Here is a 55,155-nt window from a genome sequence, read left to right as displayed (position 1 = left end):
GGTTTCTGGAACAAATATGCGAAGAACAGCATACTGTTTTTGTACATGGAAGAGGGAAACGTAAAGACCGGAACCAACGGTATCTGGAACTGTTCTGCCGTTTTCTGGAACGTCAGACCATCTACGACTGGCACACAGCCAGCTTTCAGGGAAGGAATAATTATTGTAAGACCGATCCGGATGCTACGTTCATGCATATGAAAGACGATCACATGAGAAATTCCCAGTTGAAACCGGGATATAACGTACAGATTGGTGTAGACAGCGAGTATATTGTTGCAGCGGATATCTTTCAGGACCGGAATGACGTTTGGACGCTGGTGCCATTTCTGGAAACAATGAGTGAAAAGTTAGGGTTTCGTTATCCAAGTGTGACTGCGGATTCCGGTTATGAGAGCGAAGAAGGTTACACATATCTGCGGGAGCAGAAACAAAAACCATATATCAAACCACAAACCTATGAGAAATGGAAAAAACGCAGTTTTAAGCAGGATATCAGCAAACGGGAAAATATGGGATATGATGGAACAACAGACACCTATACATGTCATGCCGGAAAGTCACTAAAGCCATTGTTCATAAAAAAGCAGAAAAGTAAAAGTGGATATGAATCAGAAGTAACGGTTTATGAATGTGAAGACTGTGCAGATTGTCCACATAAAGAAAAATGTACCCGTGCTAAAGGAAACAAGCGCCTGTACATCTCCAAAAGTTTTTTAGAGAAGCGGCAGGAATCATATGAAAATATCCTGAGTGAAAGGGGAATTTTATATCGAATGAACCGCTCTATCCAGGTGGAAGGAGCATTCGGAGTCCTAAAAAATGATTATGAATTCCAAAGATTTCTGCTCCGCGGAAAAACCAAAGTAAAACTGGAGATTCTTCTGCTGTGTATGGGATATAATCTCAATAAACTGCACGCAAAAATACAGAATGAGCGGACAGGAAGCCATCTGTTTCCATTGAAAGAAACTAAACAGATAGTCAAGAACAATATTCGACAGGCTCCCGCTGATCATTGCAATCCGCCCCTAACGCTTTTACAAGTGGGCCCGACAAAAACAAGCCCAGTAAGACAAACAGGACTGCAAAACAAGAAACCATATAAACGGCGTTCGTAAAAATTCGATTGGCGTTTTCGATTTTACCCCGGCTTTTTGCAATTGCATATCTCATTCCGCCGCCCATGCCAATCATCAACCCCGTTCCATTTAGCAGGCAGAATATGGGAAAGGCAAGGTTGAGAGCAGTCGATCCGATGATGCGCTCTTGGCTTTGCGGTCAAAGGGAATGGATGTCTTCCAATTTCTGGTAATTTGCATATCTTTATTACAATCCAACAAAATTTTATTATAATGATTTAACAAGAAAATAAACACTTTAAATTGACAAATTGTAGAGACTGCTATATAATGTCATATAAAGATATATAACATTATAATACATATTGCACAGAACGTGCATACCAAAGGAGAGATTGCATGGTAAAGTTTACTGCAGCAGGGTATGTTTGTATTGATTATTACCCTGAATTTGATAATAGATGCTATGTGACAGGAAATGGTGTCGATGTTCTTTTCAATCTTTTGGATATGCGGCCGGATGTCACATCTTCGATTGTTTCTGCTGTTTCGGATGACCCATATGGAAAGATGTCTGTGGAAGCTTTTCAGAAGAGAGGTATCGATTGTTCTCATTTGGAAATTATTCCTGGCGGCGAGACGCCGAGAGTGCCGCTGCATCTGATCAATAATGATCGAATGCATGGAGAACCGGTCCGGGGAATTATGGGGAACTATGAATTTTCTGATGAAAGCATTGATTTTATTTGCCATCATGACATGATGCACACAGATTTTACAGGGCGACTGATTCCGCGTTTAGAGGAGATCAGAAAGCGGGGCGTGAAAGTTTTTTTTGATCTGAGTAATACCATTGATCATCCGGATATCCGACATGTTTTGAGTAACATTGACTGCGGCCTGGTATCTTTTGGAGATGATCTGGAAAAGGGAAAAGATTTTTTGAAATATGCCCATTCTCTTGGAGCAAAGTTGATGATTGCTACTTTTGGAAAAAATGGTTCTATTGCCTATGATGGTTCTAAATTTTATAAAGGAGACATTGTTCCGGTGGAAAAAGTGGTGAATACGGTAGGTGCAGGGGATTCTTATTTTGCCGGGTTTATTGGAGCGCTTATCGATGAAAAACCAATCATTGATTGTATGTACAGCGGAGCAGCCCGGGCGGCCCGGGTTATTTCAGTATTCGAACCCTATTTGATGAAAGAATAAATGTAAAGGAGTTTATACGTATGGTAATTGATATTCATGCACATCCATTATTGCTTGATGAAATTAATGAAAATCCGGAGGATTTACAATTCCGGAGACAGGAATTTGGCGTATTTAAATCGGGAATTAATCCGGTAGATTTTGAATTGGTGTTGTTGGAGGATGCCAAAATTGATAAGGTTGTATTCTTGCCGGAGGACTATTCTACAGAGGTTGGTCGTGCCATCGTGAGCAATGACGAAATGGCCAGAATTGTTGCCAGAAGCCCGGAACATTTTATCGGATTTGCAGGAATCGATCCAAGACGTGAAGATGCGGAGACAGAGCTGATCCGGGCTTTTGACGAATTGAAACTGGCCGGTTTAAAGCTGAATCTTTCCCGTTTACATATGTATCCGGATGATGCGTGCCTGGCGCCGCTTTATAAAATATGTCAGGACAAGAACAAACCTGTCATGTTCCATGCGGGCTATAGTTGGGAACCAAACACACCGGCGAAGTATTCCGAGCCTATCCGGTTTGAGGATGTTGCAGTGGAATATCCGGATCTGAGGTTCTGCCTGGCCCATATGGGATGGCCATGGTGGCAGGAGACAATCATGATGTTGATGAAATATCCGAATGTGTATGCGGATACATCGATGGTCTATATGGATTCTCCAAGAAACTATTATGAGCATCTGTTCTCGGTCAATATGAATCTGAACTGGCTGCAGAATTGCTTCCAGGACAAGGTAATGTTCGGATCGAACAACCCAAGATTTCGTCATGTGAGAAGTCTGGACGGCATTAAGAATCTTCCACTCCGTGAAGACGTTATGGATGCTGTGTTAGGTGGAAATGCAATGCGTTTTTTAGGAATGGAGGATTAATATGGTTAAGCTGGTAGAAAATCAGGTTATTTCTCATAAAGAATTTGAGATGATCAAAATTACGGATGAAGTTCGGAAGGCCGTGGAGGAAAGCGGCATCAAAAATGGTCTGGTCGCTGTGATCACAAAGCACACGACCACAGGTATCATGGTAAATGAAGCGCTTCCGTGTGTGGAAAAAGATATTGAGATGCAGCTGGACCGTTTGGTTCCGAATGATTATCCCTATGTACATACACACATGCTTCCGACCTATGGAACATGTTCAGGAAATGCACCGGGACATTTAAAGTCCATGTTGGCGGGAAATCATTGTCTGTTTCCGGTGATCGATGGAAAGATGATGACTGGCAGCGAACAGAATATATATTTTGTCGAGCTGGATGGATTACAGATACGGAAATATTTCATCGAGGTCATTGGTGAGTAAAAGGTCGTCATGTATGGGATAGGGGGCAGTAATAATGTTCGGTTTAAATTTTAGTTTTTTAAGTAAATACTGGTTTTATTATGCGGACGGCCTGATGGTAACGTTGGAGCTGGCATTCTGGACATTGATTCTGGCCACGGCAGTAGGTGTGGCGATGGGAATGATCCGAGTGCAAAATTATAAGATCATCAGCCCGATCATCGACGGCTGGATTAATTTCATCCGTGGAGTTCCGGTCATGGTACAGATATTTATTGTTTATTATGGCATTGCGACTTCCCTGCCTCAGTTCTGGGCGGCAGTCGTGTCATTGACAGTAAATAGTTCTGTGTATATCGCTGAACATACGAGAGCCGGTATGCAGGCAGTTAATAAGGGACAGATGGAGGCCGCCCGCTGCATCGGAATGTCAAAACTTCAGGCGAATTGGTTTATCATTATCCCACAGGCAATAAAAAATATTTTACCATCATTATGTAATGAGTTCATCTTGCTGATCAAGGAAACTTCAATCGTGTCCGTTATTGCACTTCACGAATTGACATATACATCGAATTCGGTCAGAGCAAACACATTTTTAGCATTTGAACCATTGATCGTTACGGCAGTCATCTATTTTGTTATCACATATATGTTGAAAAAACTGATCGGTATTCTGGAAAGGAGGCTGCATGCACATGACTGATGGGAAAGAAGTGATCATACAGGTAAAACAATTAAAGAAAAATTTCGGAAGCCTGGAAGTTTTAAAAGGCGTGGATATGGAGATTGACCGGGGAGAAGTTGTTGTTGTCATTGGTCCGTCTGGTTCTGGAAAATCCACATTTTTACGATGTTTAAACCTTCTGGAAATTCCTACAGATGGCGATATTCTGTTTCATGGACAATCCATTTTAAGAAAAGAAATGAAAATCGATAAATATCGTGAAAAATTCGGTATGGTATTTCAGCTCTTTAACCTGTTCGAGAATCTGAGTGTTTTAGATAATGTGACTGTTGGACCGAGAAGAGTAAAAAAGATACCGAAGGAACAGGCTGAAAAACAGGCTATGGAGCTGTTGCGGCAGGTCGGACTGGAAGATAAGGCGGGGGCCTATCCATCCCAGTTATCCGGCGGGCAAAAACAGCGTGTGGCCATTGCCAGAACTTTAGCCATGGACCCGGAAGTTATTTTGTTTGATGAGGCAACTTCTGCGTTGGATCCGGAAATGGTCGGTGAAGTCCTTCAGATCATGCGTCAGTTGGCACAGCAGGGCATGACGATGGTGGTCGTGACCCATGAGATGGGATTTGCCCGTGAGGTTGGTGACAGAGTGGTCTTTATGGATGGCGGCTATATCGTTGAACAGGGAAGACCAAAAGATGTCATTGCGAATCCTCAGCATCAGAGAACGAAAGATTTCCTCAGCAAGATGCTGTGATCGGTATTATGAATATGTAACAGTAAGTCCATGACTTATATAATAAAAAGAAAAGGAGAGAGACTATGAAAAAAATGAAAAAAATTGCTGCTTTGTTTTTGGCTGGTGCTATGGTAATGTCTATGGCCGCCTGTTCTGGTAAATCAGACAATAAAACAACGACTGCAGCAGCAGATGAAACAACGGAGACAATTGCAGAATCCACAGCGGAAACTAAGGCCGACGCAGAAATGGGACCGATTTTTGCCGATTTGGTTGAAAATGGCGTGTTAAAAGTAGGCATTATTGGCAATGACCCGACATTCTGCTTCCACACAGTACAGGACGGCAAAGATGCTCTTGTTGGTTTTGAAGTCGCAGGTATGTATGAGATGGCCGAACGTCTCAGCGAATATCTGGATCGTGAAATCACAGTAGAATTCTATGAAAGTGATTTTACCGGATGTATGTCTGCATTACAGGCAAATCAGGTACATTTTGTAACACGTCTGAGTCCTACGGATGAACGTAAGCAGTCATGGTTGTTTACAGACGTATATCACAAATCCAATGAATGTTATGTGGCTTTAAAGGATAATGTGGATAATGAAAAGTTCACAGGTACTCTGGAAGGCGTTACAGTATGTGGACAGATGGGTTCTATCGATATTACGATGACGCAGCATTTGTATCCGGATGCAGAGATTCAGGAATTAGGTATGGTTTCAGATCTTCTGCTTTCGGTAAAGAACAAAAAATCAGATCTGGCCTGCATGAATGCGGTATCTGCCGCAATGTCCATAGCTGCCAACCCGGATCTGGCCGTTGTTGACAGCCTGACATGGGAACCTACAGATGAGTTTGATAAAGGCTGTGGCCTTTGCATGGCCTATGGCAATGAGGATTTTGCAGACTGGGCCAGCGGATTTTTTGCTGATATTACAGAAGAAGGCCTGTGGGCTCAGATGCAGTCCGATGCAGCAGCCCAGCTTGATGAAACAGCTCTTGAGGACTTTATTGTAGAGTAATAAAAGTTCCAGTGGATGAATGAATCTGGTGGATTTAGGACGCATAAAATGATATAATATCGTTATATGCGTCCTGTTTTTTATCGATGCTAAGAATGGGGAGTAAATAGAATATAAGGATGGATGAACATGAACAAGAATTCGATAGTCCCAATGTACCAGCAACTGGCAGATGAGATTAAAGGGCAGATACTGAGCGGAGAATTGCAGGATTCGGATAAGCTCATGACAGAAGCCGAGTTGGGAGAGGTATATCATGTAAGTCGCATTACCGTGAGAAAAGCTATTAACGTTCTGGCGGAGAATGGTTACGTGACCAAGAAGCAGGGAATCGGAACTTTTGTAACAACAAATAAGCTGAATCGTGTAATAAAGAATAAAGTACTCAGTTTTACTGAGATGTGTGAAGCAGAAGGGAAAAAAGCATCGGCGGAAATTCTTTCTGTGGAGTGGGAAAAGCCCAGTGCCAAGGTGATGAGAAAACTGAGACTGCAGAAAGACGAAAAAGTTCTTCGGCTTGTGAGACTCCGGAAAAATGACGGGACTGTTGTGATGCTGGAAGACACGTGTCTGGCAGCCAGATATGGTTATGTTTCAGAAGGAAATCTGAATGGGTCCATATATGAAATCATACGCAGTCATGGAACGGAGATTGTTCATGCGACCAAAGAAATAGGCATATGTTATGCTACGGAGCAGGAAGCAAAACTTTTGGGGGTAGAACCGAAACAGCCGCTTCTGCTTCATTATGATGTTGCTATGGATGAAAAGGGTGAAGAGATTTTATGCAGTAAACTGTTGATCAATGCGGAACGCTATACGATGACGATCATAATGTAAAAAAACGGCCTGCCGGTCGGAGATATTTCTTTTGAGATACTCTCAGGGCAGACCGTTTTTAAGTTAAAGAAGAGAAATTTCCGATCAATATTCGAGTTTCCACATATATCTTCTCATTGTAAGCGGATGATTTCTTTCCAAAGAGAGCTGTTCAGCATACATACGAAGAACACCACACAGCAGGATCGGATTGAAATATTCCACAACGGAAGACCGAATTACGGAAGAAAGACCAAAATCTTTGGCGTCAACAACCGTCAATTTTGTATCAAATCTTTGCAGGAAGGTCATCGCTCTTGCATCCATCGGACGTGTAGGTCCATCGTTCATTAATAACAGATACGGAACATCTTTTTCAACCATTTCAAATGGACCATGAAAGAATTCGCCACAGTTAAAGGAACTGGAAGCTACCCACTGCATTTCCATCATTAAGAACATGGAAAAAGAGTAAGCGACCATAGCCGTTGCGCCGGAACTCATCACATATAACATAGGCATATCCTTGTAGGCTTTGCCGAAGGCCTGGGCCCGAGGCATTAAGGTTTTAACAGAATCATTGATCAGATCATAGATTTTGGAGAAGCCGTCCTGCATATCTTCGTAATGAGCGTAACCTTCGTATGTATTCAGAATTTCACAGGACAGAGCAAGGACATTCGTCATTTTTTCCATTTTTGCTGCATAGTCTTTTGCAAAACCATGAATGATCTGATATTTTCCGGCAGCAGCTAAAGGGGAATTTTCATCAATGGTTACAGAAATGACTTCTGCACCGAGTTCTGTTGCCTTTTGGGCAGCAGCGACGGTTTCCGGAGTGCCGCCACTTAAAGAGCAGGCAACAACAATGGAATCCGGTCCTACACCTGCCGGAGTGGAATAATAAAACTCATTGGCAGTGTGGAGACTGGCGCGCAGTTTTTTTGCATTGGCATCAAGAAAATATTTTCCCGGATATAAATCTGCCTGGGATGCACCGCAGCCAACAAAATAAACAGAAGCGATTTCAGGTTTGTCTGTTTTGATTGCAGAAACAATTTCTTTTACGTTCATGGGAATCCTCCTTATGAAAACAGGTTATTATTTATTATATAACATTATATAACATTATATTAAAAGAGTCAATTTATTTTAAAAGCTTTTGGGGAATTTTAACTTGTCGACGAATACCTCATTCTGTGCTATGATAATGAATGGATTATGATAGAGACAGAAAGGGGCATTTCCTATGGGAGAAACCTCAGAAAAAAAACATATATGTATAGGCATTCTGGCCCATGTGGATGCGGGAAAAACAACACTGGCCGAAGGGATTCTTTATCGAAGCGGCAGTATACGGAAACTCGGTCGGGTGGACCACGGGGATGCTTTTCTGGATACTTATGCTCTGGAGCGGAGCCGGGGGATTACGATTTTTTCCAAGCAGGCGGAATTAGCCCTGGATAAGTTGTCGATAACTTTGCTGGACACACCGGGACATGTGGATTTTTCAGCGGAGATGGAGCGGACGCTCCAGGTGATGGATTACGGAATTCTTGTTATCAGCGGAGCCGATGGCATACAGGGCCATGTACTTACGTTATGGCGATTATTAAAGCGGCATCGGATTCCGGTGTTTCTTTTTATAAATAAAATGGACCAGGAAGGAACGGACAGGCAGAGGCTTTTGGCAGAACTCAATGACCGGCTGTCAGAAAGATGTGTGGATTTTAGTGAGAGTCAGGATTCAGGTATCTTTATGGAAAATCTGGCTATGTGTGATGAGAACCTGTTGGATAGTTTTCTGGAATTGGGATATATTGAAGCGGAAAAAATTATCTCAGCAATTTCAGACAGAAAGGTATTCCCGTGTTATTTTGGTTCAGCCTTAAAAATGCAGGGCGTTGATGCATTATTGGGCGGAATAGAGAAATATGCTCAGATGCCGTCTTACAGGGAAGAGTTTGGCGCCCGGATCTATAAAATTTCCAGGGATGCCCATGGCAGCCGACTGACTCATATGAAAATTACAGGGGGAGCGCTGAAAGTAAAAATGCCATTGGAAAATGGCGAAAAGGTGGATCAGATACGTATTTATTCCGGTGCGGGATTTGAGACGGTGGATGAAGTTGGCGCCGGAAGGATTTGTGCAGTAACCGGCCTTTCAAAAACCAGGACAGGTCAGGGCCTTGGATTTGAAGGTCGGGGAGCTGCGCCGGTTCTGGAACCAGTGCTGACATATCAGATTAAATTGCCCGAGGGGACCAATGTCCATGATATGTTTTTGAAGTTGAAACAGCTTGAGGAGGAAGAGCCTCAGCTTCAGATTGTGTGGAATGAAGAGCTTGGCGAAATCCATGCGAAGGTCATGGGGGAAATTCAGATAGAGATTTTAAAAAGTCTGATTGCCGAACGCTTTCAGGTGGATGTGGATTTTGGCACAGGCAATATTGTTTATAAGGAAACGATAGAAACAATGGCCGAAGGTGTCGGCCATTATGAGCCGCTGCGCCATTATGCGGAGGTACATTTGCTTCTGGAACCGGGAAAACCGGGAAGTGGTCTGGTGTTTGAAAGCCGGTGTAGTGAGGATGATCTTGACCGGAACTGGCAGCGCCTGATTCTGACCCATCTGGCTGAAAAAATTCATCGGGGCGTCCTGATCGGAGCAGAAATTACGGATATGAAGATTTCGCTGGTCAGCGGCCGGGCCCATACAAAGCATACAGAGGGCGGAGATTTTCGACAGGCAACTTACCGGGCGGTGCGCCATGGTCTGAAGCGGGCACGATCAGTTTTGCTGGAGCCAATCTACGAGTATTGTCTGGAAATTCCATCAGATAAAGTGGGACGGGCTATGGCAGATATACAGAAAATGCAGGGAACATTTTCTGCGCCGAAAACAGAGGGGAATATGACAGTGATCACCGGGACAGCTCCGGTGGTAAATATGCGGGAATATACTTCGGAAGTCATTGCTTATACAAAAGGAATGGGGAAACTTACCTGTACGCCGGGGGGCTATGCGCCGTGCCATAATGCGGAAGAAGTGATTGAGGCAGCGGGATACGATTCAGAGACCGATTTGGACAATCCGACCGGCTCCATATTTTGCTCCCATGGTGCAGGGGTTAATGTGCCCTGGAATGAAGTAACAGATTACATGCACCTGGAGAGTTTTCTAAAAGCCTCTGTGGAAACGTGGACAGAAGAAAATGTTGGGGATAAAGAGCGAGAGTCTTCCGGCGGCGGAGTGATGCGCTCCGGTTTGGCCGAGGATAAAGAGCTTGAGCAGATTTTTGAACGGACCTATGGACCGGTGAAGCGAAAAGAATGGCGGAGGACAGAGACTTGCGGGGGGATTGAACGGAAACCGGAAAAAAAGCCGGAGGAAAACTACCTGCTGGTTGACGGTTATAATATTATTTTTTCCTGGGATGAGTTGAGAGATCTGTCTGAGGTCAATATTACCAGTGCCCGTAATGCACTGATGGATATTCTGTGTAATTATCAGGGCTTTAGGAAGGATACATTGATTCTTGTCTTTGATGCCTATAAAGTAGAAGGCAATCCGGGACAGGTGTTTAAGTATCACAACATTTATGTGGTCTATACGAAAGAGGCGGAGACGGCAGATCAATATATCGAGAAAACGGTTCACCGGATGAACCGGAAATATCAGGTTACCGTGGCAACTTCCGATGCTCTGGAACAGGTTATTATTCTTGGACAGGGAGCTCAGCGGCTGTCAGCTCAGGGGCTTAAAGACGAAGTTGAACAGACCGGCCGGGAGATTCGTCAGATTCTTGATGAACGTCGGGAAAATGACAGAAATTATCTGTTAAATGCCCTGCCAGAGGACATGGTCGATTTGGTTGAAGATATCCGGCTTGGTAAGAAACAGTTTAAATAGACAGAAAAAATGCGGCCTGTACAGCCGCGTTTTTTATACATACTTCCGGATAAAGAACACAATAAGAACCTGGAGAATAAAAATTAATGGAATGCCGATCACAAAACGAAGATGTCTGGTTTTGTGATGGAAGACATACATGCCGGCTTCGGCCCCAACGCTGCCGCCGATGAGGGCAAGGAGAAATAATGTGGATTCGGCAATGCGCCATCGGTTTTTGATGGCCCGGCGTTTATCGATACCAAAAATAAAAAAGGCGGCCAAATTGATAATAACAAGATAAATGATTAAAATAGTAGTTAAATTCATAAAACACACCTGACTTTCTTAGACTATCATAACAGACAATGAAGCATTTGAACAGATTTAACGGAGGTTACTTATGGAGAAGAAAATAATATTTTTAGATATTGATGGAACTCTTATGGATTTTGAGGGACAGCTTCCCGAGTCAGCGAAAAGGGCACTTTGTCAGGCAAAGGCAGAGGGACATCGCCTGGTCCTCTGTACCGGACGTGTGAAAGCCCAGATTTATCCGGAGCTTTTAAAGATGAATTTTGATGGAATCATTGCATCGGCAGGAGCTTATATAGAATGTGACGGACAGGAGATTTACCGGCATGTGGTTGAAAAAGATAAGCTTACACGACTTATTGAATATTTTGAAAACACTCGGACGACCTATATGCTTCAGGCCAAGGAGGGGGTGTTCATGACAGAAAGAAGTCGGACAGCCATGGCCGGTCATTTTATTCATATGGGAATGACAGAGGAAAAGATGGAAAAAGTTATGGTAGCGGATGTGTTTTTGAGGGAAAAGCTTTGCGACTGCGATGGTGTGGAGAAGATGGCCTATTATGATGCGCCCGTATCCATGGCAAAGATTCAGGAAGCCTTGGGAGACTATTTTAGAGTTGAAGGTGCCAGCTATAAGAGCGGCGAGGGAAGTAACGGCGAGATTACCTGTGCCGGAGAGAACAAAGCAACGGGAATTCGACGGTATGTGGCTCATATCGGCGGAGACATGAAAGATACGATCAGCATAGGCGACGGACCAAATGACATGGAGATGCTGGCCGAGACAGCGGTGTCCATCGCCATGGGAAATGCGGATTCCGGCTTAAAAACTATGGCGGATTTTGTGACCGATGATGTGGATCAGGATGGATTATGGAAGGCCTTCAAGTGGATAAGAGAGGTGCCCACATCGAAGGCCCAGTTTATGTAGAGTCAGAACTTTTTAAAGAATCAGTTCCACAAGGAAAACGGCGACACAGGCGGCCGCAGATACTTTAATGAGACTGCCGCCCTTCCAGGCCACGAGGATGGCAATGGCAAAGCCGGCCAAAGCCGACCAGAGATTTTGAGTGGCCGACAGGATAGCCGGGAAAGTCATTACAGACAGGGTAACATAAGGAACATAGTATAAAAAAGACCGGATAAAGGTATTTTTAATCTCTTTTCGGATAAAGGTAAGCGGCAGAAGACGAATGAGGTAGGTGACCCCGGCCATCACGAATATGTAGATGTATATATTATGTGACATTGGTAAAAATCCTCCTTAATTTATTGCGCGTCATTGGTACGGACGGGAAAGAGGGCGGCTGCGCCGCCGGCAATGAGCAGAGTCAGCAGAATGATTCGAAAACCGGAAGAAATCTGATTCAGTAAAGGCAGCCAGGTAAATATGAGGCTGGCAGCCATAGAAACGAGAACCACTCCGGCGATAATCCGGCTGCTTTTGGATGGCGGTACGATAACGGCGATGAACATGCCGTAAAGGGCCACGCCCAGAGCGCTTAATACCCGGCCCGGCAAGATGCTGCCGGAGATGACCCCGAGAAATGTGCCAAAGGCCCATCCGGGAGATGCGACAGCGATGACGCCATAGCTGTAAAAGGGATGAAGTTTTCCTTCTTTACAACTGCATACGCCGAAAATCTCGTCCGTATTTCCATAGGCGATGAAAAAACGATGGAAAAAAGGGGTGCGTTGGTCCAGTTTCTGGGACAGGGCGCAGGACATAAGACAGTAACGCAGATTGATGATCAACTGAGTGAAGGCCATCTCTATGTAGCTGGCCGAGGCAGTAATGATGCCAAGACCGGCAAACTGGCCCGCGGAGGTCAGATTTGTCAGTGACAGAAGGACGGCCTGAAAGGCTGTCAGACCTGCATTTTTTGCCATAATTCCAAAAGTAAACGAGACGGCCATATACCCGAGGGCGATGGGAATGCCGTCTGTCATTCCCTGCCGAAAGGCTGTTTTATGATTCATAACAATCCTCCCAAATCTGATGTATTCTTAGAAAATTTTCTTTTTAAATAGCAGAATCTATTGTAACACGAACAAATGTGGATGTAAAATACTATCATTTTTAATCGCTCTATTTTTTCTTTGCATTTTCCAAGGTTGTGGTTATAATAGAATAAGATAAAACAGAGTTCGACAGAAGGGAGTATGTCCGGATGATAAAAATATACAGAACAGACAACCGATCAATACATGAAGAAGATAAAATTCAGGAGGGGGTCTGGATACAGATGATTCATCCAACCCGGGAAGAAGCCATGCAGGTTGCTGAAGAACTGGATATTGATATTGATGATATTATGGCAGCATTGGATGAAGAAGAAAGTTCTCGTATTGAATTGGAACCGGGATACACTTTGATTCTTGTCGATATACCGACCGTGGAAGTCCGCCATGATAAACGGGCATATACGACCATTCCTCTCGGTATTATTTTACTGCAGAATATGATTATTACCGTATGTACGGAGGATACACCAATTCTGCATCGATTTGTAAAGGGAAGAGTAAAGGAATTCAGCACAAAAAAGAAAATGCGTTTTGTTTATCAGATTCTTTTTCGTGCAGCTTCTTTATACCAGGCCTATCTGAGAGTTCTGGATAAACGCCGGATAGAGATTGAAGAACGTATTGAAGGCGATACGGAAGATGTGGATTTGATGGCACTGCACGAATTGGAGTCTACGCTGGTTTATTTTGCCACGTCACTCCGGGCGAATGGAGTAGTGCTTGACCGACTGACCCGGTACAAGCGGCTGGAACAGTATCCGGAGGACCAGGAGCTTCTGGATGATGTTATCATTGAGAATAAGCAGGCGATCGAGATGACATCTATCTACAGAGATATCATTAACAGTACGCGTGAGCTGCTTTCATCTGTGATCGACAGTCGGCTGAATAACGTCATGAAATATCTGACATCCATAACGATCGTTATGGCGATTCCGACGGTGATCTCCGGTTTATATGGTATGAATGTAAATGCGGGAGGCATGCCCTTTGCCAGTACACTTCATGGCTTTGGCATCATCTGCATTATCACACTGCTGATCTGCATATTGGCCCTTTGGCTGCTTCGCAAGAAGAAAATGTTATAGATGAGACGATTTGGGAGAGAAAAGAGGTATTTACTGTGAGCAAAAAGAATGGCTTGATTAAAATGACTTTTTTGGCAATGATGGTTGCCATTGGCGTCGTTATTTCTCCGATTCTGAGAGTAGAAGGAATGTGTCCGATGGCCCATTTGATCAATATTGTCTGTGCGGTCATGATGGGACCCTGGTATTCACTGCTGTGCGCCGCATTGATCGGCATTATCCGTATGATGTTTATGGGGATACCGCCGCTGGCTTTGACCGGTGCGGTGTTTGGTGCTTTTTTATCCGGCGTTTTATATCGCCTGTCCGGTGGACGGATGATTTTTGCCGTTGTGGGTGAGGTGATAGGAACGGGGATCATCGGTGCCATGGTATCTTATCCAGTCATGACATTTATCGTTGGAAGAGAGGGTCTGTCTTTGATGTTTTATGTACCGTCTTTTATCTGCGGTACATTAATTGGAGGAAGTGTGGCCTTTATCTTCCTGAAATATTTAAACAAAGGTAAAATGTTGACAAAGATGCAGCAGATGCTTGGATCTTCTGTGCAGGAGAAGCCGTCTGATTTACGGATGGATGCAGCCGGTATAGGCTTCCTTGGAATTATCGTTTATCTGGCCGTGCTGGTCGTTTCAAAAAATATTTTTCACCTGGACGGGATGATAGCAAAGGCCATTCCCGCCGCAGCGTTGATTCTTGTGGAAGTGATAGCGATTGTTTATTATGTCACCCAGTCGAGTAAGGAGCGGGAGCAAACTAATGTTTAAAGATCAAATGTTGGAAGAAATTTATCAGATTCGGTCAGCGGTGCAGGTAAAGGCGCCGCTGATTCATTGTATTACGAATCCGATTTCAATTCATGATTGCGCCAATGTGGTTTTGGCAGTTGGAGGACGACCGATGATGGCGGAACATCCGGCGGAGGTTGAGGAGATTACAGTGACAGCCGGAGCATTGGCTTTGAATCTGGGCAATATTACCGATGCCAGAAAAGCTTCGATTTTAATTGCCGGAAAGGCGGCGATGCGTCGTGGGATTCCTGTAATTCTGGATATGGTCGGTATCGGCTGCAGCCATTTTCGGAAAGAAATCACGGAAGCATTCCTGAAGCAGCGCACATCGGGAGCGCCGCTTATCTTAAAAGGCAATATGTCTGAGTTAAAAGCTCTGGCTGGTGGCGGATGCATCGTCAGCGGCGTAGATGTGGACCCGAAGGATGTGCTTTCTGAGACGAATCGGGAGGAAACAATACAACTGGCAAAGACTGTGGCAAATACATGGAGTGCCGTTGTCCTTGCATCGGGAAAAACGGATTTGGTGACCGATGGCAAGGAGGTATGTTTGATTGATAATGGCTGTGAAATGATGGGGCGGATTACCGGTACGGGCTGTATGCTGAACGTGCTGACGGCGGCTTATATGTCGGTCGGAAAGCCGATGGCGGCGGCTGTGGCGGCCTGTGTGGTTTTAGGAATCAGCGGCGAGATGGCCGCCGGGCAGAGTCGGGGAACAGGAAGTTTTCAGATAGCCTTTCAGGACGCCCTTTCCTGTATACAGGATGAGGATATTCAAAATTACATGCGGATTTCTTTTTTGGAAGCGGGGGAATAGCAGATTATGGATGCGGAACAGAAGTTTAATAAAATGGAGGCCAAAACAGACTGAAAAAACGGGAGGGCGCATATATTGAAGTGAAATTAAAAGCCGGGGGCGGCGGATGGAATATATTGAAAATGGAATAAAAACGCTGAATGACTTTTTGTGGGGGTGGCCGCTCATCGGCCTGCTTCTGGGAACCCATCTGTTTTTGACAGTGCGGACAAAGGGGATTCAGCGTTTTGTATTTCGCGGGATTCAATTGTCGGTGCAAAAAGAAGAAGGCAGCGAGGGAGATGTAAGTCCCTTTGGTGCATTGACAACGGCATTGGCGTCTACCTTTGGTACGGGGAATATCATTGGTGTAGGAACAGCGATTGCGCTGGGTGGTCCGGGAGCGGTATTCTGGTGCTGGCTGACCGGCGTTTTCGGGATGGCGACAACCTATGGTGAAGCCCTGCTGGCGGTGAAATTCCGGGTGAGTACAGCGGATGGAAGGATGCAGGGGGGAGCCATGTATGTTCTGGACCGGGGACTCCATATGCGTTGGCTGGCGATACTGTTTGCTCTTTTTGGCTGTACGGCATCCTTTGGAATTGGCTGTGCCGTTCAGGTCAATGCCATTGCAGCGGTCTGCAAAGAGAGCCTGAATATTCCGCCGGAGATTGTTGGTGTCGTTGCCGGGGGGCTGGCGGCTCTTGTGATCTTTGGCGGCATTCGTTCCATTGCCGGAGTGTGCGAGCGGCTGGTGCCCTTTATGAGTTTGTTCTATATCGGAGGCTGTGCGGCTATTCTGATTCATAATTATGATTTTATCTTTCCAGCTCTTCGTACCATTGTGGCGATGGCGTTTTCGCCCGGTGCCGCAGCGGGAGGGCTTACCGGCGGCGGAATTGCTATGGCCATGCGTTATGGCATTGCCCGGGGCCTCTTTTCGAATGAGGCCGGCATGGGTTCAGCGCCGATTGCTGCGGCAGCGGCAAAGACGAGCAGTCCGGTGCGTCAGGCGCTGGTATCCTCTACGGCGACTTTTTGGGATACGGTGGTTGTCTGTGCCATTACCGGTCTGGTGCTGGTGAGCAGCATTATGAAAAATCCATCTATTGACATGGCTGTAGCCGGAGACGGCGGGTTGCTGACGACAATGGCTTTTGCCCAGATTCCCATTGTCGGACCTGGAATTCTTGTCGTCGGTATCATTACCTTTGCCTTTTCCACAATTCTTGGATGGGCCTATTATGGTGAATGCTGTACCCGGTATCTGGCGGGAGGGCATGGATTGATTTTTTATCGGGTACTGTATATTTTAACCGCAGCGGCAGCGCCGGTAATTCAGTTGAATCTTGTATGGATGACCGCGGATGTTCTCAATGCACTGATGGTTCTTCCGAATCTCGTGTCGTTGCTCTGCATGTCCGACGTCATTGTCCGGGAGACCCGGAGGTATCTTGGATAGAAGATGTAATGCAAAAGTGTAAATGGAGGCTAAAAGATGGAGTTGAAGAAAATCGAGAAGGAATTCTCTGTTTGCAAAGTAAATGACATTTCTGTCATTGATTTTACAGATGAATTTTGTTTTATAGGAAAAACCGACGAAGAACTTTCACTGGTCTGCAGTACGGAGCGGGTTCCGGTGAATACCGTTGAGAGGGATGACGGCTGGAAAGCTTTTCGGATTCAGGGCGTTCTGGACTTTTCCCTGATTGGAATTTTATCCCGTATATCTGCGATTCTGGCTGAAAATAAAATCGGCATTTTTGCGGTGTCGACATATAATACGGATTATATTCTGGTGAAAAAGGAAAATTACCAGAGAGCGTTGAAGGCGCTTGAAACAGCGGGGTATAGGGTTAATTCATGCTGAATAAACCGTACAAAAATTTTCCTGACCATTACGGAACGTCATAGGAATAGTAACAAAAAAAGGGAAATCACTATTACCTGATTTCCCTTTTTTAGATTTTTTATCAACTTACCACATTGATCGGTGTTCCGTTCAGATAGTTTTTGATATCATCAGCGAGGATGGATACAAGGCGCTGACGGGTTTCAAGACCTCTCCAACCCATATGCGGGGTCAGGATGACATTTTCCATCTGATAGAGCGGATTGTCATCGGCCGGCGGCTCTACTTCCTGAACATCCAGACCGGCGCCGGCGATACGTCCTTCTTTCAGCGCTTCGATCAAAGCGGCTTCATCAATGAGAGGACCACGGGCGGTATTGATGATGAAAGCGGTCGGCTTCATCAGTGCCAGGGTGTCTTTATTGATAATATGATGTGTTTGAGGCATGAGCGGACAGTGGAGGGTCACATAATCGCTCTGGGAGAGAACTTCTTCTAAAGTGGTGAAATGGATGCCCGGTTCATCTCCTTTGGCATTGACATCATAGGCCAGGATTTTCATTCCAAGGGCCTGAGCGACTTTAATGACTTCCCGGCCGATGTGACCAGCGCCGACAACGCCCAGAGTCTTGTCATTGATTTCTACGTGGTCTACCTGCATACATTTGGTAAAGTTATCGTGATTATTCTCGGTCAGCATGGCAATCTGTTTACGCATGGAAGAGCTGAGATTCATAACCATCATGATGGCTGTGTGAGCCACTCGTTCGGTGCTGTAGGAAGGCACATTGCATACCGTGATGCCCTTTTCTCTGGCGGCATCCAAATCCAGGTTGTTATAGCCTGTACCGGCTTCACAGATGAGTTTTATCGAATCCGGAAACTGGCGGATAATATCGCCGGAAACCGGCATTTCTTTGGTGACAACGATGTCAAAACCCTGAATTCTTTCCAGAATCTGAGACGGTTCAGTCTGTTCATAGACTTTGACTTCGTCGGACAGGATGGAGTAGTCCAGCCGGTTGTCATAATTCATACGTTCCCCATTTAATACGACTGTTTTTGCATTCATTGTAAAAACCCCCCTTAAAGTTACATTTTATAACTTAAGTATACAGGATTGTGGTCTGGGAAACAAGCAAAAAAGGTGAATTAAAACAAGGGGTTGACAATTGAAAGAATGGGAGTACAATATCTCTTTGTAAATGGTTAACTGTGTTAAATAATAACCTTGTTAACTAAAAGAGGTGAAAGGATGGAGAACAAAGAAATACAGGAAGAAATGTTCAGAGCCATGTTCCGGCTAAAGCACTTAAACATGAGCGGTATGCTGAAAGACATTTCCATTGGAGAGTATAAGATATTGGAGATGTGTTCCGGGTGCCCTGCCTTCGATGATGGTGAGGATGGCGCTTCTGTTTCCGGTATGGCAGCTCAAATGCGGGTTTCAGCACCGGCGGTCAGTCGGCTGTTGAAAGGCATGGAGGGGAAGGACTATATTGTCCGTCAGGTGGATGCGAAAGACCGTCGGAATACCCGGGTGTTTATTACGGAAACAGGAAGAGCAAAGCAGGAGGAATGTTGTGAAATATTCCAAAATTATACCAAACGGGTCTTTGGCCGGATGGGAGAGGACAATATGCTGCAGCTTCTGAATCTTTTTAACCAAATGTTGGGTGTTATGGAAGATGAACTGAAAAAGACAGAGAAAGGAGACCGGATATGTTAAAAATTTTCAGCTATCTGAAAAATTCAAAGGCCATGGTGTTTACCATTATTCTGCTGTTGGTCATTCAGGCCGGATGCGATTTATCATTGCCTCAGTATACATCGGATATTGTAGATGTGGGAATTCAGCAGGGTGGTATTGAGCGGGCCACACCGGAGAAAATGCGGAAAGAAACTTATGAAAACATGTGCCTGTTTATGACGGAGGAAGAAATAGGGCAGATAGAACCTTATTATTCCGAAGACGAAGAAGGCAATTACGTGCTGAATACGAAGGATAAGGATATTCTGGATCAGATGGACAGCGTTCTCGGAATGCCGATGCTCATTATCGCTTCTATAGAAGAATCAGGGGAGATGGATATAAATCAAATTCGTCAGGCTGTGGATGCGGGCATGATCAGCCGGAAGGAAATGGTCGCCAAACGGGACGAGGTTGAAGCGTCTTTTGGGGATATGAGTGAATCTATTATCCAACAGAAAGCTGTTCTGCTTGTAAAAGAGGAGTATGAGGCGCTCGGAATGAATCCGGATGATATTCAGATGGGATATCTGAAAACAAAAGGCATTCAGATGGTTGGTCTGGCCGTATTGATGATGGGAGCTTCAATTCTTGTGTCATTGTTTGCGGCGAAGGTGGCAGCCGGTGTGGGCCGGGACCTGAGAAAGAGTGTTTTTAATAAAGTCGTATCCTTCTCCAATGCGGAGATGGATAAATTTTCAACTGCTTCGCTGATCACACGAAGCACCAACGATATTCAGCAGGTCCAGATGGTGGAAGTCATGCTGCTTCGTATGATATTTTATGCGCCGATCATCGGTATTGGCGGTATAATTAAGGTCCTGAATACAAAGACCGGAATGAGTTGGATCATTGTCGTAGCTGTCGTGGCGATCATGGCGTTGGTTCTGGTATTAATGTCACTTGCCATGCCGAAGTTTAAGAAAATGCAGGATTTGGTGGACCGGCTGAATCTGGTATCCAGAGAGATTCTTACCGGTATTCCGGTCATTCGGGCTTTCAGTCGGGAGAAACACGAGGAACAGCGGTTTGACGTAGCGAATACAAATCTGATGCAGACTCAGTTATTTACCAACCGGGTCATGACTTTCATGATGCCGGCAATGATGTTTATTATGAATGGTATCAGTGTATTGATTGTCTGGACCGGAGCCCATGGTATCAATCAGGGAAATCTTCAGGTTGGTGATATGATGGCCTTCATCACATATACAATGCAGATTGTCATGGCATTCCTGATGTTGACGATGATTTCAATTATGCTGCCGAGGGCCGGCGTTGCTGCAGATCGTATTGATGAAGTATTAAAGACCGAGCCGTCTATCCATGATGCGGATCAGGTTCGGGATGATGAATTAAAAGATGCCAGGGGTTATGTGGAATTTAGGGATGTCTGTTTCCGGTATCCGGGAGCCAGCGAGGATGCCCTGGAGCATATCAGCTTTACGGCAAAACCGGGAGAAACAACGGCCATCATCGGAAGTACGGGCTGCGGCAAGTCGACGATGATTCATTTGATTCCGAGATTTTATGATGTGACCGGTGGGGCAATTCGGATTGACGGCATTGATATCCGGGAACTTTCCAGAAATAAAGTTCGCAGCCTTCTCGGATTTGTGCCGCAAAAGGGCGTTTTGTTTTCCGGGACAATTGAATCCAATCTGAAATTCGGTGGAGAATGGATTACAGACGAAGCGATGAAATCAGCTGCTGAGGTGGCTCAGGCAACAGAATTCATTGAGACAAAGAAAGATATGTATCAAAGTCCGATCGCACAGGGAGGAACCAATGTTTCCGGCGGACAGAAACAACGTTTGTCCATAGCCAGGGCAATTGCAAAAAATCCAAAGATATTCCTGTTTGACGATAGTTTCTCTGCGCTGGACTATAAGACAGATGTGGTCTTGAGAAAAGCGTTGAAGGAGAAGGTTTCCGATGCGACGGTCATTATCGTGGCACAGCGAATCAGTACCATTCTTCATGCGGATCAGATCATTGTCCTGGAAGATGGGCGTGTGGCTGGTATCGGACGTCATGAAGAGCTTCTGGAAAGCTGTGAAGCTTATCAGGAAATTGCAAAATCCCAGTTATCAGAATCCGAGTTGAAAGGAGGCCGTGCATCATGAGTGAAGAGAGAAGAAGACCGATGAGAGGCCACGGACCGATGGGCCGGGGAATGATGCCGGGGGAAAAGGCAAAGGATTTTAGAGGCAGTGTTGGAAAACTTTTAAATTATATGGGCCGATATAAAATTGCCCTTGTATTTGTTCTTATTTTTGCAATCTGTGGTACGGCTTTCAATATTGTCGGACCAAAGATTTTGAGTAAGGCAACGACGGAAATATTCAATGGTCTTGTATCAAAACTTTCCGGTGGAGACGGCATTGATTTTGCCAAAATTGGAAGAATCCTTCTTATATTAATAGGACTTTACGGGGTCAGCGCCTGTTTTTCATTTGTGCAGGGCTGGCTGATGACGGGAATTTCTCAGAAAATGTGTTTCCGGATGCGTAAGGAAATTTCAGAAAAAATCAATCGGATGCCGTTGGAATATTTTGAATCCAGGACGGTTGGTGAAGTTTTGTCCCGAATTACCAATGATGTGGATACACTGGGGATGAGCTTAAATCAGAGTGTTACCCAGCTGATCACATCTATTACGACGGTGATCGGAATTTTGATCATGATGATCAGTATCAGTCCATTAATGACGCTGATCGCAATTATTATTTTGCCGGTATCTTTGATTCTGATTACGACGGTCGTCAAATCCTCTCAGAAATATTTCCGCACACAGCAGGAATACTTGGGACATATCAATGGTCAGGTGGAAGAGGTTTACAGTGGGCAGAATATTGTCAAGGCCTTTAACAGAGAAGAAGAGGTGCTCAAAGAATTTTCGGAAACCAATGATACTCTGTATGCTTCAGCGTGGAAATCCCAGTTCTTTTCCGGAATGATGCAGCCGATCATGAACTTTGTCGGAAATCTGGGCTATGTGTCGGTGGCTGTTGTTGGAGGTTATCTGACGATTCGGGGAAGTATTGAAATTGGCGACATTCAGGCGTTCATTCAGTATGTACGTCAATTTACGCAGCCAATTTCTCAGGTGGCTCAGGTGTCCAACATGCTCCAGTCCATGGCGGCAGCTTCTGAGCGGGTATTTGAATTTCTGGCGGAACCGGAAGAAGATATTACTGTGGAAAATCCGGTGCATCTTGAGCATCCGGAAGGACGTGTTTCTTTCCGGCACGTACGTTTTGGTTATAAACCGGATAAAATGATTATTCATGATTTTAGTTGTGACGTGGAACCGGGTCAGATGGTTGCCATCGTCGGACCGACAGGTGCAGGAAAGACAACGATGGTCAAGCTGCTCATGAGGTTCTACGATGTAAATGCCGGAAGTATTTTCCTGGATGGTCATAATATTAAAGATTTCAACCGGGGCGAATTGCGGGAATCTTTTGGTATGGTTCTTCAGGATACATGGCTGTTTAAAGGAACGATCATGGAAAATATTCGTTACGGACGTCTGGATGCAACGGATGAAGAGGTCATTGCGGCGGCAAAAGCAGCTCATGCCCACCATTTTATCCAGACCCTTCCGGGGGGATATCAGATGGAATTAAATGAAGATGCCAGCAATGTTTCGCAGGGACAGAAACAGCTTTTGACGATTGCCCGTGCCATTCTGGCGGACAATCCGGTTCTCATTCTCGATGAAGCGACCAGTTCGGTGGATACCCGGACCGAAGAACGAATTCAGAAAGCCATGAATAATCTGATGAAGGGACGGACCAGCTTTGTGATCGCTCACCGATTGTCAACGATTAAGGATGCGGATGTCATTCTGGTCATGAGAGATGGCGATATTATTGAGCAGGGCAATCATGAGGAATTGCTTAAAAAGGGCGGATTCTATGCGGATCTGTATAATTCCCAGTTCGAGGAAACCGCATAATAAATGATTTGAAGTAATATGTACAGACCCCCAAAAGTCAGGCTATATAAGTCAGATTTTTGGGGATCTTTTCAAATTTTACTTTAGGCCGGTTTTTTTAAATCCAGCCGCCGTCCAATGTTATGATCTGACCGGTCAGATAAGAATGTTTTCCGGCGAGCTGAAGGGCCAGTCGGCCGACTTCCTCTGGAGTTCCCATTCGACAGGCAGGAATTTCATCAATGAGCTGGTCCCGCTCTTCTTTGGATAAAAAGTGATTCATTTCTGTGTCAATGGCTCCGCAGGCGATGGCGTTCACGGTGATATGGCTTGGTGCCAGCTCTTTCGCCAATGCTTTTGTGAAGGCATTCATGCCGCCCTTGGAGGCCGAGTAGGCCACCTCACAGGAGGCACCGCAGTTGCCCCACACAGAAGAAATATTGATGATACTTCCTGACTGGCGGGCGACCATGTCAGGAATTACCTGTTTACAGCAGTTAAAAACCGATGTAAGATTGATCTGAATGATTTTGTTCCATTCTTCGGCATGCATATCACTGAGCAGACCGATGTAAGAGACTCCGGCATTATTGACGAGGCAGTCGATCGGTCCGAGCGCTTTTCTGGCTTCTGTGATAAATTTCTGTGCATCCTCATAACATCCCATATCGCCGATGAAATCAAAACATTGGCTGCCTGTTGCTTCAATATACTTCTTGACTTCTGACAGTTCAGCCATACTTTTTTTGCAGCAGATGCCGACAGACCATCCGGCTTCAGCAAATATTTGGGCAATGGCGCGTCCGATTCCTCTGGAAGCGCCGGTAATTAAAACAGTTTTATGTGCCATAGTTCCAAATCCTTCTATAAAATATTATGGATAATTCTGAGTATAGCACAAAAGATAAAAAGCTGTATACATTTTTAATAAAAAGTATTAAAGAAAATTGGTTAAAATTAAATTGTGAAATGTGATAAAATTCATAATTGAAATTATTCTGTAACAAATTTGTAATTTACATGGGGCTGTTTTATAAAAAGGAATAAAAAAAATCTTTACTTTTTGGCATATTTGCACTATTATAGAGAAAGGAGTTGATACGAACAGGACTATATGATGAAAAGTAAAGGTGGTAAATATGATTTCAAATCAGATTTTACAGACGACGATGGAAGGCTTAAAAGCAATTACCAGGGTTGATTTGTGCGTTATGGATACCGAGGGGAAGGTTTTGGCATCCACAATGAATAATGCGGAAGAGTATGAGAATGCAGTCTTAGACTTTGTCAATTCCCCTGCGGACAGTCAGGTGCTCAGTGGATTTCAGTTTTTCAAAGTATTTGATGAGCATCAGCTCGAATTTGTTATTCTTGCAAAGGGCGACAGCGACGATGTATATATGGTCGGTAAGATCGCGTCTTTCCAGACACAGAATTTGCTTGTGGCTTATAAAGAACGATTTGATAAGGATAATTTCATTAAGAATCTGCTTTTGGATAATTTACTTTTAGTAGATATTTATAATCGTTCCAAGAAGCTTCGGATTGACACGGATGTCCGTCGGATCGCCGTGATCATCGAGTTGAATAATGATAAAGAATTGAACGGACTTGAAATTGTCCGGGGAATTTATACAGGTAAAACAAAAGACTTTATCACAGCGGTTGATGAAAAGAGTGTCATTGTTGTCCGCGAGGTGAAGGAAAATGAAAATTATGAGGCGTTAACAAAATCCTGCAAAGGACTATTGGATATGCTTCACAGTGAAGGTTTGACCAGGTGTCGGATCGCTCTCGGAACGATTGTTCATGAGATTAAAGATGTTTCCCGCTCCTATAAAGAAGCCAAGATGGCTTTGGATGTCGGAAAGATTTTTTATAGTGAACGTTCTATTGTAGCTTACAGCAATCTGGGAATCGGACGTTTGATTTATCAGCTTCCGGTGCCGTTATGCAAGATGTTCATAAAAGAAATTTTTGATGGTAAATCTCCGGATGACCTGGACGAGGAAACGCTGATTACAATTAACAAATTTTTTGAGAACAGCCTGAATGTTTCGGAAACTTCGAGACAGTTATATATCCACCGAAATACACTGGTATATCGCCTGGATAAGCTTCAGAAGAGTACAGGGCTGGATTTAAGAGTGTTTGAAGATGCCATCACGTTTAAGATCGCGCTGATGGTTGTAAAGTATATGAGATATATGGAGACATTTGAATATTAAAATTTAAAGCAAGGTACTGGCGATAAAAGGAGGTCATAACGTGATTGTTTTAGATAACGTTTGCAAAACTTATAGCACAGGCGTGTCTGCTTTAAATGGTGTTAACCTTAGAATACGTAAAGGTGAATTTGTGTTTATCGTGGGGAGCAGCGGTTCGGGTAAAACAACACTGTTTAAATTATTATTAAAAGAGCTGGAACCAACTTCCGGGAGAATTTATATCAACAGTCAGAATATCGGGCGTTTGCGCCGTCGCCGAATTCCGAAGATGCGCCGCGGCATAGGCGTTGTGTTTCAGGATTTTCGTCTGTTAAAGGACCGAAATGTCTATGAAAATATTGCATTTGCTCAGCGGGTTGTCGGAAAACCGGCTAAGGTAATCAAAGAAACAGTACCGCAGATGCTGGCGCTGGTCGGACTGGCAGATAAGGCGGAATCACTGCCGGGAGAATTGTCCGGCGGTGAGCAGCAGAGAGTTTCTTTGGCAAGGGCTCTGGTGAACAATCCGCCAATCTTACTGGCGGATGAACCGACAGGTAATCTGGACCCGGCCAATGCCTGGGAAATCATGAAACTTCTGGAGGACATTAATAAACGAGGAACCACGGTAGTCGTAGTTACCCATAATCGGGATATTGTTGAACGTATGCAGAAGAGGGTTATCACGATAGACAAAGGTGTGGTTATCAGCGATGAAAAAGGTGGAATAACAAATGATTGGTAGAATGTTTTACGCAATCCGGCAGGGCTTTAAGAATATCGGCCGTAACCGGTTGTTTTCCCTGGCTTCGGTTGGAACGATTACCGCATGTTTGTTTATGTTTGGTATTTTCTATTGTATTGTAGCTAATTTTCAGTACATGGTGCATGCGGCGGAGTCCAATGTCGGCGTGACGGTATTTTTCGATGAAACGGTAACAGAGGACAAGATGCTGGAGATACAGCGGCTGATTGATGCGCGGGAAGAGGTCAGTTCAACGAACTATATTTCTGCGGATGATGCGTGGGAGAACTTTAAACAGGATTATTTTGCGGATGGTGATGAAGGAATCCTGGCCGGACTGGATCAGGACAATCCCTTAGTAGATTGTGCCAGTGTCCAGGTTTATCTGGCAGATACATCCAGGCAGGCTGAATTAATATCCTATATTGAAAGCTTGGAAGGGGTTTCAGAAGTGAATGCTTCTGATATTATTGCCGAAAGTTTTACAAACTTTAGTCGTCTGATTGGTTATGTGTCTCTCGGCATTATTTTAATTTTGGTATTTGTCGCGATTTTCCTGATCAGCAACACAGTCATGATAGGTATTGCTGTGCGTAAAGAAGAGATTGCGATTATGAAATACATTGGTGCAACGGACCTTTTTGTCCGTGGACCGTTTATAGTTGAAGGTATGACCATTGGTCTGATAGGTTCCGTAATTCCTGTGGCTATTTTGCGGGCCCTTTATCCGATGGTTGTAGATTTCGTTTTGGAACACTTCTCAATATTAAACAGAATACTGACATTCATGAATGTGAATGATGTATTTAATATCCTTATTCCGATATCTCTTGCTATCGGTCTGGGTATTGGTTTTATCGGAAGTTATATGACTTTGAGAAAACATGTCAGAGTATAGGAAGGGAGAAAAGATATGAAACGTTTACATACGAGGCTTCTCAGTGTGGTGATGGCCTTTGTGATGGCTTTTTCGTTTAATTTGACAGCCCTGGCTGCGGATGAAAACGATAAAGAGGAAAAAGAGCAGCAGATTGAGGCGCTGGAGCAGGAAAAGGAAGAGCAAAATCAGGCCCTGGATTCCATGCATACAGACAAGGCGAATACAGAGGTAGAGATTGAATCTCTGGATAATCAGCTGTCGAGTGTGCAGACAGAGATTGATACGACCAACTCTGAGTTGGAAAAGACGGAGGCTGAGCTGGAACAGACAAAAAAGGATTTGGAAGCAGCCCAGGAAAAAGAGAAAAAGCAGTATGAGACTTTAAAACTGCGTATTAAAGTAATGTACAAAAAAGGAGATACCGGTTATCTGGAAATCCTCCTTGCGGCAGAAGATATTACTTCTCTGCTGAATAGTACGGAATATATTTCAAAGATTTCTGATTATGACAGCAATCTGCTTCAGAGCCTTCGGGATACAAGAACTCAGATTGAAGCGCTTGAAAAACAGCAGGAAGAAGAAGTGGCACGGATCACACAACTTAAAGAAGAACTGGAAACTCAGGAAACAGAGCTTCAGGGGATTCTGGATGAAAAAGCCGCTTATATTCAATCCTTGAACACTACGATTGAATATACCGAAGAGTATATTCAGGAACTGGAAGAAAATATTTCCATGGAGCAGCAGGCTCTGGCAGAAATTGAAGCTGAGATTCGTGCGGCCGCGGCAGCAGCCGCAGCTGAGGCAGCAGCCGCTGCTGCTGCACAGGAAGAAGCAGCAGCTTCCGGCGACGGAGAAAGCAGCGGCAGCAGTTATGTGGAAGATGTTTCCGGTGCCTACAAACCTTCCTATGGCGGCGGCTGGGTATGGCCAAGTGATACAACTTATCTGACGGATACTTTCGGTTATCAGGATTGGCGCGGCGGCAACCATAATGGCATTGATATCGGCGCAGGTTATGGTTCACCGATTTATGCGGCAGCCAGCGGTACGGTATGGATTGCAGGGTACAGCAGCAGTGCCGGCAACTGGGTGGTCATTGACCATGGCGGCGGCGTGCTGAGCGTTTATATGCATGCATCTGCTCTGTATGTCAGCTCAGGTCAGTATGTCAGCGCCGGTCAGTCTATTGCGGCTGTTGGAAGTACTGGATGGTCTACAGGACCGCATCTTCATTTCGGCGTTATGGTGGGCTCCTCTGGCGGTTATGATGGCTATTGGGTAGACCCATTAGGATACGTTAGCCCGTGATAAATAAATACATACAAGGAGACAGGAATTATCCTGTCTTCTTTTTTATTCCATGAAAAATCTGTGTTTTCCCTTTGCATTTCGGAGGACTTGTTGTACAATAGTGAAGAACGAAAAAGATGTGAGGCTGAAATTATGAACAAGAAAAATTTCGCCAGCTTTGTAGCTGGTTTGGCAGTAATGGGTATTGTATGGGCCGGAGTGTCAGGTGTACAGTATTACCAGGAAAAGTCGACGGGCCGACTGGGTGAGCGGTATGGGGAAATCGAAGAAAAACTGGGTAAAATTGATAAACTCATCGATAACCTTTACTTGAATCAGGAGGATATTGATCCGGATAAACTGGAAGAAGGAATTTATGCCGGGTATGTTACCGGATTGGGAGAAGATTACACAACTTACTATACAGCTGAGGAATTTGCATCGGTAATGGAGTCTTCGTCGGGAAAATATTCAGGCATCGGAGCTTATGTATCTCAAAACATGAGCACGGGGATCATTACGATCGTCAAGCCTTTTGACGACGCACCGGCTGCGGAAGCAGGTATTTTAAAAGATGACATTCTCTATGCTGTGGAGGGCGAAGAGGTTACCGGGGAAGATTTGAATATGGTCGTTGCAAAGCTGAAGGGTGAGGAAGGCACGACGGTGAACGTTACTATTTATCGGGCTACTGAGGACAGATATATTGATGTTGCGGTGAAACGTGCGGTTGTCAATGTGCCGACGGTAACATACAAGATGTTGGATGATCAGATTGGATATATACAGATTTCAGAATTTGAAGAGGTGACGGCGGAACAGTTTGCTGCTGCGGTGGATGATCTGGAATCCCAGGGAATGAAAAGTTTGATTTTTGATCTGAGGGATAATGGGGGCGGTCTGCTGGACAGCGTATGCGATATTCTTGATCGGGTGCTTACGAAAGAATTACTTGTTTACACGGAGGATAAGAATGGAAACCGGGAAGAAGAATGGGCGAAGGATGATGACCGGATCGAGGTGCCGATGGTTGTACTGGTCAATGGTAATACCGCCAGCGCTTCTGAAATTTTTACCGGCGCTTTGAAAGATTACGACGAGGCGGAGATTATCGGTACGACTACTTTTGGAAAAGGTATTGTCCAGTCCATTGTTCCGTTATTTGACGGTTCGGCGGTGAAGCTGACCTCGGCCAAATACTATACACCATCCGGCGTATGTATTCACGGTACTGGTATTGAACCTGATCAGGTGGTGGAATATGACAAGGAACTGGAAGAAGATAATCAACTTCAGGCGGCAATCAATTATTTAAATAGCGTGACAGAATAGACAGTAGTTTAAATTGAATATTTAAAGGGAAAAGGCTTCTGTGAGATAGAGTGATTATCTCATGGAAGCCTTTTGAGTTTAAATGAAAAGGGTGGAAAATCCAATGGATATTTTTGAGGGAGAAAGCGTAGCGTTAAAGCAGGAGGGGAGAGGCGTGTTAAGTAGAAATCGATATTTATATGCGGAAGAAAATCTTCTGGGTTCCGGACCGGTAAGTGCAGATTTTGAAGTTATGCGGAACGACGGAATACATATTTCCCTATGCGCAGTCGTATCTGTCAATCGTGTCAAAGCACTTGTCCAAAATTTGTTGACATGTCAACTAGTTGTTGGTATGATGGATTTGAGGTGATAAAAAATGAATCGAAGTACACTGAGGATGATTACTTTGCTGGCCAGAAAGAGCCAGATGTACATCGGAGCAGCTTTTAAACATAAATATAATATTTCGGTCGCAGAGCAGCCTTTTTTCATGGCTTTACAGAAATGTGAGGGAGCTACACAAGAGGAACTGACAGAGATGGTCTGTGTGGATAAAGCAGTAACAACACGGGTAGTTAAAACCCTTGAAGAGAAAGGCTTTTTGATACGGGAAAAGGATATGAAGGATCGACGTCAGAACCGTATTTACCCGACGCCGATGACAAGGGAACTGGAAACAGCGGTACAAAAAGAACTGCTGACGTTTAATGATGCTGTCACCCGGGGAATTTCCAAGGAAGAACTGGAAATTGTTCAAAAAGCACTTGCAAAAATGGAAGCGAATCTGGCGGCATTATTGTCCGGAAAAAATGCGAAAAATGAAATATTGTCGACAGAGGGGAAGGGGGATACCAGTGATGATGAATGATGATCAAACAGCAGTAAAAGGGAATCCGTTAGGATATGCTCCAATCATGGGGTTGATTCAAAAATTTGCTATTCCTTCGATTATCAGCATGTTGGTGAATGCGGCCTATAATATTACGGATCAGATATTTATCGGTCATGTTGTCGGCATGCTTGGGAATGCGGCTACCAATGTGGCATTCCCTGTCGTGACCTTTACCATAGCTTTTGCCCAGTTGGCCGGGGTGGGGATTGCGGCGAATTTCAATATCAGTCTGGGAGCAAAAAAAGAAGAAGAAGCGAAAAAATATCTCGGTACCGGATTGATGTTAATGGTCATTCTCAGTATTTTGATGGGTGGTCTTGTACTGGCTTTCAAAACGCCGATTTTACTTTTGTGCGGTGCGACGGAGAATGTTTTTCCTTATGCGCAGCTTTATCTGGGAATCACGGCCTTTGGCTTACCGTTCCTGTTGTTCACCAATGCGGCCAGTGTGCTGATTCGAGCGGACGGAAGTCCGACCTATTCGATGGCCTGTACGGTGACCGGCGCTGTACTGAATGTTTTTCTGGATTGGCTTTTTATGTTTGTTTTTCGGTGGGGAATCCGGGGAGCAGCTCTGGCGACGATCACCGGTCAGTGTATATCATTGATTATGTGTATTGCCTATTTCCCACGGTTCAAAACCTTTAAAATAGGGTTTGAAATGTTGAGGCTGAGAGTAAAATATGTGATGGATATTATCAAACTGGGCACTTCGAATTTTATTAATCATACAATCATGATGGCAGTCAATATTGTCTTAAATAATATGCTGATCCATTATGGCGCTCTGTCTGTCTACGGCAGCGATATCCCCCTGGCCGTATCCGGTGTCAGTGCGAAATTGAATATGATTCTCGTATCTTTTGCTGTCGGACTGGCTCAGGGATGCCAGCCGATTCTGGGATTTAATATGGGAGCAAAAAAATATGACAGGGTGAAGGAAACTTATAAAAAAGCCGTGACTGCCGCATTGGTCATCAGCGTGCTGGCTTTTATCGTGTTCCAGATATTTCCGCGCCAGCTCACCGGCATTTTTGGAACGGGAGATGAGCTGTATTTTGAATTCGCGGAACGTTATCTGCGCATTTACATGTTTATGGTATGCATATTGGGGATACAGCCGATATCGGTAAATTATTTTACAAGTACGGGAAATGTGCGTCAGGGAATTTTACTATCTCTGTCCCGTCAGGGCTTTTTTCTCATTCCGCTGTTGATCGTGCTGCCAATCTTCTTTGGACTGAATGGTGTATTGTTTGCCGGGCCGATTGCCGATTTCCTGGCCTGCGTTTTATCATTGGTTATGGTTTACAGGAACTTTAAAAAACTGACACAGATTGAAAATGGTTTTTAAATTTTATGTAGATTTCATATTCAAATCATAAAATAAAGAAGAAAGGGGGCGCTTCAGCATATGATGTGGAGTTTTATACATCACAGAGTTCATCTGATAGCCAGATTACAAAACATAGAACAAACATTCGATTGGACGCTGTACTTTCTTTTTTTTACATGATATAATACGAGTACATGACGGAACATTTATCGAAAGTGGCGAATACGAGAAATTATGTACGAAGATTTTGAAAGAATTATTTATGGATGATCTGTCCATATGGAAAAAACAGAAAAAATCCAATGCTGATCTGTACCGGTTTGATTTGTTATGTAAGATTAAAGATGATAAAGTAAGTCCTTTTTGGAAATTTTTAGAGGATTTCTTCAATACTAAATACATTATTTTTGAGTTCAAAAATTATAAAGACGCAATCACCCAAAAAGAAATTTATACTACGGAAAAGTAATTATACGCCAAAGCTCTGCGCAGTGTTGCCATCGTCTTATCCTGTAACGGGGCGGATAAAAATGCAGACAGAGCAATTAAAGGCGTTCTTCGGGAGAGTGGGAAACTGATTATCAGCGTATCCAATCAGGATGTTATTCGCATGCTGGAAGCAAAGCGGAATGATGAAGAGCCATCTGATTATTTGTATGCCATGTTGGATAATATGCTTATGGAACTGGAGAAGCAGGAAAAGAAGAAAAAATGATATTGTTACAATAAAAAAACAACAGACTGAGTGGATAGATAGAGTTTAGGGGTGACATACGTGTGATGGACAGGAGTGGATTATATGGGCAAAAAAGTGGAATTTTTAATAAAGCAAATAAATGTTCCATTAGTGATATCGATTATATCTTTGGCATTTTCAGGCCTTTCGTTATTAGAAGTGAAAAATTCAAACAGAATTGCTATTATGCCGGATATTAGAATGGAATATAGCGATAGCTTGATTATGCTGTTAAATGAAGGTGCTGGATTTGTGAAAAGAAATATGAAAATGCGGCTTTAAATGAAAAGGAACAAAAAGTACTGATATGGACTAAATAACATTGGGTGGACGGATGGAATTTGTAACCTGTATTCGTGTAATAGACAAAGTAACACAATATAGAAGAATGTTAGGATGATAATATAAAAATCCGAATTAATGCTTCGGATTTTAAATCGAAGGAGAAGATGAGGAATGAATCAAGAACATGAGATTGTCTTATATCAGATAGAAGATACAAATATATGTGTAAATGTAATTTTTAAAGATGAAACTTTTTGGATGACACAGAAGGCGATGGCAGAGTTATTTGATGTTAATGTACCGGCTATTTCAAAACATTTATCTAATATATTTGAGGATGAAGAACTTATAAAAGAGTCAACTGTTTCCAAAATGGAAATAGTTCAAAAGGAGGGGAATAGAAATGTCAAGCGCGAACAAGAGTTTTATAATCTTGATGCTATTATAGCAGTTGGATATCGGGTGAATTCTAAAAAGGCTACGCGTTTTAGGCAGTGGGCTACAAAAACATTAAAAGAGTATATTACCAAGGGATTTGTTTTAAATGATGATATGCTAAAAAACGGAAAGCCTTTTGGAAAAGATTATTTTGATGAATTATTAGAGCGTATTAGAGAAATCAGAGCGAGTGAACGTAGAGCCTATCAAAAAATTACCGATGTTTTTGAGCAATGTAGTTATGATTATGATAAGAATAGTGAAACAACAAAAAATTTTTATGCTTTTGTCCAGAATAAACTTCATTTTGCAGTTACCGGGAAAACAGCGGCAGAGTTGATATATGAACGGGCAGATTCAGAAAAGCCTGCAATGGGGCTTACTACGTGGAAAGATGCTCCTAATGGAAAAGTACTAAAAAGGGGCATACGTATTGCTAAAAATTATTTAAATGAAAAAGAATTATCTCGTTTAAACAGGTTGGTAACAATGTTTATTGATTATGCTGAGTTGATGGCTGAAGAGGAATTGCAAAGAGGCTTGCAAGATATTCGCAAAAAAATTCCACGTTTAAAATTATCAGGTGAGAAAGAATAAATAATATTAAATTTAAAATCCAATCAGCTTTTCGGATTTTAGGAAAAGAAGAAGTTTATATAAGTTGACAAGAGCAAGATTTTGAAAAAATGATCTGATTGTTAAATTCGCTACATGCGTGTAGTGAATTCATATGGAGGATTTATGGGTAAAAAGAACGAAATAGCAAAACGGGGAATATCGGAAGCTATGACAATGGATGAACAGCAACTGTATGAAGATGTTCGTTTGATATTGCATCAGGCGAGAGAACAGGCTTATAGTAATGCAAGCGCAATAATGACATATGCATATTGGAATATAGGAAGAAGAATCGTTGAACAAGAGCAACTTGGAGAAAAGAAAGCTAAATATGGTTCTTATTTGATAAGCAATTTATCTGCAAAATTATCAGATGAATTTGGAACAGGATTTTCCGTGGCGAATTTAAGAAATTGTCGGCAGTTTTATATTACATTTCCCAAGGATTCATATGGATTTTCGATGGCAGGAAAAGTAACATGGTCTCATTTGAGAGATATTATGCGTATTTCCGATGAGGAAGAAAGAAATTTTTATTTAAATGAAGTTGCAAATGAAAATTGGTCAGTAAAAACTTTGGAACGTAATATAAAAAGCGGATATTATAAGAGGATGCTTTCTACACAATTACCAGATAAAGAAAATAAAACATTGGAGTTTGTGAAAGATCCATTTGTATTGGAATTTATGGGAATTGGATCTAATATAGATCAGTTGGAAAATGATTTGGAAACAGCAATCATTAATAATCTGCAAAAATTTTTATTAGAAATGGGAAAGGGTTTTTCCTTTGTCGGAAGGCAAATTCGGATATGTACAGAAACAACAGATTTTTATATTGATTTGGTGTTCTATAATTTTATATTGAAATGTTTCGTCTTAATCGACTTAAAGACAACAAAATTAACCCATCAGGATATAGGACAGATGGATATGTATGTTAGAATGTTTGATGATTTGAAACGAAGAAATGATGACAATCCGACAGTAGGAATTATATTTTGCACTGATAAAGACGAGACGATGGTAAAGTACTCTGTATTGCAAGAAAGTCAACAGATATTTGCGTCAAAGTATATGACTGTTTTGCCTACAGTTGAAGAATTGCAAAAAGAATTAGAACGCAATCAGTTGATATATAATCAGACATAATATGCAGAATTAATAGTTGATTTATTAAAGCATGTCTGGCAAATTCAAGTGTAATCATAGGAGGTTCTTGTTCATGGATCATTTTGAATTAGTATCAGAATACGCCCCAACCGGCGACCAGCCGCAGGCAATCGAGGCCCTGGTGAAGGGGTTTAAAGAAGGAAATCAGTTTCAGACATTGCTTGGCGTCACCGGCTCCGGCAAGACGTTTACAATGGCAAATGTCATTCAGGCGTTGAACAAGCCGACGTTAGTGTTGGCCCATAATAAGACATTGGCTGCACAGCTTTACGGAGAATTTAAAGAATTCTTTCCGAATAACGCTGTTGAGTATTTTGTGTCCTATTATGATTATTACCAGCCAGAGGCCTATGTGCCACAGACGGACACTTATATTGCGAAGGACTCGGCGATCAATGACGAGATTGATAAGTTGCGTCATTCGGCCACAGCGGCGCTGACGGAGCGGGAGGACGTGATCATCATATCTTCCGTATCCTGTATTTATGGGTTGGGAAGCCCGATTGATTACAAGGAGATGGTTGTTTCTCTGCGTCCGGGGATGGAGAAGGAGCGGGACGACGTGGTCCGCAAACTGATTGATATTCAGTATGAACGAAATGACATGGATTTTAAACGGGGAACCTTTCGGGTCCATGGCGATGTGGTAGAGATTTATCCGGCGGCAGCCGAGGGGGAAGCAGTCCGGGTAGAATTTTTCGGTGATGAAGTGGACCGGATTACGTCTTTTGATCCGTTGACAGGGGAAATTAAAGCTCGGCTGGAGCACATTGCTATTTTCCCGGCATCTCATTATGTTGTTTCAAAAGAAAAAATGGAAGCGGCTATTGTCAATATTGAGAAGGAGCTTGAGGAGCGGGTTCAATATTTTAAGAGTGAAGATAAGCTGCTGGAGGCTCAGAGAATTTCAGAGCGGACGAATTTTGATATAGAAATGATGCGGGAAACCGGTTTCTGTTCTGGAATTGAGAATTATTCACGGCATCTTGCCGGGCTGGAACCGGGGGCAACACCGCATACCCTGTTGGATTATTTTCCGGATGATTTTCTTATTATTGTAGACGAGTCCCATATGACAATTCCGCAGGTGCGGGGGATGTACGCCGGAGATCAGTCCAGAAAGACTACACTGGTGGATTATGGATTTCGATTGCCGTCGGCCAAGGATAACCGACCGCTGAATTTCCAGGAGTTTGAAAGCAAAATTGACCAGATGATGTTCGTTTCGGCGACCCCGAATGTCTATGAAGCAGAACATGAATTGCTGCGGACCGAACAGATTATTCGGCCGACAGGACTTTTGGATCCGGAGATTTCAGTGCGTCCGGTGAAAGGACAGATCGATGATCTGATCAGTGAGGTCAATCGTGAGACAAGCAAGGGACATAAAGTATTGATCACCACGCTGACCAAGCGGATGGCGGAAGATTTAACCGATTATATGCGGGAAGCCGGCATTCGGGTAAAATATCTCCATTCTGATATCGATACCCTGGAGCGGACGGAAATCGTGCGGGATTTGCGTATGAATGTGTTTGACGTACTCGTCGGTATCAATCTGCTGCGGGAAGGACTGGATATTCCGGAAATTACATTAGTGGCTATTTTGGATGCAGATAAAGAAGGATTCCTGCGTTCAGAGACGTCATTGATCCAGACAATCGGACGTGCGGCGCGAAATTCGGAAGGGCATGTTATCATGTATGCGGACACGATGACCGATTCTATGAAAAGGGCCATCGATGAAACGAACCGACGCCGTCAGATTCAGCAGGCATATAATGAAGAGCACGGAATTACACCTCAGACGATCAAGAAAGCTGTCCGTGATCTTATTGCGGTTTCGAAGGCGATTGCAGAAACGGAAGATCAATTAATGAAAGATCCGGAATCCATGAGCAGGAAGGAATTAACGAAGCTTATTGGAAAGGTGGAGAAGCAGATGCGGTCGGCGGCGGCGGATTTGAATTTCGAGCAGGCGGCAGAGCTGCGTGATAAATTAATTGAATTAAAGAAAATGCTGTCCACAATGGATGACTGATTATTTGCAGGCTCATTGATTGCAGGTGTTATTGTGTTAAATAAGGCAAAAAAAGATGTTTTAAAAAAATTTAAAAAAATTCAAAAAAACTCTTGCCAAAATGTGTATGATAGTATATAATGCAATTGTTGAGCCAATGATGGGCTGTCGCCAAATGGCAAGGCACTGGACTCTGACTCCAGCATTTGAAGGTTCGAATCCTTCCAGCCCAGTTATCAGTCAGACATTTTATTAAAGAGGAGCTTTAGTGAAATGTCTGATTTTTTTCATGCTATAATATGCAGAAAAACGCGCCGGTGATGCGTTTTCTGTATTTACGGGTATGCGAAGGGGTGGAGATATGTATCGAATGGAGCGTCCGGTGACCTACAGTGAGGTTGGAGCGGACTACAGGGTAGATATGGCCCAGGTAATTAATTATTTTCAGGATTGTAGTTGTTTTCAGTCAGATGAGCTTGGCGTGGGGCCGAAAAACATGGATATCCTGGGAAAGGTCTGGATGCTGAATAGCTGGCAGATTGTTGTGGAACGTTATCCGACATATGGCGAGTCGATTACGGTAGGAACCTGGCCGTATGATTTTAAGGGGCCATTGGGACTGCGTAATTTTATTATTGATGATGCTTCCGGTGGGCGGATTGCAAGGGCTAATTCCGTATGGGCGATGATCGATGTGACAACAGGGCGTCCGGTTCGGGTAGACAGAACTCAGATTGAGGCTTATCAGATGGAACCGAAGGAGTCGATGAATTACGAAGGACGAAAAATCCCGATTTCCGGTGAATTTGAGACGTTGGAACCCATAACGGTGACAAGAGCCTGTCTGGATACAAATCATCATATGAATAATGCGAGATATGTGGCGGTGGCGATGGAATATTTACCGGAAAATTATCGGATACATCAGATTCGGGTGGAATACAAGCATTCAGCTCGGTATGGGGATATTTTGATTCCGAAACGACAGGTAAAAGCCGGAACAATTGTTGTCCTTCTGGAAAAAGCAGGCGGAGAAGTATGTGTCATTACGGAATTTACGGAATAGGAGTAAGCTATGATACGATTGGGTGAAAAACAAATTTTAAATGTAGTTCGTATAAAAGACTTTGGGATATATGTTGGGGATGAGGAAGAGAAAGTATTGCTCCCGAGAAAATATGTTCCGGAAGGTACTCGAATCGGGGATTCCCTGGAAGTTTTTGTGTATCGGGATTCCAGTGATCGCTTGATTGCTACGACAGAGGAACCGGCGCTCACATTGGGCCAGATTGGTCTGCTCTGTGTCAAAGAGATTAGTAAAATTGGTGCATTTTTAGATTGGAGCCTGGAAAAAGACTTGCTCCTTCCGTATAAAGAACAGACGGTTCAGGTCCGTCCGGGAAAAAGTTATCCGGTAGCTTTATATATTGATAAGAGTAAGCGTCTCTGTGCGACAATGAAAATTTATGACTATCTTGCCACAGATTCACCTTATACAAAAGATGCGATGATTCAGGGGATTGTTTATCAGGTAAATCCAAACCTTGGCGTTTTTGTCGCAGTGGACGGCAAATATCACGGAATGATTCCAAAGAAAAATGTCCATGGTCAATTCCGGGTAGGCGATAAGGTTCAGGCACGGGTAGTTCATGTGCGGGAAGACGGGAAACTGGAATTAAGTCTGCGGGAACGGGTCGAATTCCAGATTGACAAGGATGCTGCTGTGGTCATGGATGTGCTGGAAAGCTATGATGGAGTGCTTCCATTTTCGGAAAAGGCATCTCCGGAGGTTATCGAGCGAGAGTTAAATATGTCGAAGGCTGCTTTTAAACGGGCGGTTGGTCATTTGCTCAAAACGAAAAAGATTCAGATAGACCAGCATAAAATACGGATCAATGTAGAAAAATAAGTAATCAGAGCCGGAGGGTAGAGCATCCTCCGGCTTTTTGCGTTTCATTACGAAATAGTGTTGAAATTGTAAACTAATTGTTACAAAAAAATTACATAAAAGGTTGACAACCGGAGAAGGGTTTGCTAAAATGATATTTGTAACAAATGTGTAATATATGTGGCGTAAATATAACAAAAAATTTACGGGCACATAAAATTACTTGAATTAGGAGGAAAAGACCAATGGGAAAATTAAAATTTGCACCGTATGTTTTCGGTTTAGCGGCAGCAGTTGTATTCGGTACAAATCCAATAGGTGTTCATGCGGCTCCGGTTACTACAACAAAATTTGATGTTTCGTTTGGGGATTTGGATATCCAGGGAAAAATTATTTATACAGCAACTGAAGAAGTTGCTTCCCCATTTTATAAGAAAGGAATTTCCACGGCGGAAGACTGCGTAATGATTCGCAAGGAGCCAAGCGTCGACAGCGAGGCAGTCGGTAAGCTTTATTTCGGTGCCGGATTTGAAGTACTTGAAGAGACCGGTGAATGGATACATATTCAGTCCGGTTCCTGTGAAGGTTATGTTTCGGCAGAATATGTAGTTACAGGTAAGAAAGCTGAGGAAGTTGCAAAGAATACAGATGCGGTCAACAGTTATGCAAAGATCATCACGGATGGCGTGGAGATTAAAGCGGAAGCATCCGACGATGCAGCGGTCATTGCAACAGCCGGCAATGAAGAGATTCTTGAAGTGCTGGCAGTGATTCCGGAATCCGATTGGACAAAGGTAAATAAAGATGGCGTTGAAGGTTATGTTAAAAATCAGACCGTAGAAGTCGGTGTCGCTTATGATTCTGCAGTTTCTATGGAAGAGGAAGCACAGAGAGAGGCGGAAGCAGCACGTCAGCAGACCACTGATACTGATGCGCAGCATACGACAGAAACAGAACAGACAGAGGCTGCTGAAGAGCAGACGGAAACACAGGAAGAGCAAGCAGAGGCTCAGGAAGAACTGACGGAAACACGAGAAGAGCAAACCGAGGCTCAGGAAGAACCGACGGAAGCTCAGGAAGAAGAGACACAGGAAGTCGAAGAGCCATCTTTATATATTGAAGAAGTATCAGAAACTGTATGGGCGACGGACCCAGTTAATGTAAGAGGAGCGGCCGATGCATTTGCCGACAGAGTCGGAGGACTTGGAAAAGGTGAAAGCATTATGCGTACGGGTATTTGCGAAAACGGATGGAGCCGTGTGGACTACAACGGAACAACCGCTTATATTCACAGCGATTATCTGACAACAACTGAGCCGGCTGAGGAGGAACCAGTATACAACGAACCATCTTCAAACAGTGGTTTGGGACAGCAGATTGTTGACTATGCAAGACAGTTCCTTGGAAATCCATATGTTTATGGAGGAACTTCTCTGACAAATGGTACGGACTGTTCTGGTTTTGTTCAGAGTATCTATGCAAACTTTGGATATTCACTTCCTAGAACGTGTACAACTCAGTCCGTATGCGGCCGGGGTGTATCTGTAGATGAACTGCAGCCAGGCGATCTGGTGATCTACTCTTCTTATGGAGAAATTCAGCATATCGCTATCTACTCTGGTAATGGTAATACGATTCATGCCAGCAACTGGGATACAGGCATTATCGAAACCAGTTTATCCTACAGTGGTGATATCTACTGCTGCAGACGTATTGTCGATTAATATATGATTTCCTTTTTCTGATAATAATCTTAAAAACGCCTGATAAATCGTTACGGTTTATCGGGCGTTTTTTTATCCACCGAATTGGGTATAAGATGTGGAAAAAAATATGTAAAATGAGCTCGAAATAAAGGGGTTTATTAAAAATGCACAAAAAACTTGTCGAAGAATTGCATAAAACAAAAAATATTCATTCTGGCTTATCCACAATTCACAAAGTTATCCACATAAGAAAATACAGATTTTCTCGGAAAAATCGACTTATGCACAGAGTTATCCACTTTATCCACAGTGTATAAAGGGTGAATGAAGAGAAAAAAGGCAAAAGTATGTTTTGGTGAAAACGTAAAATTCAACAAAAATGTGGATAATGTCTTGACTTTTTAGTTGTTTATTCTTTAATGTCGAATGGTTTTGTTTCGTCTGTTTTCTCTTAAAAATGTGTCAAATTACAAAATATTTTCAGAAAATACAACAAGTTGACTTGAAAGAATAGGCAGATGTGATATAATTAAAACATAATTACACAGTAAGGAGTGATATCTATGCGTATTACGATCAGCGGAAAAAATATTGATGTGACTCAGGGACTTAAAGATACGATTTATGAGAAATTAGGTAAACTGGATAAATACTTTACTCCGGAAACTGAAGCGATCGTGACACTCAGTGTAGAGAAGAATCGTCAGAAAATCGAGGTTACCGTGCCGATCAAAGGCAGCGTTATTCGTGCTGAGCAGGTAAGCGATGATATGTATGTTTCTATCGATTTAGTACAGGAAATTATCGAACGTCAGATGCGTAAGCATAAAACCCGACTGGTTAATAGAAATCGTGGCGGTGGCAATTTCCAGCAGGCATTTATTGAAATGGAGACAGAGGAACCGGAGGAGATTCGAATTGTCCGTTCTAAAAAATTTGCTATGAAACCGATGGATCCGGAAGAAGCCTGCATCCAGATGGAACTCTCCGGACATAACTTCTTTGTATTCCGGAATGCGGAGACAGATGATGTGAATGTGGTTTACAAACGTAAAGGAAATACTTATGGATTAATTGAACCAGAGTATTAAATATGAAAGAAATGAAGGCGGCTGCGATAAGCAGCCGTTTTTGTGTTGTGCGCCTGTGGTGGACCGTTGTCCGTCGGATGAAAGATTTTTTCGTTGGCAAACCGATATTTCTGTGTTACAATAATTACTACGTGTTTTATAGAAGATACTGAAAATGAGATAGAAAGATTAGTAGGAGTGATAAAATGGGCTTGTTTTCAAAAATTATGGGAACCCATAGCCAGAGGGAGCTGAAACGGATCTATCCGATCGCAGATAAGATTGAAGCACTTTCTCCGGCCATGGAGAAGCTTTCAGATGAAGAGTTGAGAGATAAGACAAGTGCCTTTAAAGAGCGGCTTGCGCAGGGAGAAACACTGGACGATCTGCTGGTCGAAGCCTTTGCGGTCGTGCGTGAGGCAGCATACAGAGTTCTTGGTATGCGGCATTATCGGGTTCAGTTGATCGGCGGTATAATTCTGCATCAGGGACGTATTTCCGAGATGAAGACGGGTGAAGGTAAGACCCTGGTATCCACGCTTCCGGCCTACCTGAATGCGCTGGACGGCAAGGGCGTTCATATCGTTACGGTCAATGACTACCTGGCAAAACGAGATGCCGAGTGGATGGGCAAGGTGCATGAGTTTTTAGGCTTGACGGTTGGCGTTGTCTTAAACAGTATGACACCGGAAGAGAGAAAAGCAGCTTATGCCTGCGATATTACCTATGCGACGAATAATGAGCTGGGATTTGATTACCTGAGAGATAACATGGTTGTTTATAAAGAAAAGCTGGTTCAGCGGGGACTTCACTATGCGATTATCGATGAGGTTGACTCGGTCCTGATCGACGAGGCCAGAACACCGTTGATCATTTCTGGCCAAAGCGGAAAGTCTACAGAGCTTTACCGGGCCTGTGATATCCTTGCGTGTCAGATGGAACGGGGCGAGGCCAGCGGTGAGATGACGAAGATGACGGCCATTATGGGTGAAGAGATTATCGAAACCGGAGATTATATTGTCAATGAAAAAGAGAAAAATGTATCGTTGACTGAAGATGGCGTGAAGAAGGTCGAACAGTTCTTCCATATTGATAATCTGGCGGATGCGGAGAATTTGGAAATCCAGCATAATATTATTTTGGCTCTCCGGGCTCATAACCTGATGCACAGAGATCATGATTATGTGGTCAAAGATGATCAGGTGTTGATTGTTGATGAATTTACCGGACGTATCATGCCGGGACGCCGTTATTCTGACGGTCTTCATCAGGCAATTGAAGCGAAGGAAGGCGTGAAGGTAAAACGCGAAAGTAAGACGCTGGCAACGATTACTTTCCAGAACTTTTTTAATAAATATGAGAAAAAAGCCGGTATGACTGGTACGGCGCTGACCGAAGAACAGGAATTTCGTGATATTTATGGAATGGATGTTATCGAAATTCCGACGAACGAACCGGTACGCCGTGTGGACCATGAAGATCTGGTTTATAAGACAAAGCGAGAAAAGGTCAATGCGGTAACAGATACAATCGTCGAAGCGCATGAAAAAGGACAGCCTGTACTGGTGGGTACCATTACCATTGAATCTTCAGAAATTTTCAGTGATGCTCTGAAAAAAAGAGGCGTTCCCCATAAAGTTTTGAACGCTAAATTCCATGAGATGGAGGCTGAGATCGTTGCTCAGGCCGGACAGAGGGGAGCAGTAACGATTGCGACGAATATGGCTGGTCGTGGTACGGATATCAAATTGGGAGAAGGCGTGGCCGAACTGGGAGGTCTGATGATCATCGGTACGGAGCGTCACGAATCCCGCCGAATTGATAATCAGCTGCGTGGTCGTTCCGGACGTCAGGGCGATCCGGGCGAATCCAGATTTTACATTTCTCTGGAAGATGATCTGATGCGTCTGTTTGGCTCTGAGCGGCTGATGGGCGTCTTCAATTCCCTTGGATTTCCGGAAGGCGAGGCCATTCAGCACAAGATGCTTTCCAGCGCAGTAGAAAAAGCCCAGATGAAGATTGAGTCCAATAACTACGGCATTCGTAAAAATGTTTTGGAATACGATCAGGTTATGAACGAACAGCGTGAGATTATTTATGCTGAGCGTCTGCGTGTTCTTGACGGAGACAATATGCGTGATGTTATCTTTAAGATGATACGCGATGTTGTAAAGAACCATGTGCATATGCACATTCCGGCAGAGAGCCAGGTGGAAGAAAAGGATTTGGAAAAACTGGAACAGAAAATCGCTGTGTCGGATTTGGATCTGGCAAGTCTGGCCCAGGGACTTGTTCAGGTGATTCCTTATACAAATGTGTCCTGGAAACAGGAAGATCATGAGGGAGAGAATGCAGAGCAGCTCATTAAAGAACTTCAGAATAAAGCTATTGAAATTTATGAGGCAAAGGAAAAAGAGTTCCCTGAGGAAGAGCATATTCGTGAACTTGAGCGCGTGGTACTCCTGAAGATGATCGACCGCCGCTGGATGGACCATATCGACAATATGGAGCAGCTTCGGCAGAGCATCGGGCTCCAGGCTTATGGACAGAGGGACCCATTGGTGGAATACCGCTTTGCGGGGTATGATATGTTTGATGAGATGACCGACGGCATTTCCGAGGATACGGTTCAGGCGCTGATGCACATCCGTATCCAGCAGAGGATAGAACGGGAAGAGGTTGCGAAGGTTACCGGAACGAACAAAGATGAATCTGCTGCGAAACAGCCGGTACGGCGGAAAGAAGGAAAGGTTTATCCGAACGACCCGTGTCCGTGCGGCAGCGGCAAAAAATATAAACAATGCTGCGGACGTAAAAAATAGCATGAAGCAGCCGGCTGCGGACAATCGTTCGGAGTCGATAATCAAAATATAAGAAAGAGGGTGAAGCAATGGTTGAATTAGACCAGTTCAAAGTAACATTGATCAGTTATGAAACACCATTAGCGGAAGTGAGGGATTCACTTTGACCTGGCTTATAAAAAGTCCAGAATCAGTGAATTAGAGAATATTATGGAGGAACCCGGATTTTGGGATGATCCGGACAATTCCCAGAAAGCCATGAAAGAATTGAAGCACCTGAAAGATGCGGTAGAGAAGTATGAGGCTTTGGAGACTGCCTATGAGGATGTGGAAACATTAATTGAAATGGGTTATGAGGAAAATGACGAAAGTCTGATTCCTGAAATTGAGGAGGCGCTGAATCTTTTCATTGAAGAACTGGAAGAACTGCGCATATCCACATTGCTTAGCGACGAATACGATGACAACAATGCGATTCTGACGCTCCACGCAGGTGCCGGCGGTACAGAGGCTTGTGACTGGGCCGGTATGTTGTACCGTATGTATAGCCGCTGGGCAGAAAAGCATGGGTTTACTACGGAAGTATTGGATTTTCTGGATGGAGATGAGGCCGGCATTAAGGCGATCACTATGCAGATTAATGGGGATAACGCCTATGGTTACCTGAAAGCTGAAAAGGGTATTCACCGCCTGGTGCGCATTTCGCCATTCAACGCGGCTGGAAAGCGCCAGACCTCTTTTGCATCCTGCGATGTTATTCCGGACATTGAGGAAGATGTGGATGTAGAGATTAATGATAAGGATCTGCGAATTGACACCTATCGTTCCAGTGGAGCGGGCGGCCAGCATATCAATAAGACCTCATCAGCGATTCGTATCACCCATCTGCCGACAGGAATTGTGGTTCAGTGCCAGAATGAACGTTCTCAGCATATGAATAAAGATAAAGCAATGCAGATGCTGAAAGCAAAGCTGTATCTTTTAAAACAGCAGGAGAATGAAGAAAAGGCCTCTGATATCCGCGGTGAGGTAAAAGAAATCGGATGGGGCAATCAAATTCGTTCTTATGTTATGCAGCCGTATAAACTGGTAAAAGACCACCGGACAAATACGGAGATCAGCAACGTGGACAGTGTCATGGATGGCAATATTGACCCATTTATTAATGCTTATCTGAAATGGCGGAGCATCGATAAAAATAAGGCGGAATAGTGCCGGAGGCATATGTATGAAGAAACGCAATGATTATTATGTCGTAAAAAAGAAGGCTGTGCCGGAAGTCCTTCTGAAAGTGGTGGAAGCCAAGCATCTTCTGGATTCGGAAAAGGTAATGACTGTCCAGGAAGCTACAGAGAGGGCAGGCATCAGCCGGAGTTCGTTTTACAAGTATAAGGATGATATTTTCCCGTTTCATGACCATTCCAGAGGCCGTACATTTACGGTCATGATTCAGCTGGATGACGAGCCGGGGCTGTTATCCGGACTTTTAAATTGCGTGGCCCAGTATCAGGCTAATATTCTGACCATTCATCAGGCAATCCCGGTGAATGGTGTGGCTTCGGTGACACTGAGTATTGAAAACCTGAATACAACCGGTGACGTGTCCGAGCTGATCGATGCATTGGAAAAAACGCAGGGGGTTCATTATCTTAAAATTTTATCCAGAGAGTAGAGAGGAAGGAAATGTTATGAAGTATATCGTAATGTTAGGCGACGGTATGGCCGACGAACCGCTGGAGGAACTTGGCGGAAAGACACCGTTGGAGTATGCAAAAACTGAAACTATGGATGCGTTGGCAAAAAAGTCGGAAATTGGTATGGCAAACACTATTCCTGAAGGCATGAGCCCGGGAAGTGATACGGCGAATCTGGCTGTACTGGGCTATAATCCAAGACTTTATTATACCGGACGTTCTCCATTGGAAGCGCTGAGCATCGGCGTGGATATGAAGGAGACGGATGTTGCCCTGCGTTGTAATCTGGTAACACTTTCCGAAGAGGAAGACATTCCTTACGAAGAGCGAACCATTATTGATCACAGCTCGGATGAGATTTCCACAGAAGATGCGGCTGTGCTTCTGGACGCTGTTCGTGAAGCTCTGGAGACAGAAACTTATAGATTTTATCGGGGAACAAGTTACAGACATCTGTTAATCTGGGACAAAGGTCGTGTTGTAGAACTGGCGCCCCCTCATGATCATCTGGGAAAAGTGATTAAAGATTTTCTCCCTGAAGATATGGTCCTCCGTAAAATGATGGAAAAAAGTTATGATATATTGGAAAATCATCCGTTAAATGTGGAACGACGGAAAAAGGGCTTAAATCCGGCCAATTCCTGTTGGTTCTGGGGCGCCGGTACGCGTCCGGCTCTGACTTCTTTTGAAGAAAAGACCCATTTAAAAGGCGCTATGATTTCTGCCGTAGATTTGCTTAAAGGGATTGCCGTAGGCGCAGAGATGAAAAATATTGAAGTTGAAGGCGCAAATGGCGGACTTCACACAAATTATGAGGGTAAAGCTCAGGCAGCGGCGGATACGCTTTTGAATGATGGCAGTGATTTTGTATACATACATCTGGAAGCTCCGGATGAGATGGGACATCAGGGAAGCATTGAACGTAAAATTCAGGCCATTGAAAATATGGATGCCCGGCTGATCAAACCATTGGTGGAAGCAATGGACGCATCCGGCGAAGATTACCGACTTTTAATTATGCCGGATCATCCGACGCCAATCTGCATTCGTACCCATTCGTCAAATCCGGTGCCGTTTATGATTTATGATAGTCGGAAAGACTTGAAAAAATCCTGGAATTATAATGAAAAAGAGGCCGATGAAAGTGGCAATATTGTAATTGAAAAGGGTTATGAACTGATTGACCGTCTGCTGAATGAGTAAACTGGCAGACACGCAAACAGGCTGCGCAGAAATGGGCGGCCTGTTTCTGTGATAGGAGAATCTATGGACATTATAAGGACGATAAGTCAGGAACTGAATATTAAAACATGGCAGGCCGAGGCGGCGATCAAACTGATTGACGAAGGGAATACGATTCCTTTTATTGCCCGGTATCGAAAAGAAGTTACCGGCTCTCTGAATGACGAAGTGCTGCGTCAGTTCCATGAACGATTATTATATTTACGTAATCTGGAAGATAAAAAGGCTCAGGTAATGAGTTCAATCGAAGAACAGGGGAAATTAACGCCGGAATTAAAAAGGGCCATTGAAGTTGCAGAAACAATGGTAGCCGTGGATGACCTGTATCGCCCGTATCGACCGAAACGCCGGACGCGGGCAACGATCGCCAAAGAAAAGGGTCTGGAACCGCTGGCAAATATCCTGCTGCTTCAGATGATGAAAAAGCCTCTTATAGAGGAAGCGACAGCCTATATATCGGATGAAAAGGGAGTGGCTTCGGCAGAGGAAGCGCTGGAGGGGGCCAAGGATATTCTGGCAGAAATGATTTCAGATTCGGCCGATTACCGGTCCTACATCCGACGGGTAACGGAAAATGAAGGGAAAATTGTCTCTAAGGCCAGGGATGAAAAAGAAAAATCTGTTTATGAAAATTATTATGATTATGAAGAAGCAGTGAATAAGATTCCGGGACATCGCATTCTGGCTATAAATCGGGGCGAAAAAGAAAAATTTCTGACGGTCAGGATTGAAGCGCCGGAGGAAAAAATATTGAGATATCTGGAGAAAAAAGTCATCCGAAAAGATAATTCACAAACAGAGGAAATCTTAAAAGATGTCATTGTGGACAGCTATCGTCGTTTGATCGCACCGGCGATCGAGAGGGAGGTGCGCAATGAACTGACGGAAAAAGCAGAAGACGGCGGTATTAAAGTCTTTGGAAAAAACCTCAAACAGCTTTTGATGCAGCCGCCGATCACGGGGCGCGTTGTACTTGGATGGGATCCGGCATTTCGTACAGGCTGTAAGCTGGCGGTGGTCGATCCGACAGGGAAGGTCCTGGATACGGTTGTAATTTATCCGACTGAGCCTCAGAAAAAAGTTGCCGAGGCAAAGGCGGTGTTAAAACGGTTGATTAAAAAGTATCATATTACACTTATCTCTCTGGGAAATGGCACGGCTTCCCGGGAATCAGAGATGGTTATCGTGGATTTGCTGAAAGAACTGGACAGCCGTGTAGAATATGTAATTGTCAATGAAGCCGGCGCCTCCGTTTATTCGGCGAGTAAATTGGCTACGGAGGAATTTCCGGAATTTGATGTGGGACAGAGAAGCGCCGCATCTATTGCCAGACGGCTCCAGGATCCGTTGGCGGAGTTGGTGAAAATTGAACCGAAAGCAATCGGTGTCGGCCAGTATCAGCATGATATGAATCAGAAAAAACTGAGCGATGTTTTGGGCGGAACGGTAGAAGATTGTGTCAATCGGGTTGGTGTGGACCTGAATACGGCTTCTGCATCTCTTCTGGAGTATATTTCCGGCATTAATAAAACGATTGCTAAAAATATCATCGCATATCGGGAGGAGAACGGACGGTTTAAAAACCGTCGGCAGCTTTTAAAGGTGCCGAAGTTGGGACCAAAGGCTTATGAACAGTGTGCGGGTTTTATGAGAATATTGGACGGGGATAATCCTTTGGACAGGACGAGCGTTCATCCGGAGTCCTATGGGGCTGCTGTTGAATTACTGGAACGTCTGGGTTATACAACGGAAGATATATTAAATGGAAAATTGTCCGGATTGGGCCGTCAGATGAAGGATTATAAAAAACTCAGTGAAGATATTGGCATTGGGGAAATTACACTGAGAGATATTGTCAAAGAGTTGGAGAAACCGGGACGGGATCCCCGGGATGAGATGCCGAAGCCGATTTTGCGCACAGATGTTCTGGAAATGAAAGATTTAAAAGAAGGCATGATTTTGAAAGGAACCGTGCGCAATGTCATTGACTTCGGGGCATTTGTGGATATTGGTGTGCATCAGGATGGTTTAGTGCACATTTCGCAGCTGACAGATAAAAAATTTGTGAAGCATCCAATGGAAGTCGTCAGTGTGGGAGACATTGTTGATGTAAAGGTACTGAGTGTGGATGTGACGAAAAAAAGGATACAACTAACAATGAAGGGGATACAATGATGGAAGCAAAAAAAACATTATTTTCAACGAGGGATTTGGTGATTATCGGTTTATTTTCGGCCTTGGCTTATGTGCTGATGCTTCTGGAGTCTCCGGGTTATCTTGGGTTCCTCAGAATTGAATTCAGCGATGTTCCTGCAATCCTTGGAGGCCTTGGAATCAGTCCGGCTGCCGGCGTTTTTATTGAACTGATAAAGAATATTATCAAGGCGATGTCTACAAAAACAGTAGGCGCCGGTGAATTGGCGAACTTTGTTGTCGGAAGCGCCTATGTGTTGCCTTTGAGTATCATTTATAGAAAATGGAAAGGAAAACACAGACTGCTCGTGGGTTATGTAGCGGGCACGGTAGCAATGTGCATTTCGGGAATGATCGTTAATTATTTTATTACATTGCCACTGTATTCCAGCATGTTCGGAGGCGTTGATGCACTTGTGGGATATGTTGGAAGTATGACGCCGGGATTCCTTCCGGAGATCAATAGCCTGTGGAAGATTATTATCATTGGAATTACACCGTTCAATGTGGTCAAAGGCATTATGATGGCGATTGTTTCTTATTACGTATTTAAACTGGTGAAAAAACCGCTTCAATTTTAAATTTGAGTATGATATTATGAGATAAATAATTATATTTCAAAAGGTAGGTTCAAATGATTATAGAAACGTTTTCTGCGGATGAAACATATGAATATGGACGGAAAATCGGCAGTGAGGCTCAACCGGGAGATGTGTACTGTCTGACAGGTGACCTGGGTGTAGGAAAAACTGTATTTACCCAGGGATTTGCCGCCGGACTTGGGGTGGAAGAGGCAGTCAGCAGTCCCACATTTACCATTGTACAGGAGTATGAAGGTGAAAAGATGCCTTTTTATCATTTTGATGTTTACCGTATCGGCGATGTGGAAGAGATGGATGAAATTGGTTTTGATGATTATGTTTACGGAGAAGGAGTCTGCCTGATTGAGTGGGCAAACTTGATTCGGGAAATTCTGCCGGAGGATTTTGTCGGCATTCTGATTGAAAAAGATATGGATAAAGGGTTTGATTATCGGAAGATTACGCTGGAAAAAGGAGGCGTTTTATAATGCTTTTGCTGGCAATTGAAAGTTCGGGGCTGGTGGCTTCGGTCGCTTTGATGACAGAGGATAAGCTCATCGGCGAATATACGACAAATTTTAAAAAAACCCATTCCCAGACGTTGCTGCCGATGCTGGATGAAGTTGTGCGGATGACGGGCATTTCATTGGATTCGGTGGATGCGATTGTTATTTCCGGCGGACCGGGCTCCTTTACCGGACTTCGTATTGGTGCGGCTACGGCGAAAGGGCTGGGCCTGGCGCTGGATAAGCCGCTTGTAAATGTTCCTACGGTGGATGCCATGGCTTATAATCTTTATGGAACGGAGCAGATTATCTGTCCGATCATGGATGCGCGCCGCCAGCAGGTGTATACGGGGCTTTATACCTTTGAAGGAAAGGATTTTCGTGTACTCTGCCGGGAAAAAGCTGTTGGTATTGAAGAAATTGTTCAGGAGATAAATGGCATGGGAAAACCGGTCGTATTTTTAGGCGATGGCGTACCGGTCCATAAGAACTATATAGAAGAACATACTCAGGTCCCATGCAGCTTTGCACCGCCCCATCTAAATGCGCAGCGGGCGGGTGCGCTGGCGGCTCTTGGAAAATTATATTTTGAAGCGGGCTGTGTTGAGACGGCGGATCAACACGTGCCGGAATATTTACGTTTGTCTCAGGCAGAACGTGAATTGATGGAACGCCAGAAACGGGAGAAACAGTCATGATGATTCGCCCGATGACGGCGGAAGATATGGATGCCGTTCTTATTGTTGAAAATGCCTGTTTTACAGATCCGTGGAGCCGGAAAAGTTTTGAGGATTCTCTGAATGAGCCGTCGGCGCATTTGCTGGTGATGGCAGAAGATGCAAAAGCAGAGGTTACAGGGTATTGCTGTCTGTATCATGCTCTGGATGAGGGAGAAATCGTCAATGTGGCTGTTGCTCCTGAGTACCGTCAAAAGGGGTATGGGGGAGCGTTGGTCCGGGCGTTGATGACGCTTGGAGCATCCCTTGGAGAGAAACGCTTTTTCCTGGAAGTTCGGGCGGGGAATACAGCAGGGAAGAGGCTGTATGGAAGTCTGGGCTTTGAGATGTGCGGGATAAGAAAAGGTTTTTATACCAATCCAAAAGAAGATGCGGTAGTAATGATGTGGGAGAAGGCGCCTGTCTGCCAGTAATCTCCTATGTATTTGACCGGACGGATTTTGTATAATAAAACCGAAACCTGACGACAGAGTATGCAAAGGAGTAAAATATGGAGAAAAATACAAAAATTTGTCATTGCTGCGGTCGTGTGATTGGACAGGAAGATTATGTGCATATTGAAAAAGTATGGGGATACTTTTCAAAGGGGAAGGACGGACAAAAGCATAGCATTGATCTGTGTGAAGACTGCTATGACAGATGGACTCGGGGATTCAAAAAATCGCCGGATATTTCGGAAACAACAGAATTGGTGTAGAGATTGATATAAAGAGGGAAAGATATGTTGGATTTGTGTTTATTAGGAACGGGTGGGATGATGCCGTTGCCCTATCGATGGCTGACGTCCCTGATGTTCCGTTATAATGGAAGCAGTCTTCTGGTTGACTGTGGGGAGGGGACACAGATCACGATCCGGGAAAAAGGCTGGAGTTTTCGGCCGCTGGATGTAATCTGTATTACTCATTTTCATGGTGATCATATCAGCGGACTTCCGGGAATATTGCTGGCAATGGCAAATTCGGATCGAAAAGAACCTTTGCTTATGATTGGCCCGAAGGGGTTGATTCGAGTTGTAAATTCGTTGAGAGTGATTGCGCCGGAACTGCCATTTGATATTGAGTTCATCGAACTTACGCAGACGCAGCAGCATATAGAAACCCATGGATATCATATTGATGCGTTTCGAGTGAATCATAAAATCACCTGCTATGGATATAGCATATCTATTCCGAGAGCGGGGCTTTTTGATGTGGAAAAGGCAAAGGCCAATGAGGTCCCGTTAAAATATTGGAATCGTTTGCAGAAAGGCGAAATCATTGAAGCAGATGGCCAGTTATTTGAACCGTCTATGGTGCTTGGAGAACCGCGTAAGGGGATTAAAGTTACGTATACGACGGATACGCGGCCGACGAATTCGATTCGTCAGAATGCGAAGGGGTCGGATTTGTTTATTTGCGAGGGAATGTATGGTGAACGGGGCGATATCAACAATGCGGTGAAGTACAAGCATATGACCTTTGAAGAGGCCGCAGGTCTTGCAAGAGATGCTGGTGTTAAAGAATTATGGCTGACCCATTATAGTCCGGCCATTAATCATCCGGAAATATTTATGGATGATGTCCGGCGGATTTTTCCAAATGCCCATGCGGCGAAAGATCGACGATCGGTGGAATTGAATTTTGAGGAATAGAGGAATAGCGGTATGGAAAAAGATATTTATATCCTTGCGATAGAATCTTCCTGTGACGAAACTGCGGCAGCCGTAGTGAAAAACGGAAGAGAAGTTTTGTCTAACATTATATCATCTCAAATTGAATTGCATAAGCTCTACGGCGGTGTGGTGCCGGAGATTGCATCCAGAAAACATATTGAGAAAATTAATCCGGTGATACGGGAAGCATTAGCTGAAGCCGGTATGAAGTTGGGAGATATGGACGCAATTGGGGTCACTTATGGACCGGGGCTTGTTGGCGCGCTTCTGGTTGGCGTCGCGGCAGCCAAAGCAATCAGCTATGCTAAAAATATTCCATTGGTAGGAGTCCATCATATTGAAGGACATATTTCTGCCAACTATATTGAAAATAAAGATTTAGAACCCCCATTTCTTGGAATGGTCGTATCCGGAGGCCATACCCATCTGGTCATGGTAGAGGATTACGGTAAGTACGAGATTCTTGGAAAAACACGAGATGATGCTGCGGGAGAAGCTTTTGATAAAGTGGCAAGAGCAATAGGACTTGGATACCCGGGAGGACCAAAGATCGATAAGCTGGCCAAAGAGGGAAATCCTCGGGCCATTGCATTTCCAAGGGCTCATGTGGCAGACGCACCGCTGGATTTTAGCTTTAGTGGTCTGAAGTCTTCGGTTTTGAATTATATCAATTCATGTGAAATGAAACATCAGAAAATTTGCCGTGCTGATGTGGCAGCCTCTTTTCAGGCGGCTGTTGTGGATGCGATTGTCAGTCATACGATTTTGGCGGCAAAGACATATCATATAGATAAAGTAGCATTGGCCGGCGGTGTGGCTTCAAATTCTGCACTTCGTCAGGCTATGAAAGAAAAATGCGAAGCGGCCGGGCTTAAATTTTATTATCCATCACCAATTCTTTGTACGGATAATGCGGCGATGATCGGCTGTGCCGCTTACTATGAATATCTTGCAGGAACACGTCATGGCCTGGATTTAAATGCTGTGCCGAATTTGAAAATTGGACAGAGATGACCGGGAGCCATAATAATAGAAGAAAATTGTGAAATGCGCCTTCTGAATTGGTGTCAGTATAAGTGGATAAACACTACATTTAGGGGTGAAGATCAACGATCAGAAAAACGAAAAAAAGTGTCAAAAAAATGTTGACATATAAAGGGCTTGATGATATTATAATCATTGCCGTTTGACGGTGTAAAAGAACGAAGAAAATTGTGCGGATGAGAAAAAATGCTTGACAAGCATCGAAAGACCTGTTAAACTATTAAAGCACTGTTTTGGAGAGGTGTCCGAGTGGTTTAAGGAGCTGGTCTTGAAAACCAGTGACTCCGAAAGGGGCCGTGGGTTCGAATCCCACCTTCTCCGTTGCGTGAGCACTTAACGAGGTGTTTTCGAGTTTGGTGCGGAACATACTCCACGAACCTTAGCGAAACGTTGTTGAGCTTAGTTGAGCGGAGTCTATATCTAAAGTTAATATAAGAATAGTTTTCTGCTATGCTTGGAGAAGTACCCAAGAGGCCGAAGGGGCTCCCCTGGAAAGGGAGTAGGTCGTTAATAGCGGCGCGAGGGTTCAAATCCCTCCTTCTCCGTTTCAGACATTGAAAATGTTTGAAAAAAAGTAAAAAAGATGTTGACAAAAATCGAAAAGCGTGTTATCATTAAGAAGTTGCACGACAGAAATGAGCAACATCAAAAAATGGACATTGACAATTAAACAATAAAACAATCCCGAAAGTTCTTTAAGAGAATTTCAAAAAAACGAATGGTGCCGAAAGGCACTCCAGACAGTAAAAAACGGGAAGATAACAGCTAGTTGTCATTCTGTTAGGATATGAACATGAGAGTTTG

General features: G+C 43.9%; 52 protein-coding genes, 3 tRNA genes and 1 pseudogene. 50 read left to right on the top strand and 6 right to left on the bottom strand.

Going from position 1 to position 55,155, the window contains the following annotated elements; translation table 11 throughout:
• The 8 genes and pseudogenes from EV212_RS11935 to EV212_RS11900 form a co-directional block, all read left to right on the top strand.
• Positions 1-974, top strand: a pseudogene (locus EV212_RS11935) (transposase); the annotation flags it as partial.
• A gap of 507 nt (positions 975-1,481) precedes the next feature.
• A complete protein-coding gene (locus EV212_RS11930; RefSeq protein ID WP_132093710.1) occupies positions 1,482-2,294 on the top strand; it encodes a PfkB family carbohydrate kinase in 813 nt (270 codons plus the stop codon).
• 20 nt (positions 2,295-2,314) lie between these two features.
• On the top strand, positions 2,315-3,166 hold the full coding sequence (locus tag EV212_RS11925; RefSeq protein WP_132093707.1) for an amidohydrolase family protein: 852 nt from the start codon (positions 2,315-2,317) through the stop codon (positions 3,164-3,166).
• Position 3,167: 1 nt separating this feature from the next.
• Positions 3,168-3,596, top strand: coding sequence for a secondary thiamine-phosphate synthase enzyme YjbQ (locus tag EV212_RS11920; protein ID WP_132093704.1), 429 nt, complete (start codon positions 3,168-3,170; stop codon positions 3,594-3,596).
• Positions 3,597-3,630: 34 nt separating this feature from the next.
• Entirely contained in the window at positions 3,631-4,281 is a 651-nt protein-coding gene (locus tag EV212_RS11915; RefSeq protein ID WP_132093701.1) for an amino acid ABC transporter permease, read from the top strand.
• Positions 4,274-5,017 carry an amino acid ABC transporter ATP-binding protein gene (locus tag EV212_RS11910; RefSeq protein ID WP_306812232.1) on the top strand — a complete coding sequence of 248 codons (744 nt, stop codon included), beginning with the start codon at positions 4,274-4,276 and terminating at the stop codon, positions 5,015-5,017. The genes EV212_RS11915 and EV212_RS11910 overlap by 8 nt, the downstream gene beginning before the upstream one ends.
• A gap of 65 nt (positions 5,018-5,082) precedes the next feature.
• Complete coding sequence (locus EV212_RS11905; RefSeq protein WP_132093698.1) at positions 5,083-6,024, top strand: transporter substrate-binding domain-containing protein; 942 nt, start codon at positions 5,083-5,085, stop codon at positions 6,022-6,024.
• Positions 6,025-6,153: 129 nt separating this feature from the next.
• Complete coding sequence (locus tag EV212_RS11900) at positions 6,154-6,864, top strand: GntR family transcriptional regulator (RefSeq protein WP_165873370.1); 711 nt, start codon at positions 6,154-6,156, stop codon at positions 6,862-6,864.
• A gap of 84 nt (positions 6,865-6,948) precedes the next feature.
• On the opposite strand, the gene EV212_RS11895 is transcribed toward EV212_RS11900, so the two are convergent.
• Positions 6,949-7,917, bottom strand: coding sequence for an SIS domain-containing protein (locus EV212_RS11895; RefSeq protein WP_132093692.1), 969 nt, complete (start codon positions 7,915-7,917; stop codon positions 6,949-6,951).
• Between the two features lie 175 nt (positions 7,918-8,092).
• On the opposite strand from EV212_RS11895, the gene EV212_RS11890 reads away from it, so the two are divergent.
• Complete coding sequence (locus EV212_RS11890) at positions 8,093-10,756, top strand: translation factor GTPase family protein (protein WP_132093687.1); 2,664 nt, start codon at positions 8,093-8,095, stop codon at positions 10,754-10,756.
• A gap of 33 nt (positions 10,757-10,789) precedes the next feature.
• On the opposite strand, the gene EV212_RS11885 is transcribed toward EV212_RS11890, so the two are convergent.
• Entirely contained in the window at positions 10,790-11,065 is a 276-nt protein-coding gene (locus tag EV212_RS11885; RefSeq protein WP_132093673.1) for a DUF1294 domain-containing protein, read from the bottom strand.
• Between the two features lie 73 nt (positions 11,066-11,138).
• Here EV212_RS11885 and EV212_RS11880 point away from each other — a divergent pair, with 73 nt between their 5' ends.
• Entirely contained in the window at positions 11,139-11,984 is an 846-nt protein-coding gene (locus tag EV212_RS11880; protein ID WP_132093670.1) for an HAD family hydrolase, read from the top strand.
• 12 nt (positions 11,985-11,996) lie between these two features.
• Here EV212_RS11880 and EV212_RS11875 read toward each other — a convergent pair whose 3' ends face one another.
• Positions 11,997-12,302, bottom strand: coding sequence for an AzlD domain-containing protein (locus tag EV212_RS11875; protein WP_132093667.1), 306 nt, complete (start codon positions 12,300-12,302; stop codon positions 11,997-11,999).
• A 20-nt stretch (positions 12,303-12,322) separates the two neighbouring features.
• On the bottom strand, positions 12,323-13,033 hold the full coding sequence (locus EV212_RS11870) for an AzlC family ABC transporter permease (protein ID WP_132093664.1): 711 nt from the start codon (positions 13,031-13,033) through the stop codon (positions 12,323-12,325).
• Between the two features lie 191 nt (positions 13,034-13,224).
• Between EV212_RS11870 and EV212_RS11865 the strand changes: the two genes are divergently transcribed.
• From EV212_RS11865 to EV212_RS11845, 5 genes are all read left to right on the top strand, one after another.
• Positions 13,225-14,166, top strand: a complete 942-nt coding sequence (locus tag EV212_RS11865; protein ID WP_132093661.1) for a magnesium transporter CorA family protein — start codon at positions 13,225-13,227, stop codon at positions 14,164-14,166.
• A gap of 35 nt (positions 14,167-14,201) precedes the next feature.
• On the top strand, positions 14,202-14,933 hold the full coding sequence (gene thiW, locus EV212_RS11860) for an energy coupling factor transporter S component ThiW (RefSeq protein WP_132093658.1): 732 nt from the start codon (positions 14,202-14,204) through the stop codon (positions 14,931-14,933).
• A complete protein-coding gene (gene thiM, locus EV212_RS11855; protein WP_243115553.1) occupies positions 14,926-15,777 on the top strand; it encodes a hydroxyethylthiazole kinase in 852 nt (283 codons plus the stop codon). The genes thiW and thiM overlap by 8 nt, the downstream gene beginning before the upstream one ends.
• Before the next feature lie 106 nt (positions 15,778-15,883).
• A complete protein-coding gene (locus EV212_RS11850; RefSeq protein ID WP_132093655.1) occupies positions 15,884-17,218 on the top strand; it encodes an alanine/glycine:cation symporter family protein in 1,335 nt (444 codons plus the stop codon).
• A gap of 36 nt (positions 17,219-17,254) precedes the next feature.
• Entirely contained in the window at positions 17,255-17,626 is a 372-nt protein-coding gene (locus EV212_RS11845; protein ID WP_132093652.1) for an ACT domain-containing protein, read from the top strand.
• A gap of 103 nt (positions 17,627-17,729) precedes the next feature.
• Here the strand turns inward: EV212_RS11845 and EV212_RS11840 are convergent, their stop codons facing one another.
• On the bottom strand, positions 17,730-18,680 hold the full coding sequence (locus tag EV212_RS11840; protein ID WP_132093649.1) for a 2-hydroxyacid dehydrogenase: 951 nt from the start codon (positions 18,678-18,680) through the stop codon (positions 17,730-17,732).
• 183 nt (positions 18,681-18,863) lie between these two features.
• Between EV212_RS11840 and EV212_RS11835 the strand changes: the two genes are divergently transcribed.
• From EV212_RS11835 to EV212_RS11825, 3 genes are read left to right on the top strand one after another with little or no spacing between them, the layout of a single operon-like run.
• On the top strand, positions 18,864-19,337 hold the full coding sequence (locus tag EV212_RS11835) for a MarR family winged helix-turn-helix transcriptional regulator (RefSeq protein WP_132093646.1): 474 nt from the start codon (positions 18,864-18,866) through the stop codon (positions 19,335-19,337).
• Complete coding sequence (locus tag EV212_RS11830) at positions 19,331-21,484, top strand: ABC transporter ATP-binding protein (protein ID WP_132093643.1); 2,154 nt, start codon at positions 19,331-19,333, stop codon at positions 21,482-21,484. The genes EV212_RS11835 and EV212_RS11830 overlap by 7 nt, the downstream gene beginning before the upstream one ends.
• On the top strand, positions 21,481-23,322 hold the full coding sequence (locus tag EV212_RS11825) for an ABC transporter ATP-binding protein (RefSeq protein ID WP_132093640.1): 1,842 nt from the start codon (positions 21,481-21,483) through the stop codon (positions 23,320-23,322). The genes EV212_RS11830 and EV212_RS11825 overlap by 4 nt, the downstream gene beginning before the upstream one ends.
• A 97-nt stretch (positions 23,323-23,419) precedes the next feature.
• Here the strand turns inward: EV212_RS11825 and ymfI are convergent, their stop codons facing one another.
• Positions 23,420-24,151, bottom strand: a complete 732-nt coding sequence (gene ymfI / locus EV212_RS11820) for an elongation factor P 5-aminopentanone reductase (protein WP_132093637.1) — start codon at positions 24,149-24,151, stop codon at positions 23,420-23,422.
• A gap of 289 nt (positions 24,152-24,440) precedes the next feature.
• Here ymfI and EV212_RS11815 point away from each other — a divergent pair, with 289 nt between their 5' ends.
• The 32 genes from EV212_RS11815 (at position 24,441) to EV212_RS11660 (ending at position 54,896) form a co-directional block, all read left to right on the top strand.
• Complete coding sequence (locus EV212_RS11815; protein WP_132093634.1) at positions 24,441-25,529, top strand: PucR family transcriptional regulator; 1,089 nt, start codon at positions 24,441-24,443, stop codon at positions 25,527-25,529.
• Positions 25,530-25,569: 40 nt separating this feature from the next.
• Positions 25,570-26,253 (top strand): cell division ATP-binding protein FtsE, encoded by a 684-nt coding sequence (gene ftsE, locus EV212_RS11810; RefSeq protein WP_132093631.1) that lies wholly within the window; start codon positions 25,570-25,572, stop codon positions 26,251-26,253.
• Positions 26,243-27,151 carry a permease-like cell division protein FtsX gene (ftsX, locus tag EV212_RS11805; protein WP_132093628.1) on the top strand — a complete coding sequence of 303 codons (909 nt, stop codon included), beginning with the start codon at positions 26,243-26,245 and terminating at the stop codon, positions 27,149-27,151. Before ftsE ends, ftsX begins: the two co-directional genes overlap by 11 nt.
• Before the next feature lie 15 nt (positions 27,152-27,166).
• Complete coding sequence (locus EV212_RS11800) at positions 27,167-28,444, top strand: murein hydrolase activator EnvC family protein (RefSeq protein ID WP_132093625.1); 1,278 nt, start codon at positions 27,167-27,169, stop codon at positions 28,442-28,444.
• Positions 28,445-28,579: 135 nt separating this feature from the next.
• Positions 28,580-29,758, top strand: a complete 1,179-nt coding sequence (locus EV212_RS11795) for a S41 family peptidase (RefSeq protein ID WP_132093622.1) — start codon at positions 28,580-28,582, stop codon at positions 29,756-29,758.
• 103 nt (positions 29,759-29,861) lie between these two features.
• The gene (locus EV212_RS11790) at positions 29,862-30,110 is read left to right on the top strand and encodes a hypothetical protein (protein WP_132093619.1); all 249 of its coding nucleotides are present in this window, start codon (positions 29,862-29,864) and stop codon (positions 30,108-30,110) included.
• Between the two features lie 6 nt (positions 30,111-30,116).
• Positions 30,117-30,608, top strand: coding sequence for a MarR family winged helix-turn-helix transcriptional regulator (locus EV212_RS11785; RefSeq protein WP_132093616.1), 492 nt, complete (start codon positions 30,117-30,119; stop codon positions 30,606-30,608).
• Complete coding sequence (locus EV212_RS11780; RefSeq protein WP_132093613.1) at positions 30,598-31,986, top strand: MATE family efflux transporter; 1,389 nt, start codon at positions 30,598-30,600, stop codon at positions 31,984-31,986. Before EV212_RS11785 ends, EV212_RS11780 begins: the two co-directional genes overlap by 11 nt.
• A gap of 229 nt (positions 31,987-32,215) precedes the next feature.
• Positions 32,216-32,437, top strand: coding sequence for a hypothetical protein (locus tag EV212_RS11775; protein WP_132093610.1), 222 nt, complete (start codon positions 32,216-32,218; stop codon positions 32,435-32,437).
• A gap of 330 nt (positions 32,438-32,767) precedes the next feature.
• Complete coding sequence (locus tag EV212_RS11770) at positions 32,768-32,986, top strand: hypothetical protein (RefSeq protein WP_132093607.1); 219 nt, start codon at positions 32,768-32,770, stop codon at positions 32,984-32,986.
• A gap of 174 nt (positions 32,987-33,160) precedes the next feature.
• Positions 33,161-34,024, top strand: a complete 864-nt coding sequence (gene rhuM / locus EV212_RS11765) for a RhuM family protein (RefSeq protein ID WP_243115552.1) — start codon at positions 33,161-33,163, stop codon at positions 34,022-34,024.
• Between the two features lie 144 nt (positions 34,025-34,168).
• Complete coding sequence (locus EV212_RS11760; protein ID WP_132093604.1) at positions 34,169-35,197, top strand: PDDEXK nuclease domain-containing protein; 1,029 nt, start codon at positions 34,169-34,171, stop codon at positions 35,195-35,197.
• 73 nt (positions 35,198-35,270) lie between these two features.
• A complete protein-coding gene (gene uvrB, locus EV212_RS11755; protein ID WP_132093601.1) occupies positions 35,271-37,259 on the top strand; it encodes an excinuclease ABC subunit UvrB in 1,989 nt (662 codons plus the stop codon).
• A gap of 140 nt (positions 37,260-37,399) precedes the next feature.
• A tRNA-Gln gene (locus tag EV212_RS11750) sits at positions 37,400-37,471 on the top strand.
• A 128-nt stretch (positions 37,472-37,599) separates the two neighbouring features.
• Positions 37,600-38,304: an acyl-[acyl-carrier-protein] thioesterase gene (locus EV212_RS11745; protein ID WP_165873368.1), complete on the top strand. Its 705-nt coding sequence runs from the start codon at positions 37,600-37,602 to the stop codon at positions 38,302-38,304.
• A gap of 9 nt (positions 38,305-38,313) precedes the next feature.
• Complete coding sequence (locus tag EV212_RS11740; RefSeq protein WP_207669111.1) at positions 38,314-39,147, top strand: CvfB family protein; 834 nt, start codon at positions 38,314-38,316, stop codon at positions 39,145-39,147.
• A gap of 224 nt (positions 39,148-39,371) precedes the next feature.
• Entirely contained in the window at positions 39,372-40,850 is a 1,479-nt protein-coding gene (locus EV212_RS11735) for an SH3 domain-containing C40 family peptidase (RefSeq protein WP_132093595.1), read from the top strand.
• 545 nt (positions 40,851-41,395) lie between these two features.
• Entirely contained in the window at positions 41,396-41,923 is a 528-nt protein-coding gene (gene hpf, locus EV212_RS11730; protein ID WP_132093592.1) for a ribosome hibernation-promoting factor, HPF/YfiA family, read from the top strand.
• 185 nt (positions 41,924-42,108) lie between these two features.
• Positions 42,109-44,724, top strand: coding sequence for a preprotein translocase subunit SecA (gene secA, locus EV212_RS11725; protein ID WP_132093589.1), 2,616 nt, complete (start codon positions 42,109-42,111; stop codon positions 44,722-44,724).
• A 68-nt stretch (positions 44,725-44,792) separates the two neighbouring features.
• Positions 44,793-45,915 (top strand): peptide chain release factor 2 gene (prfB, locus tag EV212_RS11720; RefSeq protein ID WP_132093586.1). Its coding sequence is split into 2 segments (ribosomal slippage): positions 44,793-44,867 and positions 44,869-45,915, totalling 1,122 coding nucleotides; the frame shifts between segments, so codons are not numbered across the junction.
• Positions 45,916-45,931: 16 nt separating this feature from the next.
• Complete coding sequence (locus tag EV212_RS11715) at positions 45,932-46,375, top strand: ACT domain-containing protein (protein WP_132093583.1); 444 nt, start codon at positions 45,932-45,934, stop codon at positions 46,373-46,375.
• 16 nt (positions 46,376-46,391) lie between these two features.
• Positions 46,392-47,600, top strand: coding sequence for a cofactor-independent phosphoglycerate mutase (locus EV212_RS11710; protein WP_132093580.1), 1,209 nt, complete (start codon positions 46,392-46,394; stop codon positions 47,598-47,600).
• A 63-nt stretch (positions 47,601-47,663) separates the two neighbouring features.
• Entirely contained in the window at positions 47,664-49,814 is a 2,151-nt protein-coding gene (locus tag EV212_RS11705; RefSeq protein WP_132093577.1) for a Tex family protein, read from the top strand.
• On the top strand, positions 49,811-50,413 hold the full coding sequence (locus EV212_RS11700; protein ID WP_132093574.1) for an ECF transporter S component: 603 nt from the start codon (positions 49,811-49,813) through the stop codon (positions 50,411-50,413). Before EV212_RS11705 ends, EV212_RS11700 begins: the two co-directional genes overlap by 4 nt.
• A gap of 53 nt (positions 50,414-50,466) precedes the next feature.
• Positions 50,467-50,901, top strand: a complete 435-nt coding sequence (gene tsaE, locus EV212_RS11695) for a tRNA (adenosine(37)-N6)-threonylcarbamoyltransferase complex ATPase subunit type 1 TsaE (protein WP_132093571.1) — start codon at positions 50,467-50,469, stop codon at positions 50,899-50,901.
• The gene (gene tsaB, locus EV212_RS11690) at positions 50,901-51,617 is read left to right on the top strand and encodes a tRNA (adenosine(37)-N6)-threonylcarbamoyltransferase complex dimerization subunit type 1 TsaB (protein ID WP_132093568.1); all 717 of its coding nucleotides are present in this window, start codon (positions 50,901-50,903) and stop codon (positions 51,615-51,617) included. Before tsaE ends, tsaB begins: the two co-directional genes overlap by 1 nt.
• Positions 51,614-52,069, top strand: a complete 456-nt coding sequence (gene rimI / locus EV212_RS11685) for a ribosomal protein S18-alanine N-acetyltransferase (RefSeq protein WP_132093565.1) — start codon at positions 51,614-51,616, stop codon at positions 52,067-52,069. The genes tsaB and rimI overlap by 4 nt, the downstream gene beginning before the upstream one ends.
• A gap of 77 nt (positions 52,070-52,146) precedes the next feature.
• Entirely contained in the window at positions 52,147-52,353 is a 207-nt protein-coding gene (locus tag EV212_RS11680) for a hypothetical protein (RefSeq protein WP_132093562.1), read from the top strand.
• Positions 52,354-52,377: 24 nt separating this feature from the next.
• Positions 52,378-53,286 carry a ribonuclease Z gene (locus EV212_RS11675; RefSeq protein ID WP_132093559.1) on the top strand — a complete coding sequence of 303 codons (909 nt, stop codon included), beginning with the start codon at positions 52,378-52,380 and terminating at the stop codon, positions 53,284-53,286.
• Between the two features lie 12 nt (positions 53,287-53,298).
• Positions 53,299-54,321 carry a tRNA (adenosine(37)-N6)-threonylcarbamoyltransferase complex transferase subunit TsaD gene (gene tsaD, locus EV212_RS11670; RefSeq protein ID WP_132093556.1) on the top strand — a complete coding sequence of 341 codons (1,023 nt, stop codon included), beginning with the start codon at positions 53,299-53,301 and terminating at the stop codon, positions 54,319-54,321.
• Between the two features lie 265 nt (positions 54,322-54,586).
• Positions 54,587-54,672 (top strand) — tRNA-Ser (locus EV212_RS11665).
• Positions 54,673-54,807: 135 nt separating this feature from the next.
• Positions 54,808-54,896 (top strand) — tRNA-Ser (locus EV212_RS11660).
• Positions 54,897-55,155 lie beyond the last annotated feature (259 nt).

The sequence above is a fragment of the Frisingicoccus caecimuris genome (genome assembly GCF_004340975.1).
Classification (GTDB): domain Bacteria; phylum Bacillota; class Clostridia; order Lachnospirales; family Lachnospiraceae; genus Frisingicoccus; species Frisingicoccus caecimuris.
The sequence above is the reverse complement of the archived record's forward strand: the minus strand, read 5'-3'. Positions and strand labels throughout refer to the sequence as shown.

Excerpts from the sequence above, each read along its gene's own strand:
- EV212_RS11915 (WP_132093701.1), top strand. The coding sequence starts at position 3,631 with ATGTTCGGTTTAAATTTTAGTTTTTTAAGTAAATACTGGTTTTATTAT.
- EV212_RS11700 (WP_132093574.1), top strand. The coding sequence starts at position 49,811 with ATGATGGAAGCAAAAAAAACATTATTTTCAACGAGGGATTTGGTGATT.
- EV212_RS11815 (WP_132093634.1), top strand. The coding sequence starts at position 24,441 with ATGATTTCAAATCAGATTTTACAGACGACGATGGAAGGCTTAAAAGCA.
- EV212_RS11910 (WP_306812232.1), top strand. The coding sequence starts at position 4,274 with ATGACTGATGGGAAAGAAGTGATCATACAGGTAAAACAATTAAAGAAA.
- EV212_RS11885 (WP_132093673.1), bottom strand. The coding sequence starts at position 11,065 with ATGAATTTAACTACTATTTTAATCATTTATCTTGTTATTATCAATTTG.
- EV212_RS11845 (WP_132093652.1), top strand. The coding sequence starts at position 17,255 with ATGGAGTTGAAGAAAATCGAGAAGGAATTCTCTGTTTGCAAAGTAAAT.
- EV212_RS11840 (WP_132093649.1), bottom strand. The coding sequence starts at position 18,680 with ATGAATGCAAAAACAGTCGTATTAAATGGGGAACGTATGAATTATGAC.
- EV212_RS11875 (WP_132093667.1), bottom strand. The coding sequence starts at position 12,302 with ATGTCACATAATATATACATCTACATATTCGTGATGGCCGGGGTCACC.
- EV212_RS11745 (WP_165873368.1), top strand. The coding sequence starts at position 37,600 with ATGTATCGAATGGAGCGTCCGGTGACCTACAGTGAGGTTGGAGCGGAC.
- ftsX (WP_132093628.1), top strand. The coding sequence starts at position 26,243 with ATGATTGGTAGAATGTTTTACGCAATCCGGCAGGGCTTTAAGAATATC.
- EV212_RS11865 (WP_132093661.1), top strand. The coding sequence starts at position 13,225 with ATGATAAAAATATACAGAACAGACAACCGATCAATACATGAAGAAGAT.
- rhuM (WP_243115552.1), top strand. The coding sequence starts at position 33,161 with ATGAATCAAGAACATGAGATTGTCTTATATCAGATAGAAGATACAAAT.
- EV212_RS11800 (WP_132093625.1), top strand. The coding sequence starts at position 27,167 with ATGAAACGTTTACATACGAGGCTTCTCAGTGTGGTGATGGCCTTTGTG.
- EV212_RS11780 (WP_132093613.1), top strand. The coding sequence starts at position 30,598 with ATGATGAATGATGATCAAACAGCAGTAAAAGGGAATCCGTTAGGATAT.
- secA (WP_132093589.1), top strand. The coding sequence starts at position 42,109 with ATGGGCTTGTTTTCAAAAATTATGGGAACCCATAGCCAGAGGGAGCTG.
- EV212_RS11830 (WP_132093643.1), top strand. The coding sequence starts at position 19,331 with ATGTTAAAAATTTTCAGCTATCTGAAAAATTCAAAGGCCATGGTGTTT.
- EV212_RS11790 (WP_132093619.1), top strand. The coding sequence starts at position 29,862 with ATGGATATTTTTGAGGGAGAAAGCGTAGCGTTAAAGCAGGAGGGGAGA.
- EV212_RS11680 (WP_132093562.1), top strand. The coding sequence starts at position 52,147 with ATGGAGAAAAATACAAAAATTTGTCATTGCTGCGGTCGTGTGATTGGA.
- EV212_RS11785 (WP_132093616.1), top strand. The coding sequence starts at position 30,117 with ATGAATCGAAGTACACTGAGGATGATTACTTTGCTGGCCAGAAAGAGC.
- EV212_RS11925 (WP_132093707.1), top strand. The coding sequence starts at position 2,315 with ATGGTAATTGATATTCATGCACATCCATTATTGCTTGATGAAATTAAT.
- EV212_RS11850 (WP_132093655.1), top strand. The coding sequence starts at position 15,884 with ATGGAATATATTGAAAATGGAATAAAAACGCTGAATGACTTTTTGTGG.
- EV212_RS11920 (WP_132093704.1), top strand. The coding sequence starts at position 3,168 with ATGGTTAAGCTGGTAGAAAATCAGGTTATTTCTCATAAAGAATTTGAG.
- uvrB (WP_132093601.1), top strand. The coding sequence starts at position 35,271 with ATGGATCATTTTGAATTAGTATCAGAATACGCCCCAACCGGCGACCAG.
- EV212_RS11795 (WP_132093622.1), top strand. The coding sequence starts at position 28,580 with ATGAACAAGAAAAATTTCGCCAGCTTTGTAGCTGGTTTGGCAGTAATG.
- EV212_RS11890 (WP_132093687.1), top strand. The coding sequence starts at position 8,093 with ATGGGAGAAACCTCAGAAAAAAAACATATATGTATAGGCATTCTGGCC.
- EV212_RS11715 (WP_132093583.1), top strand. The coding sequence starts at position 45,932 with ATGAAGAAACGCAATGATTATTATGTCGTAAAAAAGAAGGCTGTGCCG.
- hpf (WP_132093592.1), top strand. The coding sequence starts at position 41,396 with ATGCGTATTACGATCAGCGGAAAAAATATTGATGTGACTCAGGGACTT.
- EV212_RS11905 (WP_132093698.1), top strand. The coding sequence starts at position 5,083 with ATGAAAAAAATGAAAAAAATTGCTGCTTTGTTTTTGGCTGGTGCTATG.
- ymfI (WP_132093637.1), bottom strand. The coding sequence starts at position 24,151 with ATGGCACATAAAACTGTTTTAATTACCGGCGCTTCCAGAGGAATCGGA.
- EV212_RS11675 (WP_132093559.1), top strand. The coding sequence starts at position 52,378 with ATGTTGGATTTGTGTTTATTAGGAACGGGTGGGATGATGCCGTTGCCC.
- EV212_RS11740 (WP_207669111.1), top strand. The coding sequence starts at position 38,314 with ATGATACGATTGGGTGAAAAACAAATTTTAAATGTAGTTCGTATAAAA.
- thiM (WP_243115553.1), top strand. The coding sequence starts at position 14,926 with ATGTTTAAAGATCAAATGTTGGAAGAAATTTATCAGATTCGGTCAGCG.
- EV212_RS11835 (WP_132093646.1), top strand. The coding sequence starts at position 18,864 with ATGGAGAACAAAGAAATACAGGAAGAAATGTTCAGAGCCATGTTCCGG.
- EV212_RS11770 (WP_132093607.1), top strand. The coding sequence starts at position 32,768 with ATGGGCAAAAAAGTGGAATTTTTAATAAAGCAAATAAATGTTCCATTA.
- tsaE (WP_132093571.1), top strand. The coding sequence starts at position 50,467 with ATGATTATAGAAACGTTTTCTGCGGATGAAACATATGAATATGGACGG.
- EV212_RS11900 (WP_165873370.1), top strand. The coding sequence starts at position 6,154 with ATGAACAAGAATTCGATAGTCCCAATGTACCAGCAACTGGCAGATGAG.
- EV212_RS11870 (WP_132093664.1), bottom strand. The coding sequence starts at position 13,033 with ATGAATCATAAAACAGCCTTTCGGCAGGGAATGACAGACGGCATTCCC.
- tsaD (WP_132093556.1), top strand. The coding sequence starts at position 53,299 with ATGGAAAAAGATATTTATATCCTTGCGATAGAATCTTCCTGTGACGAA.
- EV212_RS11880 (WP_132093670.1), top strand. The coding sequence starts at position 11,139 with ATGGAGAAGAAAATAATATTTTTAGATATTGATGGAACTCTTATGGAT.
- EV212_RS11705 (WP_132093577.1), top strand. The coding sequence starts at position 47,664 with ATGGACATTATAAGGACGATAAGTCAGGAACTGAATATTAAAACATGG.
- EV212_RS11760 (WP_132093604.1), top strand. The coding sequence starts at position 34,169 with ATGGGTAAAAAGAACGAAATAGCAAAACGGGGAATATCGGAAGCTATG.
- tsaB (WP_132093568.1), top strand. The coding sequence starts at position 50,901 with ATGCTTTTGCTGGCAATTGAAAGTTCGGGGCTGGTGGCTTCGGTCGCT.
- EV212_RS11735 (WP_132093595.1), top strand. The coding sequence starts at position 39,372 with ATGGGAAAATTAAAATTTGCACCGTATGTTTTCGGTTTAGCGGCAGCA.
- EV212_RS11930 (WP_132093710.1), top strand. The coding sequence starts at position 1,482 with ATGGTAAAGTTTACTGCAGCAGGGTATGTTTGTATTGATTATTACCCT.
- EV212_RS11710 (WP_132093580.1), top strand. The coding sequence starts at position 46,392 with ATGAAGTATATCGTAATGTTAGGCGACGGTATGGCCGACGAACCGCTG.
- EV212_RS11895 (WP_132093692.1), bottom strand. The coding sequence starts at position 7,917 with ATGAACGTAAAAGAAATTGTTTCTGCAATCAAAACAGACAAACCTGAA.
- rimI (WP_132093565.1), top strand. The coding sequence starts at position 51,614 with ATGATGATTCGCCCGATGACGGCGGAAGATATGGATGCCGTTCTTATT.
- EV212_RS11825 (WP_132093640.1), top strand. The coding sequence starts at position 21,481 with ATGAGTGAAGAGAGAAGAAGACCGATGAGAGGCCACGGACCGATGGGC.